The 55,848-nt window shown below is 63.8% G+C and carries 53 protein-coding genes and 1 tRNA gene; 32 read left to right on the forward strand and 22 right to left on the reverse strand.

Translation table 11 applies throughout. The features are described 5' to 3' along the window. Both HMPREF3151_RS01330 and HMPREF3151_RS01335 read left to right on the forward strand, forming a co-directional pair. The coding region (locus HMPREF3151_RS01330) for a Pycsar system effector family protein (protein WP_210383699.1) at positions 1-445 on the forward strand (445 nt) is incomplete at its 5' end. Positions 446-452: 7 nt separating this feature from the next. Then, positions 453-1,184: an adenylate/guanylate cyclase domain-containing protein gene (locus HMPREF3151_RS01335; protein WP_070472554.1), complete on the forward strand. Its 732-nt coding sequence runs from the start codon at positions 453-455 to the stop codon at positions 1,182-1,184. A 9-nt stretch (positions 1,185-1,193) separates the two neighbouring features. Here HMPREF3151_RS01335 and HMPREF3151_RS01340 read toward each other — a convergent pair whose 3' ends face one another. From HMPREF3151_RS01340 to HMPREF3151_RS01350, 3 genes are all read right to left on the reverse strand, one after another. Continuing rightward, a complete protein-coding gene (locus HMPREF3151_RS01340) occupies positions 1,194-1,889 on the reverse strand; it encodes an adenylate/guanylate cyclase domain-containing protein (RefSeq protein ID WP_070472557.1) in 696 nt (231 codons plus the stop codon). Positions 1,890-2,269: 380 nt separating this feature from the next. Next, entirely contained in the window at positions 2,270-3,244 is a 975-nt protein-coding gene (locus HMPREF3151_RS01345; RefSeq protein ID WP_070472559.1) for an NAD-dependent epimerase/dehydratase family protein, read from the reverse strand. Positions 3,245-3,471: 227 nt separating this feature from the next. Continuing rightward, positions 3,472-7,827 carry an nSTAND1 domain-containing NTPase gene (locus HMPREF3151_RS01350; RefSeq protein ID WP_210383700.1) on the reverse strand — a complete coding sequence of 1,452 codons (4,356 nt, stop codon included), beginning with the start codon at positions 7,825-7,827 and terminating at the stop codon, positions 3,472-3,474. A gap of 527 nt (positions 7,828-8,354) precedes the next feature. Here HMPREF3151_RS01350 and HMPREF3151_RS12255 point away from each other — a divergent pair. Next, entirely contained in the window at positions 8,355-8,678 is a 324-nt protein-coding gene (locus HMPREF3151_RS12255; RefSeq protein ID WP_049189366.1) for a type IIL restriction-modification enzyme MmeI, read from the forward strand. Between the two features lie 219 nt (positions 8,679-8,897). Here HMPREF3151_RS12255 and erm read toward each other — a convergent pair whose 3' ends face one another. Both erm and HMPREF3151_RS12160 read right to left on the reverse strand, forming a co-directional pair. Further along, positions 8,898-9,752, reverse strand: coding sequence for a 23S ribosomal RNA methyltransferase Erm (erm, locus tag HMPREF3151_RS01360; RefSeq protein WP_070429178.1), 855 nt, complete (start codon positions 9,750-9,752; stop codon positions 8,898-8,900). A gap of 153 nt (positions 9,753-9,905) precedes the next feature. Then, positions 9,906-10,349 (reverse strand): recombinase family protein, encoded by a 444-nt coding sequence (locus tag HMPREF3151_RS12160; protein WP_223845690.1) that lies wholly within the window; start codon positions 10,347-10,349, stop codon positions 9,906-9,908. Positions 10,350-10,639: 290 nt separating this feature from the next. Between HMPREF3151_RS12160 and HMPREF3151_RS01365 the strand changes: the two genes are divergently transcribed. Together HMPREF3151_RS01365 and HMPREF3151_RS01370 are read left to right on the forward strand one after the other, a co-directional pair. Continuing rightward, entirely contained in the window at positions 10,640-10,999 is a 360-nt protein-coding gene (locus HMPREF3151_RS01365; protein WP_034509295.1) for a Cd(II)/Pb(II)-sensing metalloregulatory transcriptional regulator CmtR, read from the forward strand. Continuing rightward, entirely contained in the window at positions 10,996-12,888 is a 1,893-nt protein-coding gene (locus HMPREF3151_RS01370) for a heavy metal translocating P-type ATPase (protein WP_070472565.1), read from the forward strand. The genes HMPREF3151_RS01365 and HMPREF3151_RS01370 overlap by 4 nt, the downstream gene beginning before the upstream one ends. A 273-nt stretch (positions 12,889-13,161) precedes the next feature. Here the strand turns inward: HMPREF3151_RS01370 and ychF are convergent, their stop codons facing one another. After that, a complete protein-coding gene (ychF, locus tag HMPREF3151_RS01375) occupies positions 13,162-14,247 on the reverse strand; it encodes a redox-regulated ATPase YchF (RefSeq protein ID WP_070472568.1) in 1,086 nt (361 codons plus the stop codon). 94 nt (positions 14,248-14,341) lie between these two features. Between ychF and HMPREF3151_RS01380 the strand changes: the two genes are divergently transcribed. Genes HMPREF3151_RS01380 through HMPREF3151_RS01390 form a run of 3 tightly spaced genes read left to right on the forward strand, consistent with a single transcriptional unit; the run spans position 14,342 to position 17,482 of the window. Next, entirely contained in the window at positions 14,342-15,721 is a 1,380-nt protein-coding gene (locus HMPREF3151_RS01380; RefSeq protein WP_246815169.1) for an AI-2E family transporter, read from the forward strand. Between the two features lie 31 nt (positions 15,722-15,752). Then, positions 15,753-16,799, forward strand: a complete 1,047-nt coding sequence (locus HMPREF3151_RS01385; RefSeq protein WP_070472573.1) for a DNA recombination protein RmuC — start codon at positions 15,753-15,755, stop codon at positions 16,797-16,799. An 11-nt stretch (positions 16,800-16,810) separates the two neighbouring features. After that, the gene (locus tag HMPREF3151_RS01390; RefSeq protein ID WP_210383701.1) at positions 16,811-17,482 is read left to right on the forward strand and encodes a DUF6542 domain-containing protein; all 672 of its coding nucleotides are present in this window, start codon (positions 16,811-16,813) and stop codon (positions 17,480-17,482) included. Between the two features lie 17 nt (positions 17,483-17,499). Here the strand turns inward: HMPREF3151_RS01390 and HMPREF3151_RS01395 are convergent, their stop codons facing one another. Then, positions 17,500-18,477 (reverse strand): 4-hydroxy-3-methylbut-2-enyl diphosphate reductase, encoded by a 978-nt coding sequence (locus HMPREF3151_RS01395; protein WP_070472579.1) that lies wholly within the window; start codon positions 18,475-18,477, stop codon positions 17,500-17,502. Positions 18,478-18,572: 95 nt separating this feature from the next. Between HMPREF3151_RS01395 and xseA the strand changes: the two genes are divergently transcribed. Both xseA and HMPREF3151_RS01405 read left to right on the forward strand, forming a co-directional pair. Next, entirely contained in the window at positions 18,573-19,814 is a 1,242-nt protein-coding gene (gene xseA, locus HMPREF3151_RS01400) for an exodeoxyribonuclease VII large subunit (protein ID WP_070472582.1), read from the forward strand. A gap of 11 nt (positions 19,815-19,825) precedes the next feature. Then, positions 19,826-20,089 (forward strand): exodeoxyribonuclease VII small subunit, encoded by a 264-nt coding sequence (locus HMPREF3151_RS01405; RefSeq protein WP_070472585.1) that lies wholly within the window; start codon positions 19,826-19,828, stop codon positions 20,087-20,089. Here the strand turns inward: HMPREF3151_RS01405 and HMPREF3151_RS01410 are convergent. Further along, entirely contained in the window at positions 20,055-20,636 is a 582-nt protein-coding gene (locus HMPREF3151_RS01410; RefSeq protein WP_070472587.1) for a DUF4245 domain-containing protein, read from the reverse strand. The genes HMPREF3151_RS01405 and HMPREF3151_RS01410 overlap by 35 nt on opposite strands. Before the next feature lie 121 nt (positions 20,637-20,757). On the opposite strand from HMPREF3151_RS01410, the gene glpX reads away from it, so the two are divergent. Continuing rightward, positions 20,758-21,768 carry a class II fructose-bisphosphatase gene (gene glpX / locus HMPREF3151_RS01415; RefSeq protein WP_070472591.1) on the forward strand — a complete coding sequence of 337 codons (1,011 nt, stop codon included), beginning with the start codon at positions 20,758-20,760 and terminating at the stop codon, positions 21,766-21,768. Between the two features lie 14 nt (positions 21,769-21,782). Here the strand turns inward: glpX and HMPREF3151_RS01420 are convergent, their stop codons facing one another. Next, the gene (locus HMPREF3151_RS01420; RefSeq protein WP_070472594.1) at positions 21,783-22,475 is read right to left on the reverse strand and encodes a CPBP family intramembrane glutamic endopeptidase; all 693 of its coding nucleotides are present in this window, start codon (positions 22,473-22,475) and stop codon (positions 21,783-21,785) included. Between the two features lie 103 nt (positions 22,476-22,578). On the opposite strand from HMPREF3151_RS01420, the gene HMPREF3151_RS01425 reads away from it, so the two are divergent. The 4 genes from HMPREF3151_RS01425 to HMPREF3151_RS01440 all read left to right on the forward strand — a co-directional run bounded on the left by HMPREF3151_RS01425 (position 22,579) and on the right by HMPREF3151_RS01440 (position 26,737). After that, positions 22,579-23,979: a class II fumarate hydratase gene (locus tag HMPREF3151_RS01425; RefSeq protein ID WP_070473032.1), complete on the forward strand. Its 1,401-nt coding sequence runs from the start codon at positions 22,579-22,581 to the stop codon at positions 23,977-23,979. A 65-nt stretch (positions 23,980-24,044) separates the two neighbouring features. Continuing rightward, on the forward strand, positions 24,045-24,548 hold the full coding sequence (locus HMPREF3151_RS01430) for a hypothetical protein (RefSeq protein ID WP_070472596.1): 504 nt from the start codon (positions 24,045-24,047) through the stop codon (positions 24,546-24,548). A gap of 27 nt (positions 24,549-24,575) precedes the next feature. Continuing rightward, entirely contained in the window at positions 24,576-25,184 is a 609-nt protein-coding gene (locus HMPREF3151_RS01435) for a TetR/AcrR family transcriptional regulator (protein ID WP_070472599.1), read from the forward strand. Continuing rightward, the gene (locus HMPREF3151_RS01440; protein WP_070472601.1) at positions 25,178-26,737 is read left to right on the forward strand and encodes an MDR family MFS transporter; all 1,560 of its coding nucleotides are present in this window, start codon (positions 25,178-25,180) and stop codon (positions 26,735-26,737) included. The genes HMPREF3151_RS01435 and HMPREF3151_RS01440 overlap by 7 nt, the downstream gene beginning before the upstream one ends. Before the next feature lie 13 nt (positions 26,738-26,750). Here the strand turns inward: HMPREF3151_RS01440 and HMPREF3151_RS01445 are convergent, their stop codons facing one another. The 3 genes from HMPREF3151_RS01445 to HMPREF3151_RS01455 form a co-directional block, all read right to left on the reverse strand. Next, the gene (locus tag HMPREF3151_RS01445) at positions 26,751-27,281 is read right to left on the reverse strand and encodes a GNAT family N-acetyltransferase (protein ID WP_070473034.1); all 531 of its coding nucleotides are present in this window, start codon (positions 27,279-27,281) and stop codon (positions 26,751-26,753) included. Between the two features lie 113 nt (positions 27,282-27,394). Next, entirely contained in the window at positions 27,395-27,994 is a 600-nt protein-coding gene (locus HMPREF3151_RS01450; protein WP_070472604.1) for an LGFP repeat-containing protein, read from the reverse strand. A 52-nt stretch (positions 27,995-28,046) separates the two neighbouring features. Then, positions 28,047-28,625, reverse strand: a complete 579-nt coding sequence (locus HMPREF3151_RS01455; protein WP_070472606.1) for a LysR family transcriptional regulator substrate-binding protein — start codon at positions 28,623-28,625, stop codon at positions 28,047-28,049. 25 nt (positions 28,626-28,650) lie between these two features. Between HMPREF3151_RS01455 and HMPREF3151_RS01460 the strand changes: the two genes are divergently transcribed. Further along, positions 28,651-29,022, forward strand: a complete 372-nt coding sequence (locus HMPREF3151_RS01460) for a DUF5997 family protein (RefSeq protein WP_070472608.1) — start codon at positions 28,651-28,653, stop codon at positions 29,020-29,022. Here HMPREF3151_RS01460 and glyA read toward each other — a convergent pair. Beyond that, complete coding sequence (glyA, locus tag HMPREF3151_RS01465; RefSeq protein WP_070472610.1) at positions 29,019-30,311, reverse strand: serine hydroxymethyltransferase; 1,293 nt, start codon at positions 30,309-30,311, stop codon at positions 29,019-29,021. The two genes, HMPREF3151_RS01460 and glyA, sit on opposite strands and share 4 nt — an antisense overlap. Positions 30,312-30,424: 113 nt before the next feature. On the opposite strand from glyA, the gene coaA reads away from it, so the two are divergent. After that, positions 30,425-31,348: a type I pantothenate kinase gene (gene coaA / locus HMPREF3151_RS01470; protein ID WP_070472612.1), complete on the forward strand. Its 924-nt coding sequence runs from the start codon at positions 30,425-30,427 to the stop codon at positions 31,346-31,348. Here coaA and HMPREF3151_RS01475 read toward each other — a convergent pair whose 3' ends face one another. The 3 genes from HMPREF3151_RS01475 to mca are packed head-to-tail and all read right to left on the reverse strand — an operon-like array spanning position 31,349 to position 33,331. Then, positions 31,349-32,128: an isoprenyl transferase gene (locus tag HMPREF3151_RS01475; RefSeq protein WP_070472615.1), complete on the reverse strand. Its 780-nt coding sequence runs from the start codon at positions 32,126-32,128 to the stop codon at positions 31,349-31,351. It abuts the gene before it with no gap. A gap of 18 nt (positions 32,129-32,146) precedes the next feature. Next, a complete protein-coding gene (locus tag HMPREF3151_RS01480) occupies positions 32,147-32,446 on the reverse strand; it encodes a hypothetical protein (protein ID WP_070472617.1) in 300 nt (99 codons plus the stop codon). After that, positions 32,447-33,331, reverse strand: coding sequence for a mycothiol conjugate amidase Mca (gene mca / locus HMPREF3151_RS01485; protein WP_070472620.1), 885 nt, complete (start codon positions 33,329-33,331; stop codon positions 32,447-32,449). A 98-nt stretch (positions 33,332-33,429) separates the two neighbouring features. Between mca and HMPREF3151_RS01490 the strand changes: the two genes are divergently transcribed. The 3 genes from HMPREF3151_RS01490 (at position 33,430) to HMPREF3151_RS01500 (ending at position 35,093) form a co-directional block, all read left to right on the forward strand. Continuing rightward, positions 33,430-33,888, forward strand: coding sequence for a DUF4307 domain-containing protein (locus tag HMPREF3151_RS01490; RefSeq protein ID WP_070472623.1), 459 nt, complete (start codon positions 33,430-33,432; stop codon positions 33,886-33,888). A 106-nt stretch (positions 33,889-33,994) separates the two neighbouring features. Further along, complete coding sequence (greA, locus tag HMPREF3151_RS01495) at positions 33,995-34,516, forward strand: transcription elongation factor GreA (protein ID WP_070472625.1); 522 nt, start codon at positions 33,995-33,997, stop codon at positions 34,514-34,516. A gap of 40 nt (positions 34,517-34,556) precedes the next feature. Next, positions 34,557-35,093 (forward strand): hypothetical protein, encoded by a 537-nt coding sequence (locus HMPREF3151_RS01500; protein WP_070472627.1) that lies wholly within the window; start codon positions 34,557-34,559, stop codon positions 35,091-35,093. Between the two features lie 75 nt (positions 35,094-35,168). Here HMPREF3151_RS01500 and HMPREF3151_RS01505 read toward each other — a convergent pair whose 3' ends face one another. Then, positions 35,169-35,975, reverse strand: coding sequence for a Bax inhibitor-1/YccA family protein (locus HMPREF3151_RS01505; protein ID WP_070472630.1), 807 nt, complete (start codon positions 35,973-35,975; stop codon positions 35,169-35,171). A gap of 133 nt (positions 35,976-36,108) precedes the next feature. Between HMPREF3151_RS01505 and HMPREF3151_RS01510 the strand changes: the two genes are divergently transcribed. After that, positions 36,109-37,035, forward strand: coding sequence for a suppressor of fused domain protein (locus HMPREF3151_RS01510; RefSeq protein WP_070473036.1), 927 nt, complete (start codon positions 36,109-36,111; stop codon positions 37,033-37,035). On the opposite strand, the gene HMPREF3151_RS01515 is transcribed toward HMPREF3151_RS01510, so the two are convergent. Further along, positions 37,028-37,492, reverse strand: a complete 465-nt coding sequence (locus HMPREF3151_RS01515) for an S-ribosylhomocysteine lyase (protein ID WP_070472632.1) — start codon at positions 37,490-37,492, stop codon at positions 37,028-37,030. The two genes, HMPREF3151_RS01510 and HMPREF3151_RS01515, sit on opposite strands and share 8 nt — an antisense overlap. Positions 37,493-37,682: 190 nt before the next feature. Between HMPREF3151_RS01515 and HMPREF3151_RS01520 the strand changes: the two genes are divergently transcribed. The 4 genes from HMPREF3151_RS01520 (at position 37,683) to HMPREF3151_RS01535 (ending at position 40,993) form a co-directional block, all read left to right on the forward strand. Further along, positions 37,683-38,891: a cryptochrome/photolyase family protein gene (locus HMPREF3151_RS01520; protein WP_371441203.1), complete on the forward strand. Its 1,209-nt coding sequence runs from the start codon at positions 37,683-37,685 to the stop codon at positions 38,889-38,891. A gap of 10 nt (positions 38,892-38,901) precedes the next feature. After that, positions 38,902-39,768: a GDSL-type esterase/lipase family protein gene (locus HMPREF3151_RS01525; protein ID WP_168160579.1), complete on the forward strand. Its 867-nt coding sequence runs from the start codon at positions 38,902-38,904 to the stop codon at positions 39,766-39,768. A 26-nt stretch (positions 39,769-39,794) separates the two neighbouring features. Then, a complete protein-coding gene (locus HMPREF3151_RS01530) occupies positions 39,795-40,151 on the forward strand; it encodes a DoxX family protein (protein ID WP_070472638.1) in 357 nt (118 codons plus the stop codon). A gap of 83 nt (positions 40,152-40,234) precedes the next feature. Then, entirely contained in the window at positions 40,235-40,993 is a 759-nt protein-coding gene (locus HMPREF3151_RS01535) for an SDR family NAD(P)-dependent oxidoreductase (protein WP_070472641.1), read from the forward strand. Here HMPREF3151_RS01535 and HMPREF3151_RS01540 read toward each other — a convergent pair. After that, positions 40,994-41,070 (reverse strand) — tRNA-Leu (locus tag HMPREF3151_RS01540). A 159-nt stretch (positions 41,071-41,229) separates the two neighbouring features. Here HMPREF3151_RS01540 and HMPREF3151_RS01545 point away from each other — a divergent pair. After that, the gene (locus HMPREF3151_RS01545) at positions 41,230-42,552 is read left to right on the forward strand and encodes an esterase-like activity of phytase family protein (RefSeq protein ID WP_070472642.1); all 1,323 of its coding nucleotides are present in this window, start codon (positions 41,230-41,232) and stop codon (positions 42,550-42,552) included. A 79-nt stretch (positions 42,553-42,631) separates the two neighbouring features. After that, positions 42,632-43,252, forward strand: a complete 621-nt coding sequence (locus tag HMPREF3151_RS01550; protein WP_070472644.1) for a CPBP family intramembrane glutamic endopeptidase — start codon at positions 42,632-42,634, stop codon at positions 43,250-43,252. Positions 43,253-43,489: 237 nt separating this feature from the next. On the opposite strand, the gene mfd is transcribed toward HMPREF3151_RS01550, so the two are convergent. Both mfd and HMPREF3151_RS01560 read right to left on the reverse strand, forming a co-directional pair. Then, complete coding sequence (gene mfd / locus HMPREF3151_RS01555) at positions 43,490-47,134, reverse strand: transcription-repair coupling factor (RefSeq protein WP_070472647.1); 3,645 nt, start codon at positions 47,132-47,134, stop codon at positions 43,490-43,492. A 5-nt stretch (positions 47,135-47,139) separates the two neighbouring features. Continuing rightward, a complete protein-coding gene (locus tag HMPREF3151_RS01560; RefSeq protein WP_070472650.1) occupies positions 47,140-47,793 on the reverse strand; it encodes a TetR/AcrR family transcriptional regulator in 654 nt (217 codons plus the stop codon). A 169-nt stretch (positions 47,794-47,962) separates the two neighbouring features. Here HMPREF3151_RS01560 and HMPREF3151_RS01565 point away from each other — a divergent pair, with 169 nt between their 5' ends. Further along, on the forward strand, positions 47,963-48,628 hold the full coding sequence (locus tag HMPREF3151_RS01565) for a DUF3558 family protein (RefSeq protein WP_168160580.1): 666 nt from the start codon (positions 47,963-47,965) through the stop codon (positions 48,626-48,628). Positions 48,629-48,751: 123 nt separating this feature from the next. Beyond that, entirely contained in the window at positions 48,752-50,572 is a 1,821-nt protein-coding gene (locus HMPREF3151_RS01570) for a hypothetical protein (RefSeq protein WP_141741266.1), read from the forward strand. 6 nt (positions 50,573-50,578) lie between these two features. On the opposite strand, the gene HMPREF3151_RS01575 is transcribed toward HMPREF3151_RS01570, so the two are convergent. Beyond that, entirely contained in the window at positions 50,579-52,069 is a 1,491-nt protein-coding gene (locus HMPREF3151_RS01575) for a multicopper oxidase family protein (protein ID WP_141741267.1), read from the reverse strand. Positions 52,070-52,125: 56 nt separating this feature from the next. Here HMPREF3151_RS01575 and HMPREF3151_RS01580 point away from each other — a divergent pair, with 56 nt between their 5' ends. Genes HMPREF3151_RS01580 through HMPREF3151_RS01590 form a run of 3 tightly spaced genes read left to right on the forward strand, consistent with a single transcriptional unit; the run spans position 52,126 to position 55,837 of the window. Further along, on the forward strand, positions 52,126-53,352 hold the full coding sequence (locus tag HMPREF3151_RS01580; protein ID WP_070472660.1) for an MFS transporter: 1,227 nt from the start codon (positions 52,126-52,128) through the stop codon (positions 53,350-53,352). 60 nt (positions 53,353-53,412) lie between these two features. Beyond that, complete coding sequence (glmU, locus tag HMPREF3151_RS01585; RefSeq protein ID WP_083290116.1) at positions 53,413-54,855, forward strand: bifunctional UDP-N-acetylglucosamine diphosphorylase/glucosamine-1-phosphate N-acetyltransferase GlmU; 1,443 nt, start codon at positions 53,413-53,415, stop codon at positions 54,853-54,855. Between the two features lie 4 nt (positions 54,856-54,859). Then, positions 54,860-55,837 (forward strand): ribose-phosphate diphosphokinase, encoded by a 978-nt coding sequence (locus tag HMPREF3151_RS01590; RefSeq protein ID WP_070472662.1) that lies wholly within the window; start codon positions 54,860-54,862, stop codon positions 55,835-55,837. The last annotated feature ends 11 nt before the right edge of the window (positions 55,838-55,848 follow it).

The raw sequence follows: 55,848 nt of genomic DNA on the forward strand, positions 1-55,848 counted from the left end.
CACCACACCGCTACCATTTCGATCTTCTAAACAGATGGCAACAATGACATACAACCTCGCAAAGGATTTTACTCCTCGGACTGCGCTGTTCGACGCTCTCGTATTCATTGCCTGCTTGTCGCTTCTCCTGACTGGCGCATTTTGCGGATGGACACTGACACCAAGAGTGAAGGACAAGGATGCAGATCGGGATGCGATCAACAGGCTCTTTTTTGGTAGCATCGATCGAAATTTCAGGGGCAAGAGACAAAAGCACAGTGAGGTGCTCCATACACTGACCTCTGAACCTGTTGAGCTGACAAAAGATCTCGCTGACCAGATCCATGTCAATGCTCGGATTGCCACAGTAAAAGCATCCGCCGCAAAGTGGGCCATCCGGTGTGCCCTCGCTGCAGGAGCCGCAATCGCAGCCCTTGCCTTCTTTGTCGGCGTCACGAACAGCTAGGACGCAAATGGACGGCAACTACAAACCATATGACTGGACGGCTAGCTCGGCCCGGATCAAAGCGATCCTGGATCAGCCGGCGGGGGCGTATGAGGAGGTAGACGGGCTCCCTGACCGAGACAAGCTCACGTTCTCTAACGGCTTCTACGGCATGTGCTCGGCGATCTTCATTGACATCCGAGACTCGTCCGGCCTGACGTCGAAGCACAAGAGGCCCGTTCTTGCGAAGATCTACCGGTCATTCATCTCGGAAATGGTCGCAGTCCTAAATTCCAACTACTATGTGCGCGAGGTGAATATCGTCGGGGACTGCGTATGGGCCTCCTACAAGACGACGCAGGTCAACCACATCGACGATGTGTTCGCTACCGCAGCGCAGGCCAATACTCTCCTGAACCTCCTCAACCACCACTACGAGAAGGCAGGAGTCACCCAGCTCAGCATCGGCATAGGCGTGGAGTACGGGCGGGTCCTCATGATCAAGGCGGGGTTCAGCGGCAGCACCATCAATGACGTCGTGTACATGGGCGACGTCGTCAACAGAGCAGCCCATCTAGCGCACCTGGCGGGGCGCGGTTGGGGATCAAGCCCGATCGTCGTCGGGGACGTCTTCTACTCGAACCTGAACGAGAACAACCAAGGTCTACTCCGACCGCAGTGGACGTCCGGTATCGGAACCGTGTACCAGGGAGATCCCATCATCCCGCAGATGGACGAGTGGATCAGCTCCCTCAGATGACATCCAACGTCAGACCGACCACAAGAACGTCGACCCGTAGATCTGATAGCCCATGTCGGAGGTTCCCAGGTCAGTCCACATGTTCCGCTTCGGATCACCTCCTAGCTTTGAGGTCTCATTCAGCTTGTTGTAGACGTCGGCGGTGATGTAGGTCGGGTAGCGAGGAGCGAGCGCGGCCAACTTCGCCGCATTGTTTGCTGCGTTCCCAACCCACACCAAGTCATTGCTGCCTCGGATGCCTGTCCGGGCGACGAAAAGTTTCGAAGTATCGATTCCGACCCGCTGCTTGAGCACGAAGGAGCTCTTCGGGTACTTCTCAGCGATCTTCGCTGCCACCATTTTCTTCGATGTCCAGTTGATCTGGAGCCCGCACTTCGCGGCCGCGGAGTTCTTCGAGTTCCCGATGAACACACCCATGACACGGTCCCCGTCGTAGGCCGTGATGATACCGCCCCGCGCACGAATGATCTTCGCTGCACAGTAGAGATAGCTCTTGTAGACCTCCGCAGCGAACCAGTCTTTGTGCACCTCGACCATCCTCGTCGACGACGCTAGATCCGCGTAGAGGACAGTTGCGTCGATCTCGACGGCAAGGTTCTTCAGTGGAAGGTCATCGGTGTCGGGCACCTTCTGGCCTGCGCGGCGTTCCCACTGCTCGTCGAGAGTCTTCTGGACATACGCATCCAGTTCATCTTTCAGACTCATGTCGAAGATCCTTCCCACGCTCACCCTATCCGTTCGCTCGACCAGCTTAGCCGCCGCGCAGTGTCACGGGTTGCTGCAATAGGTCTGCTCGCGACCTTTCAGATACGCCAGAGGCTATATGGCGAAACAGAACTCCACGGAGAGGCGAAAGAAGGCTACCTCACTCAGTTGCAAGCGATTCGAGAAACCTGAAAAGTGTGCCGCACGGCGTTTTCTGCTCGGAAGGGCGACCTCCGAAGGCCAGATCGCTCCCCGTCACGAAGAGCTGGCACCGCCGAAGTTGCCCTCAAGCCAGATTCGGACTCATTCTCCCGGTCAGTCGCGGAACGAAAATCAACTCAGCACGGTTCCGACTGCAACTAAAACTGTTCCTACCGAAACTAAATACCGTCTTCTAACCGCTGGCGAAGCTCGACTTCCTCTTCATCGCTGAGCCCAGCGAGTCTTTCACCCTGCTGTTCTTCTTCGAATCGCAGCGCATCCGCCAATGTTTCTTTCAACGGGCGAATCCGCAGGCCCGCTTCGTAGGCTGCGGCGCAATCGAGTAGCGCGATGTTGCGAAACTGGTCACCTGGTACCCACAACGGCAACGATTTTGGCCCCATCCACGGGGTTACATCATTAGCGAGAAGCAGTTCATCAGAGCAGGGTCGCGTCGTAGCCCTCGATGCGGTTAACTCACGCGAAATCTCAAACACATCGGACAAGGAAGTAGCAAACCCCGTAGCATTAAAGGTTCCGAAAATCCCAACTTCTGCAGACTCAACTATCCAGCCTGCAAGGTCTTTCACATCAATCATAGCGACGGGAAACGCCGGGTCTGGGACGATCACGTTCTCACCCGTGGGATGCGCGAAGCGCCACGGATAGTAACCACTGCGCCCTGTTTCGTCGCCGTAGCCAGCGATCAGACCGGGTCGAACTACCATTACTGGCCGATTTGTGCTGCGATAAATCGTTTCGCAAGCAGACTTTGCGGCTGGGTACTGCCCCATGTTCTCCATGTAGTCAATTTCAAGCGGAGCGACTACGGAATCAGACTCGGAAGAAATACTTCCCTGATCCTCATATACGCTGCTCGAAGACACAAATATACGATGCTTGGCCTCGAGTTTCGCCGCCGCATCCCGCGCATGCTTCGGCTGACTCGTCAGATCCACAATGGTGTCCCAAGTTTTCCTCGCAACCTCATCGTACGCACCGTCACGGTCACGGTCCGAACTCACAAACTCAGCTCCGTTGGGAACCTTCCCGTTACCCCGTGCAAGGCAAGTAACTTGATGTCCTCGGTCGACTGCTACAGCCGCAATGTGCCCTCCAAGGAAACCGGTACCACCGAGCAATAAAAAGTTCATGTCACTAGTTGTACATGAAACCTTCTCACACGTGACTAGTCTTAATCCCAGCACATCCAAGCTAGATTAAGATGTCAGTTCAGGAATACCCCACCATCTGCCGGAGCTTCTTATTCGGTTGACCTACACGTTGAACTTGAATTCCACCACGTTACGAATCGGATCAACCTCTCCCGCCAGGAGACATTGGCTCCAATGAAACCCGCGGCCCTTTCGAGCGCTATCGGTTATAACCGCTCTGAATCCGTTATGGCCTCACTGATGCCGTACGCGCCAAGCTCTAAGAGAGAGTCCAAAACGTCGAGCAACTCCGCTCGGTGGGTACGATCCCGGCACTGCGCTAGCCCACGCACCACCAGTTCACTGATGTAATGCGCATCTCCCGCTGCGCCGGTGCGAATGTCCGCGGCATCGTGCCCGAAGACATCGACAAACCGTTTTGCAGCTCTCAAGACCAGTTCATCGACCTTATCCGGCGCGTACTGTAGCGTGACCAGCAACTGGGGCGTGGCGTGTTCGTAAGCCGGCGAGTCGATCAAAGCCGCGAGTAGTTTAACGAATGGCTGGAGCGGTTGCTCGCGGAGGTGAAGCGCCACAGTAGCCGCTTCCTTACGCACCCCATCCGCCTCGTCGTTCATAAGCCGGGTTAGGGTCGCCGTGGCCAGTTCGACATTCGAAGTGCGATCGACACACTGAACACAGGTTTCAGCGATGCCCTTTCGGGCGTGAAAGTCTCCCGACAGCGCTTGTTTCATAAGATCGGGACGGTCCCATTCCATCGCCGCGAACGCCGCGACAGCGCCACCAGCCTCACGGACTTCGGCATCATCCGATGCCAACATGCGCTGAATTACCGGATCTATAACCTCGGGATTCACGTTGCCGATGTAGACCATCAAATGCTGAACAGATCCGGCGGCGAGGAGACGATCGTCAGTATCGATCAGGGTTGAGAACGCCCTCATGACCTCTGGGCGAGCATGCCGTAGCGCGGCGGAGAGGGTGTAGGCAACGCACGAACGGACACTGAGTACCGGATCGCCGGCCATCGCGTTGAGATATGGCGCGACCAGTGCAGTTCTCTCGCCGTCACTGTCGGTGACCAAAAGATCGCCGAGAGCTTCGGCCAAACTCCCTCGTGCCGTGTTGATGCCGTTCAATTGCATATCCACGGCACTTGGTGCGTCCGTTCCATCCCGAACGATCACGGGAGAACAATCGGCCGGATCCAGCGCGTGCACAGCGCTGTCTCTAATCAGTTCGACCAGGTCAAGCGGCACTTCGCGGTAGTATTTTTGTAGCGCCATCCCGAGCCATCGATCATTTTCTGCCTGTCCCAGCGAAGCAATGTGACGGACAGCGTCGAAGATCAGCGGCGCGGTGCTATCGCTCGCATCGGCCTCGCCAAAGCCCCTAAGCATCGCACCGGAGTAAGCCGCATTGAACTCTGGGGACAGCCGCAGCGCCAGCCTAGCGAAGCGCTCGGGGTTTGCGGCTACTTGATTGCCCAGCACTCCGGACAATTCATGGGCTCCGCCGGTGAAGGTCGCCCAATTCGTCTTGTCAGTGTCATACTTTGACATAGCCCTCAGCCATTGTGAATCGCTCATTTTCTTTGCGGCACCAAGGGCGATCGGCGAACCGATGGAACCACCGGTAATTCCCTGTGGCTCTGCGGGGGCGTCCTCCCCAAACTTCCGTCGATATTCCCCGAGGAGTCGTTGACCGACCGTAGTAAGCCGCGCTTCTTCCAGGGCGGATAGAAACGTGAAAGCCGAACGTCCCGAGCCGCAGTTACTCCCCCACTCGCAGGGCATATCTCGAAACAACTTCTCGAGCCGCTGGTGAATTTCGTCGGACACGTGTGGTGCAATCGCCAGGACAAGCTCCCGCGCAACCCATAGGGAATCGGAGATATAGCCGCAACGGAGACGACGTCCGCCTTCGAGCAAGAGACTCGCCGCCCACCCGGCAAAATGCTCTGCGCTCGCTGACAATGCTCGGTAGAGCAAGAATTGCGATCCGTCGTAGGGATCGGAAGCCAGTTCCTCGAGAAGGAACCGGATCTCCTCAGGGGCGCTCTTTGCCACACTCTCCAGCGCTCGGACCGACGCCGCCAGCAGGATGCCATCAAGCCGGTAGCTGCCGAGGTCATCGTCCTTGATGCGAAAGCTGAAGTGCAGATCGCGAATCAGGCCGTCGACGCCAGGCTCGATCGCGGTCCTCGCCATGACTCGTCGGAGATACGGCACCGTGACCAGCACGAATGCCAACGGTTCAGCATGTGCGGTATACCTAACGAGTTCGGCGGCGCTGTGCTCTCGCATGCCGAGCACAGTCACCTTGCCTTCCTCGTTAAGCGTCAGGGCATCCCCGTGATCGATCAGCCGAGCCTGCAACAACTCGATCGCCCAAAGTGGTTCGTGCTTAGGCAGGTTGTGCATCGTTAGCCAAAATTCATGCTGTGCCCCATCGTAGGCGCCTTCGCGAACTCCTTCGAGCACCAAATCGAACAAATCTCGGTTCTGAAAGACATCCGAAAAACGGCTGACCCAACGCAACCAGCGGTGATATTCCGGCTGGGCCTTGCGGTCTCCTAACAGCTTTGCGATCGATACCGGGTGCTCTTTGACCGCACTAGCCATCATATTCAACGCGTGATTCCGCATCCCCTCGTTCGGGCCATCGAGCCAAGCAGCAATCTGACCATCCTCAAGGAAACGCCTGAACCACTGTGGTCTACTCAACTGCTGCCAGAGCCGGTCTTCAAAGCCCGGATGTCCCGCGGCGATTCGGACCATCACTTCGGCATCGGCAGTCGTCGGCGCAAGAAGATTAGCTACGACGGCAAGGACTGTCTCCTTTATGTGAAATCGGATGTCGTTAGCGGTAAGTACTGATTCGACCTCGGTATGGAAACGATCCGGCGCTCGCTCGTAGAGATGTTGCAGGACCTGGCGAACCTGGGCACGTCGAAAAAGTGCCTGCTCGTCACGGAGAAGGAAGTCAACGAGTGACTCCCCGCGTGACACCCACAGACGTGCGAAGGCGTAGTCGAAAAACGTTTCATGGAAGAACGCGATGCGACCGCCGTCTTGCGCAAGCAAGTGTTCTGAAACGAGGACGTTGGCGTCTTCAATAAGGTCCTCATCGTCCAGAATCTCGATTGGGACAGACAGCGCTTGCAGATCGCTTGCAGCGTTGGCGATCCGACTGACCACGTCGTTGAATCTGACATTCACTCGCCGCGAACGCACTGCTCGTCGCTTGCGCTCCCAAAACGCTTCAAAGAGCGATCCGCGCGAATGGAAGGCCAGCGCGTCAGCCTGAGTCGAAATCGTTTGCAGGAGTACAAGGTGCAGCGGCGTCTGCAGAAGGGCTAGTTGTGATGGATTTAACCGCGCTGGGTCGAGTCCCATTCTTGTCACTGCCGCTTCGACTTCCTCCTTCGACAATCGGCCGACTTCCACCGTTGTTACGTCGGTACGAGACGCAAATGCGCGGATACGGTGATCATTATCGATGTCAAACTGGCGACATGCCATAACAACACGGATTCCGCACACTGACAGAGCTTCGTCGATGAGATCCATAACGACATCGAAACTCTCCGGCATACGTCCGGAGGCAAGACTCACCGCGTCGAGTTGGTCGATAATCAGGAAGGCGTCGCGATCGTCAGCCGCCCTCGCGAAAGCGGCTGCGGGAGAGACTTCGAACCCGAACTGATGCCCCAACTCGACAGTCGACGCGAACGGACCACATCGGTCCAATCGTAGCGCCAGCACCTCGGCACCAGCCGATTCAAGAGCGGCAGCAGTTTGTTCGAGAACGGAACTCTTCCCACCTCCCGCCGTACCTGCGACGAGCCCGATCCGATATTTATCAAGCGCCTCCACTAGGTGGGCGGCCTCTGCACGCTTAATCGGTGGTTGCAAGAGTTCACGTTCAACGGACTGACGCCAGCTTTTCGTGATCTTAAACACCTGCTGGTGCGACTTCAGATGCGAACCAGGTTCCAGTGGCTTGATGCCCCTTTGAGCGAGAAGAGCAAAAAGTTCAGTTCGAGTCAACCGCTTACCGAGGTTGTCGAGAAGGATATCCCCTATAGCAAGAGATATGAGGTCGCCGCTAGCTCCCCTCAGACTGCACACAGCAAGCATACTGTTCGTGCGGACGATGTCGAGTTCATCTTGAACTAAGAACCACATTCCGCGAAGTGTGTTCCAGGCCACTTGGGGATTGCCCAGGATTTCGGCCGCCGCCAATTGGTTAAAGACCGGTCTAAGCTCTTTAGTAAGCCAGCAGTCGGTGAAACTCGTTAGATCATCTGCCTTGCGAGCGCGATCGGACAATTCTTGTAAGGGCCGGCATGGCACCAGGGAGACAAAATGGTAACTTCGGCCCGCCGCCACATGCTCCGCAGCCGCCTCGAAGATCTTCTGATCGGCGAGAGCCTTGACTGTCCAACTGTTACTAGTGCCGTTCTGTCGTTTTAACTGGTGCACTTCGGTAATGAGACCGTCGTCGTAAGTGAACTCGGAACCTCGATTTAGCTCGGCGTCGATGTCTTCCGCAGTCAACGCCCGTCTATCGTCGACGATGCAATATAAGGCATGGCGGATAGCCCACGCGAGCTCGTACCTATTTCCAAGCTTGTCTGTTTCTCCACCAGGTCTAGGCGACATCAGACCTCCGAGATCACTTTCAACGTGGGATGCCGTATGGCGACACTCATAGCAGACTAGTGCAGGCTCGGCCGAGTGTGGGCACCGAGTGTGAGGCACTTGCGTCTATTTAAGTACACTCAAACGACTACGGGCCAAAATGCGATTACAACTAAAAGTAACCCTGTCCAGGAGCTACACGTTGAACTTAAACTCCACGGAGTGTCGGCGATAAATAACCATTTTATTCGCAAGTGCGGAAGTAGCAACGAAATACCGCTAAAACGGACAACATGGGGGTGCACAGAAATACATATAGGTTCTGCGGAAAACCTATAGGGATCGTCGCTATAAACCGCTGTGCGTGGAAAACATAAAGGGTTTACGGACCCGGTCCCAGCCCCCTCAATACTCTGAGCCGGGAGAATGGAAAATGGAAGTCGATGTATCCCCACTATTCATTTTTCCGTTCTTCGGAGTACACCGGGAGCTACTCCTTCGGACCAGCTCCGTGTGAACTAGATGAGAAAGCGCAGCAGCGAATCATCGACGCTGGACAGTTGGTACTGCGGGCCCGCGAGCGGCACCCCGAGGGGTCACTCGCGGAGCACTACAACCCGTTAGCGATGGACCAAACTCTGCTCAAGGCTCACGACGAAATGGACCGAGAAGTAAATAAAGCTTTCGGTGTGGCACGCAAACTCACCAACGAGCGCCAGCGCCAGGAGCTACTGTTCGCCAGCTACGGGGAGTTGTCGAGGGGCTAATCTCCTCGCTTCCATCAAAATCGAAACCACCAGCAGGGTCGTTCCCCGTGCGGGTAATTTTGATCGGCCCCGCTGCTGGGTATAGAACCCTGTCGCCGGCAACGCCGGGAACTATGACTGTGCCCGACGAGAACACGTCACTGTCATAACCCGGCTCACGGTAGACCAGCACTGGTCGTCCACTACTACTGGTGGATTTCGGTTTGGGTGGCGGGGAGATTAACGCCGCCGGCCTCGTTTTTTGCGTTGAGGAGGGCGTTGACTACTTCCCGATTGTGAAATTGGCCGATGGTGCGATGGAGAGGAACCAGTCACCTGAAAGAGATCGATCCAGTCGCTGGTGCGCAATCTGGGGGGTAGGGTTGCGGGGTCGATTCCTCGCGAGCGCAACCATGATTGTGTATCTGAACGTGATGAAAACAACCCTGCCCTTCGGAGAATTTCCCCTATCCCGCGTCCCCGGGCGGTGAAAACGGTGTGCACCATAGCCTGAAAGGCTTTGCGTTGCTCTATCGGGATCTTCGGGTCACCCACCCGGCGGATCACTAAGATCCCCCCGTCAACGTTAGGCTGTGGACGGAAAGCAGACCTTGGTACTCGGGAACCAAGGTGAAACGTGAACCATGGGGACCACTGAGCCGTCATCATCGTGCTTGCGCCTACCCCGGCCCGGCGGCGAGCGACTTCCCACTGCATGAGGAGTACAGCGTCAGTCCATGCCGGCGCATGCAACAACTTTCGAAGAATGGCAGTGGTGAGGTGAAAGGGAATGTTTCCCACAATGACGCAGGGAGTGGCGGGTAACGGGAAGTTAAGGAAATCATCATGGACCACTTCGACCGACGCCGAGGCGGTCTTTTTTGTGAGTTTGGCAGCTAGTTTTGCGTCTACCTCAACTGCCGTTATTGCCCTCCCCAAGCGGGATATCGGGTGAGTGAGGGCACCGCTTCCCGGCCCGATCTCGATGATGGGGCCGGTGGTTTGTTTTACAAGATCGACGATGGTGTTGATGATCTTTTGGTCTGTGAGAAAATTTTGGCCATGTTCGTGACGGCCGTATCCGTATGTAGACATCAGGTGTGCTCCGTGGAGTTGAAACGGAGCCGGGCATGGCAAATGGCCGCCCGGCTAAAGGACCGGAGCGGTTTTTGACCCGCGGGAGGGAGAAAACCGCCTTAGCGGTTGGTGAGCGGCCGCATGAAAACGGAACCTGAAATCAACATGGTTCTATCGTATCCAATTAATTTCACAGGGTGCAATACGGTGAGAAAGAAGACAACCGCACCGCAACAGTGCAAGACCTCTCTGGATTGGAATTTGTCCTACCTTCGGGGCGTCATACAGACGCCACTGGCGTATTTTGTCTCTGGGCAACGAGGGGGAGTTACCCCCACCTCCGAATGTTTTTAAGGTGCACCCCTGATTACGCTGGGGTGCGGGAGTAATTCTGTCCGACCGATCGGACTGTCCAGCGAGGTCCCAGCAGATGATCGCGTCGATTTCGCCGCGTTCGAGGGATGCCACCATGGCGTCGTAGTTGGGGCGAGCCACATTCTTCTTTGACGCGGAAATGGACTGATCGACGTCGTTATGTCCTATGTCCAACGTGCAAGCCACGCTGCTTTGCAATGACTTCACAGTCCTGAGGCTGCAGGTCGATGGTGCGGCCATCCACGTCAGCGTCTCGTGAGATACGACGGCAAATAGGAGCGCGTGTTGTCAAACGCTATTAATAAGGCCCTTAGCTACACGTTGTACTTAAATTCAACGGTATGTAGTTGCAAAGTTACTTTCTCGAGAACCTCGCCGCCCACGTCGCTCCCGCGTTGGGCGGCAGCCGAACCACAAAGGATCAGTCATCTGCTATCCCATCGACTAATTCTTGCAGGTCGCAGGACCTTCGCGTAACTGTCAGGTCAGCGCATTTTGAATAGTTCAGCACACGATATATTGTTCAGCACATGCTGACCATTGCTTCACGCCTCGACGTCATGAACCGGCTCGGCCGGGCCATGGCGGATCCGACGCGCTCCAGAATCCTGATGACACTACTCGACGGCCCGAGCTACCCAGCCGTGCTTTCGCGCGACCTGGGCCTGACCCGCTCGAACGTCTCGAACCACCTGACCTGCCTGCGTGACTGCGGCATCGTCGTTGCCGAGCCGGAGGGCCGCAAGACACGCTACGAAATCGCCGATCCGCACCTCGCGGCAGCGCTCAACGCGCTGGTGAACGCGACGTTGGCTGTCGACGAAAACGCCCCGTGCATCGACCCTGCATGCTCGGTGCCCGGCTGCGGCGAGAAGGGAGCGGACGCATGAGCTCGGCGTGTGGATGCGAACACGAACCCACCACAGAGGTCGAAGAGCTCGATCGGCCATGGTTGAAGGATCCCGAGTTGCTGCTGCCGATCTTCTCCGGCGTAGCCCTCTGCATAGGCCTGGCGCTGGGCTGGTCCGGGCTAGCGACACCCGCGACAGTACTGTTCTGGGTCGGCCTGCTGCTAGGGGCGTATACGTTCGCGCCCGGCGCGATCCGGAACCTTGTCACGAAGCGCAAGCTCGGCATTGGTTTGCTGATGACGATCAGCGCGGTCGGCGCGGTGATCCTCGGTTACGTCGGGGAGGCCGCGGCGCTAGCGTTCCTGTATTCGATCGCCGAGGCGCTTGAAGATAAGGCGATGGATCGGGCCCAGAGCGGACTGCGGGCACTGTTGAAGTTGGTACCGCAGACCGCGACGGTGCTGCGCGACGGCACGGCGGTCGAGGTCGCAGCGAAGGAGCTCATGGCTGGCGAGCTGATGCTCGTGCGCCCCGGAGAGCGGATCGCCACGGACGGCATCATTCGGTCTGGGCGCTCCAGCCTTGACACCTCAGCGATCACCGGAGAATCCATTCCGGAGGAGGTTGCGCCCGGCGACGAGGTGCCCGCGGGAGCGATCAACTCCGCCGGTGTGCTGGAAGTCCAGACGACCGCAGCTGGAACGGACAACTCGCTGACCACACTCGTGGACCTGGTCGAGCAGGCGCAGGCGGAAAAGGGCGACCGCGCCCGGATCGCCGACCGGATTGCCCGACCCCTCGTGCCCGGGGTGATGATCCTGGCGGTGCTAGTCGGCGTGATCGGCTCGCTGCTGGGCGACCCCGAGACGTGGATCACCCGTGCGTTGGTGGTTCTGGTCGCAGCGTCGCCGTGCGCGCTGGCAATCTCCGTGCCGCTGACGGTCGTGGCCGCGATCGGCGCGGCCAGCCAGTTCGGCGTGGTCATCAAGTCTGGCGCGGCGTTCGAGCGGCTCGGCGGCATCCGTCACCTGGCGGTGGACAAGACCGGAACCCTCACCCGCAACCAGCCCGAGGTTACCGGCGTGGTCCCGGCAGACGGGTTCGATCGGGCGCAGGTGCTTACTTTCGCTGCGGCAGTTGAGCAGCAATCGACGCACCCCCTCGCCGCGGCGATCGCGGCAGCGGAGCCCGAAGCACCCGCCGCCCTGGACATCAGCGAGGAAGCCGGACATGGCATCGGCGGCACCGTCGAAGGCCGACGCCTGCTGGTCGGCAGCCCCCGGTGGATCGACGCCGGGCCACTGAAGGGAGACGTTGAGCGCATGGAATCCGAAGGCCAGACCTGCGTCCTGGTCACCGTCGATGACACCCTCGCCGGAGCGATCGGCGTCCGCGACGAGCTGCGGCCCGAGGTGCCCGAAGCCGTGCAGACCCTGCGCGCCAACGATGTGGAAGTGAGCATGCTCACCGGCGACAACACTCGTACCGCCCGGGCGCTGGCTGAAATCGCCGGAATCGACGACGTGCGCGCCGAGCTGCGCCCAGAGGACAAGGCAAGCATCGTAGCCGAACTCTCCTCCAAGACGCCGACGGCGATGATCGGCGACGGCATCAACGACGCGCCGGCACTAGCGGGCGCGACGGTGGGCATAGCGATGGGAGCGACCGGCTCTGACGCCGCGATCGATTCCGCTGACGTCGCCTTCACCGGCCACGACCTCCGGCTGATCCCGCAGGCGCTGCAGCACGCCCGCCGAGGCAGCAGGATCATCAACCAGAACATCGTGCTGTCTCTGGCCATCATCATCGTGTTGATGCCGCTTGCGATCAGCGGCGTGCTAGGCCTGGCCGCCGTCGTGTTGGTTCACGAAGTCGCCGAAGTCATCGTGATCTTGAACGGCCTGCGGGCTGCACGAGCGAAACGCTGAGGCTGTGACCGGCAAGTCTTATAAGAGTTAAACCACGCGCCGAGCGCACACACGTTGGACCAGACGAGTCATTCGAGTTCACCACCTGGTCCTTCTCGATGCGTGCAGGCACGGGAACTGTGGGTGAACCTAATAGTTCAACGGCCCGATACCGCTTGCAGATTCTACACTCGAGGTAGCGGAATGGACCGAGGCCGAACGAAAACCGGAGATAGAGACAGCGCTCTTCAACCTACCCCCCCCAATAACGCGAAACGTCATTAACGCTCCGCGTTACACATTGAACTTGAACTCCACCACGTCGCCGTCGACCATGACGTAGTCCTTGCCCTCCTGGCGGACCTTGCCGGCGGCGCGGGCCTCGGCCATTGAGCCGGCCGCGTCCAGGTCGTCGAAGCCGACGATCTCGGCCTTGATGAAGCCCTTTTCAAAGTCGGAGTGGATCACGCCGGCGGCCTTCGGGGCGGTGTCGCCCTTGCGGATCGTCCACGCGCGGGCCTCCTTCGGGCCAGCGGTGAGGTAGGTCTGCAGGCCGAGGGTGTCGAAGCCGGCCTTGGCCAGAGTCTGCAGGCCCGGCTCGTCCTGGCCGACGGCGGCAAGCAGCTCGGCGGCGTCTTCGTCGTCAAGCTCCAAAAGCTCGGTTTCGGTCTGGGCATCCAGGAAGACAGCCTCGGCGGGGGCGACCAGGTCGCGCAGCTCCTGCTTGCGCGCATCGTCGGTGAGGACGTCCTCGTCGGAGTTGAACACGTAGAGGAACGGCTTCGCGGTCATCAGGTGCAGGTGGTGCAAAAGCGCCAAATCCACTTCCCCGCCCTTGGAGGCGGCGAAGAGGGTGCGGCCGTCCTCGAGCACGGCCTGCGCTTTCTTGGCTTCCTCGGCCTGGGTGGCGATGTCCTTGTCCTTGCGGCCGTCCTTTTCCAGGCGCGGCAGGGCCTTTTCAATGGTCTGCAGGTCGGCGAGGATCAGCTCGGTGTTGATGACCTCGATGTCCGAGGACGGGTCGACCTTGCCGTCGACGTGGATGACGTTGTCGTCGGAAAACGCGCGCACCACTTGGCAGATCGCGTCCGCCTCGCGGATGTTGGCCAGAAACGCGTTGCCCATGCCTTCGCCCTCGGAGGCGCCCTTGACAATGCCGGCGATGTCCACGAAGGACACCGTCGCGGGCAGCACGCGCTCCGAGTCGAAGATTTCCGCCAGGCGGTCCAGGCGAGGATCCGGCAGCTCCACCAGGCCGACGTTGGGCTCGATGGTGGCGAACGGGTAGTTCGCGGCAAGCACCTCGTTGCGCGTCAGGGCGTTGAACAGGGTGGACTTGCCAACGTTGGGCAGACCGACAATTCCAAGAGTAAGGCTCACGTCGCAATATCCTAGCGGAGGCTTGCGCGGGGTTCGGAGGGGGCCGTGAGGTGCGCCGTCGCAAAGCAAATTGCAATGGGGCACAATGGTGCGCGTGAGTGAACCGATCAAGACCCCCGTGCGCGAAGACCGTGTGGACCGCAACGTTGTGTTCAACGACTGGATCGCTTCCGCGGCGAAGTTCACGCTGCGCATCCTGGTCATCGCGGTGTTTTTGTACGCGGTGGGCCAGCTTATCGGCACGTTTTGGGCCGGTGTGTTGCCGGTCGTCATCGCGCTCATCGTGTGCACTGTGCTCGCCCCAATCGCAGCTGCTTTACGACGCCAAAGGGTCCCCTCCGGCCTCGCCGCCCTGTTGACGATGCTGTTGTTCTTCGGGGTGCTGGCATTTATCGGCATGTTGATCGCCCCGGACATCGTGGGCCAGTCTCGCCTGCTGTACATCCAGGCGTTCGAGGGCATTCAGCGCCTTCAGCTATGGGCGCAGGGCCCTCCGCTGAACATGGACCCAGAAAACCTCAACGAGGGCGTCAACGAGATCCAGCGGTGGATCCAGAACCAGGCGGGCGCGATCGCCGGCGGGGTGTTCTCCGGCATCAACACCGCCGCCGGGCTGTCGGTGACGCTGATGGTGCTGTTCGTGCTCACCTTCTTCTTTCTTAAGGACGGCCACCGCTTCCTGCCGTGGCTGCGCTCCGCCACCGGCGGCCGCACCGGCCTGCACCTGACGGAGCTGCTCACCCGCGCCTGGAACACCCTGTCCGGGTTCATCCGCGCGCAGGCGGTGTGCTCGCTCGTAGACGCGATCGTCATCGGCACCGGTATCGCGATCGTGGGCGTGCCGATGGCGTTCACGCTCGCGCTGATCACGTTCATGGCGGGCTTCATCCCGATCGTCGGCGCCGTGGTCGCGGGCGCGCTGGCGGTGCTGATCGCTCTGGTCACCCTCGGGTTCACCAAGGCGCTGATCGTGCTGGCGATCGTGCTGGCCACCCAGCAGCTGGAGGGCAACGTCCTCTCCCCCATGCTGCAGTCGCGGGCGATGAACCTGCACCCGGTGATCGTGCTGGTTTCGGTCACGGTCGGTGGCACGCTGTTCGGCCTTGTCGGCGGCTTCCTTGCCGTGCCGACCGCCGCGATGGTCGCGGTGGTGTACCGCTACCTGCTGGAGGTGCTGCGCATCAACGCCGGCGAGCTGGGCGCAGATGACATCGAATTCACCACCGACGAGGGCCGGGTCATCGCGGAGATCGTCGAGGCAGAGTCCGTGCACAAACGCCAGGAGTGGCGCGGCGAGCGCGAATGGGTCAACGCCCCCGTCGCCGACGAGGAGGCCGACGAGAAGACCGAGCGCTTCGGCACCTCCAGCCTGCGGAAGCTGCGCGACAGCGGCCTCGAGCGGTTGCGTGGGTGGCAGTCGGGCGACAGCAGCAAAGACACCCCAAGCGAACATATGAGCGAACCCGAACGCTAGCGTGTCTGGCAGGTGTGGTTGACTGCCAGCTATGTCGACCGCCACCGTGCTCTTGCTCCTCGCCACCGGCCTGCTCGCGGGCTTCATCGCCGGCGTGTTCACCGGCGCCGCCTGGATGCGCCGCGCCACCCCGCAACAGCCCCCGCAGGACCTGCGGCCCGTCGCCCGCGCGCTGAAGGACATGCGCGAACAGCTCGACGAGATGGACAAGCAGCAGGCGGTCTCCGCATCCTCGCTTGCGGGCCAGGTGCAGGCGATCGGGCGCACGTCGGCACGCCTGGGCGACCGCACCGACCAGCTCATCACCGCCCTGCGCTCCCCGCAGACCCGCGGCCGCTGGGGCGAAATCCAGCTCGAGCGGGTAGTTGAGCTCGGCGGCATGCTCGAGCACGTCGATTTTGACACCCAGGAGCACATGCTTATCGACGGCTCCCGCGTCCGCCCCGACATGATCATCCGCCTCACACAGGGCAGAAACATCGTCGTCGACGCGAAGGTGCCGTTCCAGGCATACCTGGACGCGCTGGGCACCGAGGACCCGGAGGAGCGCCAGGCGTTCATGCGCCGCCACGCCCACCTGGTGCGCGCGCACGTGGACACGTTGTCTGCGAAGTCCTACATCGAAGCGTTCCAGCCCACCCCGGACTTCGTTGTGTTGTTCGTGCCGGCGGACCCGTTCCTGGACGCGGCACTTTCCATCGACCCCGAACTGTTGGACTACGCCTTCGCCCGCGACGTGGTCATCGCCACCCCCACCACCCTGTTCGCGCTACTGCGCACCGTGGCGCTGGGGTGGCGCCAAGAATCGCTCAACGACGCCGCGAAGGAAATCCAGCGCTTAGGCGGGCAGCTGCACCAGCGCTTGGCCACCATGGCGGAGCACTACAACCGGGTCGGCTCGTCGTTGGACAAGGCGGTGGAGGCGTACAACGCCACGCTGGCGTCGATGGATTCGCGCGTGATGGTCACCGCCCGCAAGCTGGAGGAGGCCCAGGTGCCGTCGCGGCGCGGCGAGGCCCCAGCATTGAAACCGGTCTCTTCGCGTGCCCGGCACGCTGCCGAGCACACCGGCGAGTAGACTCGTCTGGCGTGTCGCATGTCTCTCACCGGAACTCAACCTCCCCGTCCGCAACGTTTCACGGGTTGCCCACGGGGTCCGGCATTGGCATCATCTTCGCCGCGCTGTTCACCGGCGTGCTGCTGTCGCTTTCCACCGGGGTGATCGGCTGGCCGTTTCTGGCCCTCTACGCCGTCGCGGTGATTGTGGTGGCCACACTGGTCAACCCGCGGGGGCTGTTCCTCAACGTGGCCAGCGCGCCGATCCTGTTCGTGATCGCGGTGGTGGTCGCTGGCTGGGTGATGTCGCGCACCGAGATCGCGGCCGGCGGCTCCTCCGGCAAGGCCGCGCTGCTGCTGGTGTTCTACCCGGTCACGGAGCTATTTCCGGTGCTGTTCGCCGTCACACTGGGCTCGATCGTCATCGCGTTTGTGCGCATCCGCTTGATCAAGCGCCACAACGCGCAGCTGCTGCGCCGCGAGACCGCCGAGCGCACCCGGATCAACCGCAGCAACCGCCGCACGAATTCCGAGGGGCGCCGCGCCCGCGAGCGCGCCAAGGCGGTGTCGGTGGACGAGCTTCTGCGCCGCGCGGATTCGGAGCGCGGCGCGAAGCGGACCCCGAAGCCCGCACAGAAAAAGTCCCCCCGATCCGGCTCCACCTCGATTGCGGACCGGCTCGGCGAGGACCTTTACAAAGGCTAGCGCTTTCCCCTTGCGCTTTACCCCTGCGCCACCGCCGGAGTCTCACGGCGCGGCAGGCGCAGATCGCGCGGCAGGGAGAACGTGATGGTCTCTACGGTGGTGGTCACTTCCTCCGCGTCCGAGTAGCCGCGGCGCTCAAGCTCTTCCACCAGTTCCTTGACCAGGATCTCCGGCACCGATGCGCCCGAGGTCACGCCGACGGTGTTCACGCCGTCGAACCACTCGTCCTTGACCTGGGAGGCGTAGTCCACCAGATACGACTCCTGCGCACCCGCCTCCAGCGCCACCTCGACCAGGCGGCGGGAGTTCGAAGAGTTCTGGGAGCCGACCACGATGACTAGCTCACAGCGCGGAGCGATCTCCTTGACCGCGGCCTGGCGGTTCTGCGTGGCGTAGCAGATGTCGTCGCTCGGCGGATTCTCCAGGTTCGGGTAGCGCTCGTGCAGCTTGTCCACGATCACCATGGTCTCGTCCACCGACAGCGTGGTCTGGGAAAGCCACACCAGCTTCTGGTCGTCCGGGAAGTCGGGCAGGCGGTCCACGCCGTCCACGCCGTCGACAAGGTGCGTGATCTCCGGAGCCTCACCTGCGGTGCCTTCGACCTCCTCGTGGCCCTCGTGGCCGACGAGCAGGATGTGGTAGCCGTCGCGGGCGAAGCGCTTGGCCTCGTTGTGCACCTTGGTCACCAGCGGGCAGGATGCGTCGAGGGTGAGCAGGTTGCGGCTCTTGGCGGAGTCGCGCACCGCCGGGGAGACACCGTGGGCGGAGAAGACCAGGTGCGCACCCTCGGGGACCTGGTCGGTCTCGTCGACGAAAACTACGCCGCGTTCCTGCAGCGTTTCCACGACGTACTTGTTGTGCACGATCTCTTTGCGCACGTAGACGGGGGCACCGTATTTCTCCAGGGCTTTCTCTACGGTCTCCACGGCGCGGTCGACGCCGGCGCAGTAGCCGCGGGGGGATGCGAGGAGGACTTTTTTACCCTGTTCTGTCATGGAACCAACCCTAACTAATCAGCGTCAAAAACAATAGGCGGGCCGTCTCGGCTCGCCGGGTAACGTGGCAGAAGTCAAATGGAAAGGAGCATGCGGTGGCAGATTCGAAGAGCTCGCCGGAGCAGCCGTGGTCGGTGTCCAAGCTCAACACCTCGGTGAAGGGCTGGATCGAGCGCCTCGGCTGGCTGTGGATCGAGGGGCAGCTCACCCAGGTCAACACCAAGCCCACGTGGCGGTATTCCTACCTCACGCTGCGCGACACCCAGGAGCAAGCCAGCGTCCAGCTCACCGCGGAGACCTCGCTGCTTACGGGCATGCAGGTGCCGCTGAACGACGGCGACCGCGTCGTCGTCCTGGGCAAACCGTCCTTCTACCCGGGCCGCGGCACGTTTTCCATGCGCGTGACCGAGATCAGGCACGTCGGAGCCGGCGAGCTTTTGGCCCGCATCGAGGCGCTGCGCAAGCAGCTCGCCTCCGAGGGCCTGTTCGATCCCGCACGCAAGAAGCCGCTGCCCTACCTGCCCACGAAGGTCGGTTTGATCACCGGCCGCGGCTCCGCCGCCGAGCGCGACGTGGTCACCGTGGCTCAGGGCCGCTGGCCCGAGGTGCGCTTCGAGATCATCAACACCCCGGTCCAGGGCCCGACCACCGTGCCCGCGGTGATCGAGGCGCTCAGTGTCCTCGATGCGGACCCTGAGGTGGACGTGATCATCGTCGCCCGCGGCGGCGGGTCTGTGGAGGATCTGCTGCCCTTTTCGGAGGAGGCGCTGCAGCGTGCCGTCGCTAAGCTTGGCACTCCTGTGATCTCTGCGATCGGCCACGAGCCGGACAACCCGGTGCTGGACAACGTCGCGGACGTGCGCGCCGCCACCCCGACCGATGCGGCGAAGCGCGCGGTCCCCGATGTGGCACAGGAGCGATTGCTTATCGACGAAGCACGTGCCCGCATGGCCGCCGCCCTGCGCGGATGGGTCCAGCGCGAGCGCGACGGGCTGGCCTCGGTGCGCACGCGCCCCGCGCTCGCTGACCCGATGATGGCCATCAACCGCCGCCGCGAGGAGATCGAGCGTGCCACCGCCCTGATCCGCCGCGACGTGAGCCACTTGCTGCAGCGCGAAACACAGCACGTGCGCGGGCTGCGCGCCCAAGTCTCCGCCTTGGGCCCCTCGGCGACGCTTGCCCGCGGCTACGCCGTGGTGCAGGTGCTGCCGCGCGACGGCTCCGACGCCGAAGTTGTCACCTCCATCGACCAATCCCCGCCCGGATCGCAGCTGCGCATCCGCGTTGGCGACGGCTCCATTACCGCCGCCTCCATGTCCACCACGCAAGCAGATTAGGAACACAAAACATGACTGAGAACTCTTTCGGCACCGGCCAGGCCAACGACAACGCGCTGCCGGACCCGGCCACCTTGAGCTACGAGCAGGCCCGCGACGAGCTCATTGAGACCGTGAAGATCCTCGAGCTAGGCCAAATGAGCCTGGACGAGTCTCTGAAGTACTGGGAGCGCGGCGAGGCGCTGGCGAAGCGGTGCGAGGTGCTCCTCGACGGCGCCTCAAAGCGCGTCGAAGAAGCGATTAGTTCCCGCCAGCAGCCTGAATCGGAGCAGTAGCCAGCACGGTAGAGATCAGCTCCTCGAACTCGCGGGCCTCCCCGGCGCCGGTGAGCACGAGGCGGGCGTCGCCCGCGTCGACGACCCACAGGTCGCGCACGTCCTTCTCGTCGGAGGTGTAGATCTCCACGCTGCGGCCGTCGATGTCTTCGGTGCGCTCCAGGCTGCGAGGCTTCGCGTCCGCGCCTTCTGCCGCTTCCTTCGCGTCTGCGCCGGTCTGCGTGAGCTGGATGAAGCCACGGTCCGGGGTGACCCAGCCGACCGTCGGCGCCGGCTGGCCGCCCAGCATGGAACGGCGCGCGGAGTTGGTGACCCAGCCTTCCGGCATCTCCGGGTAGCGCACAGCGAAGTCCACGCCGCGCGCTTCTAAGTTGAGGAAGGTCTTCGCGTCGACTTCCTGGACCGGTCCCTGCTCGGGCGCGCCAGGGTTGAACGAGCACAGCCCGGTCGCGCCGACGGCGACGACCATCAGCACGACGATGAGCACGGAGTTGATCGCGATGTCTCGTCCGTCCTGGAAGATGCGGGGTTTTTTGTTGTTAGCCACGCCGATCAGTATGGCATGCGTCCCGCTTCCCCCTTAAAGGTGGGAATAACGGTCACATCCGCGGGTGGTAGTGCCACAATAGAGGGGTCTTTTTGTGATTCATGTTTAGGAAGGCCTCCCCATGACCGAACAGTCCGATCTTTTCCCCGACCGCAATCTCGCGATGGAGCTGGTGCGCGTCACCGAGGCCGCCGCTCTCGCCTCCGGCCGCTGGGTGGGCCGCGGCCAGAAGAACGAGGGCGACGGTGCCGCCGTCAACGCGATGCGCAAGATGATCAATTCCGTGGAGATGGACGGCGTCATCGTCATCGGCGAGGGCGAAAAAGACGAGGCCCCGATGCTGTTCAACGGCGAGCAGGTCGGCACCGGCCGCGGCGCCGCCGTGGACCTCGCTGTCGACCCGGTCGACGGCACCCGCCTGATGGCGGAGGGCCGCCCGAACGCGATCTCCGTGATCGCCGCCGCCGACCGCGGCTCCATGTTCAACCCGCAGGACGCCTTCTACATGAACAAGATTGCCGTGGGACCTGAGGCCGCCGGCGTCATCGACATCACCGCGCCGGTCGCCGCGAACATCGAGGCCGTGGCGAAGGCGAAGGGTATCCGCACCTCTGACGTCACCGTCGTTGTGCTGGACCGCCCGCGCCACAACCAGCTTGTGGACGACATCCGCGCCGCCGGCGCCAAAGTCCGCTTCATCATGGACGGCGACGTCGCCGGCGCCATCGCGGCGGCGCAGGACACCAGCTCCATCGACATCGCAATGGGTGTCGGTGGTACCCCGGAGGGCGTCGTCACGGCTTGCGCCCTGAAGTGCCTGGGCGGCGAGATCCAGGGCATGCTCGCCCCGCAGGACGACGTGGAGCGCGAGCGCGTGCTGGCCGCCGGCCACGACCTGGACCGCGTGCTGGGCATCAACGACCTGGTTACCTCAGACAACTGCTACTTCGCCGCCACCGGCGTGACCAACGGCGACATGCTGCGCGGCGTGACCTACCGCAAGTCCGGCGCCACCACTCGTTCGCTGGTGATGCGTTCGAAGTCCGGCACCGTGCGCTTTGTGGAGTCCCAGCACCAGCTGACCAAGCTGCAGGACTACTCCGTGGTGGACTACTCCGACCCGAAGAACTAGACCGCGCCAGCCGCCTAGATCAGCGCGCCGATCACCGCCGCGCTGGCCAGCAGGTTGTTCACCACGTGCACGATGAAGCTGGACGTGATGTTGCCGTGGAACCGCGCCACCAGCGCCAGGCCAATGCCGGAGAAGAAGGTGAACAGGATCGCTGGCGGCGCGACGTGGGCAGCCCCGAAAATCGCTGAGGTGGCCAGCACGCTCGCCGCCGCGGGCATGAGCGTGTCGAAGTAGTTCATGAGCACGCGGCGGAACACGATTTCCTCCATAAACGGCCCGACGAGCAGGTAGCCAGCGAGCAGCGCCAGCACCGGCGCGGCACTATCCAAATCCCGGGCGAGGACGTCCCCTGTGGAATCGCCTCCGGGCTCAAGGCCAATGAGCGGCGCGACTGAAGCGCTCGCTGCCGCCGAGCCGAACACCACCGCCGGAGCCTGCCAGATCAGGTGCCAGCCGCGGCGCCCGAGCCGCGAGAATCCGAGCTCGAGCCCGCGGTGCCGCATGTGGCGCACGAGCAGCACCGTCGGCACTGCGAGCGCGACCAGCACTGCGACCGGCAGCACCGTCAGCGCCACAGTCCGGGAGACGCCCGCGCGCACCAGAATCAGCCCTTGGCCGATGAGCAAAACGTACATCGAGGCCATCGCGGCAGCCGCAACTCCCGCGTCCCTCAAAGTGGGGGTCTTCATGGCCTGCGGTTCGGGCATTTCGTCTCCTCGTCATGTCCGGTTAGTGCATAATCGTGCAGTGGAAAGGCACGCGCGCACTCTACCGCGCGCGGCGTGCACGCGACAGAAGTAAAGGACAATGATGGCTGATCAGGAATACCGCATCGAACATGACACGATGGGCGAGGTCAAGGTGCCCGTCGACGCTCTGTGGCGCGCCCAGACGCAGCGCGCTGTGGAGAACTTCCCTATCTCCGGCCGCGGCCTGGAGGCCCAGCAGATCCGCGCGCTCGGCCTGCTCAAGGCCGCGTGCGCGCAGGTGAACAAGGACCTGGGCAACCTTGACGCCGAGAAGGCCGACGCCATCATCGCCGCCGCGAAGGAGATCGCGGACGGCAAGCACGACGAGCAGTTCCCCATTGATGTGTTCCAGACCGGCTCCGGCACCTCGTCGAACATGAACACCAACGAGGTCATCGCCTCCATCGCGAAGGCGAACGGTGTTGAGGTTCACCCGAACGACCACGTGAACATGGGCCAGTCCTCCAACGACACTTTCCCCACCGCCACCCACGTCGCCGCCACCGAGGCGGCTGCGAGCGACCTGATCCCGGCGCTGAAGGTGCTGCAGGAATCCCTGGAGAAGAAGGCCACCGAGTGGCACGAGGTGGTCAAGTCCGGCCGCACCCACCTCATGGACGCCACCCCGGTCACCCTGGGCCAGGAGTTCTCTGGCTACGCCCGCCAGATCGAGCTCGGCGTCGCACGCGTCGAGGCCACCCTGGAGCGCCTTGGCGAGCTCGCCATCGGCGGCACCGCCGTGGGCACCGGCATCAACACCCCGGCGGAGTTCGGCGGCAAGGTCACCGAGGAGCTGGTCAAGCTCACCGGTGTTGAGCAGCTGTCCGAGGCGAAGAACCACTTCGAGGCGCAGGCCAACCGCGACGGCCTGGTCGAGTTCTCCGGCGCGATGCGCTCCGTTGCTGTGTCCCTGTACAAGATCGCCAACGACATCCGCCTGATGGGCTCCGGCCCGCTGGCCGGCTTCGGCGAGATCCACCTGCCGGACCTGCAGCCGGGTTCCTCCATCATGCCGGGCAAGGTCAACCCGGTGCTGTGCGAGACCGCAACGCAGGTTTCCGCGCAGGTCATCGGCAACGACGCCGCCGTCGCGTTCGGCGGCACCCAGGGCCAGTTCGAGCTCAACGTGTTCATCCCGATGATGGCGCGCAACGTGCTCGAGTCCTCCCGCCTGCTGGCGAACACGGCCCGCCAGTTCGCCACCAAGCTTGTCGACGGCATCGAGCCCAACGAGGAGCGCATGCGCACCCTGGCCGAGTCTTCCCCGTCGATCGTGACCCCGCTGAACTCCGCGATCGGCTACGAAAACGCCGCGAAGATTGCCAAGCACGCGATCAAGGAGGGCATCACCATCCGCCAGGCCACCATCGATCTCGGTTTCGTGGACGGCGAGAAGCTCACCGAGGAGGAGCTGGACAAGCGCCTCGACGTGCTGTCCATGGCCAACACTGACCGAAACTAGGCCGCAACTAGCACCTCACTAGAATCAGCCCCCAGCACATCAACCAACTTGCTGGGGGCTTTTTCATGCCTGATTCTTTCTCCGAGCTGCACACCGCGGGCGGCCCGAACAAGCCGTGGGTCGTCGGCGGGGTGCTCGCGCTCATCGTCGCCATCATCGGCGTCGCGCTCGCGGCGGCATACTGGTACGCCAACCCGCGCCCCGAACCGGTCAACGAGGTTCCGGAAACGGTCACGGTCACCGCACAGCCGCAGTCGCCTATCGACGACCCTTCGGCCCCCACCGGCACGTACACCGGAACGCTGAACAGTTTGGAAGACGACGCGAAAGTCAAGGCGTGGCCCGCGGTGGCGACCTTCGGCGGCGGCACCGCCTCGGTGACGTATCCCCTAACCGGCTGCACGGCGCTGATCGGTGAGGAGGGCGAATCCGTCCCGTTGACGAAGGGCTGTAATGACGGGCAGGGCCGTTGGGACGTCGAGAAGCACACGCCCGGCATTGTGAAGCTAACCTACCTAGAGGATGGAAAAGCGCTGGTAGAGGGCGAGCTTTCAGCGGGCTTGCCATAATGTGCACCGGGTGTAATATTGCACCCCGTGCAAAATGAGGGAATCAGGGAGCAGAAGCGGCGCGAAACGCTGCAACGCATCCGCGACGAAGCCGCGAAACTTGTCCGCGCGCACGGGTACGACAACGTCACCGTCGACGACATCTGCCACGACGCGGGCATTTCTAGACGCACGTTTTTCAACTACGTCGACTCCAAGGACGAGGCGATCTTGGGCTCGTTCCCCTTCGCGTTCAGCGAGGACGCCCTCGCCGCGATCCGGGAGACACCGAGCGAGAACGTGCTCGAACTTGTCATCCGTTCCGTCGAGGTACAACCGGGGCGCTTCGACGGGCCGGCCGCGAAATGCCGCCGCGAGCTGCTGGAAAACAACCCCGGCCTGATGCACGCCGAAGCCACCCGCAAACGTGGCTTCCTCACCGAGGTAGGCCGAGCGGTCTACGAGCATTTGGAACGCTTCCCCGACGACCGCAGACACACCGGGACGCTGGAAAGCGAAACACAATTCATCGTGGTCCTCTTCCAAGGCGCGGTGAGTCGCTACCTGTGGCACCCTCCAGAGGGCGCCGACCCCGTCGAGCAACTGCTAACTAACGCACACGATCTTTCTACGTACGCAAAGGAGATGACATGGTAGAAAGCCGCGCGGACAACCATCCGCTCCAGGCCACCCCGCCAAACGTGGGGCTGGTGTTCTCGGCCCTGCTGCTGACCATGCTGATGAGCTCGCTGGGCCAGATGATTTTCGCCACCGCCCTGCCCACCATCGTGGGCGAGCTCGGCGGCGTGGACCACATGAGTTGGGTCATCTCGGCGTTTTTGGTCACCATGACCATCGCCATGCCGATCAACGGCAAGCTCGGCGACATTCTGGGCCGCAAGTGGCTCTACATCACCGGCATCGGCCTGTTCGTGATCGGCTCCGCCCTCGGCGGCTTCGCCCACACCATGGAGCTATTGATCATCGGCCGCGCCGTCCAGGGCTTGGGCGCGGGCGGAATGATGGTGAACTCGCAATCCATCATCGCCGAGGTGGTCCCCGCCCGCGAGCGTGGCAAGTACATGGGTGTCATGGGCGCCGTCTTCGGCGTGTCGTCGGTGCTCGGCCCGGTGCTGGGCGGCTGGTTCACCGACGGCCCCGGCTGGCGCTGGGCACTGTGGATGAACATCCCGCTGGGCATTTTGGCCATGTGCGTGTGCGCCTCCGTGCTGCACCTGCGCCGCGGATCTGCGAAGGGCATGCACTACGACTACGTCGGCACCACGCTCATGGTGGTGGCCACGGCCTCGCTGATCCTCACCACCACCTGGGGCGGCACCCAGTACGAGTGGACCTCCCCCACCATCATCACCACCTTGCTTATCGCGCTTGTTGCCGCCGTGGCATTCGTGTTCGTGGAGCTGCGCGCCACCAACCCGCTGATCCCGATGGACCTGTTCAAAAACCGCAACATGGTGCTGACCACCCTGGCCGGCACCGTGCTGGGCCTGGCCATGACCAGCAGCCTTGCCTACCTACCCACCTACCTGCAGATGGTTCACCAGCTCACCCCCACCGAGGCGGGGCTGATGATGCTGCCGATGGTCGTCGGCATGCTCGGCACCGGCATGGCGGTCGGCTTCATCATCTCCAAGACCGGCCGTTACAAGATCTACCCGCTGGTCGGCATGCTGGTGACCACCCTGGGGCTCTTCCTATTCTCCCGCCTGCAGGTGACCACGTCGCTGACCAGGCTGGGCGTCTACATGTTCATCTTCGGCTTCGGCCTGGGCCTGGTCATGCAGGTGCTGGTCCTGATCGTGCAGAACTCGTTCCCGCTCAAGCACGTGGGCACTGCGACGTCCACGAACAACTTCTTCCGCCAGATCGGCTCGTCCATCGGCGCGTCGCTCGCGGGCTCGCTGTTCATCCACAACATGCGCGACAACCTGGAGCAGCGCCTGCCGGAGGCGCTGGCCAAACTTGGCCCGGAGGGCGAGGCGTACGCCGCGAAGTTCCAAGACGGCGGGGCAAACAGCCTCACCCCCGGCGGGGTCGCCCAACTCCCCGATCCCATCAGGGAGGCGGTGCTGAGCAGCTACAACGACGGTCTGACCCCGGTGTTCTTGCTCATGGTGCCGCTGGCGATCATCGCTTTTGTCCTTTTGCTTCCGGTGCGAGAGGAAGCTCTCAAGGAGGACTTGAGCTAGCTGCTCTACGGCGCTACTGTTCGCGCGACATCGGCAGAATCAGCTCCCAGATGTCGCAGTCGCGCCACTCCCCCTGGCGCTCGCCGTAGGCCATCTGGGCCATGTTGTGGAACGTGCCGACCTTTTCAAATCCGCGGGACTTGTGCAGGCCCGCGGATCCTTCATTTTCGGGGAAGATCCAGGAGTGAATGGACCACTTGTGCAGGCTGATGCACGTCTGGATCAGGTGGTCCAGCAAGGCGCCTGCGATGCCGCGGCCACGGGCGTCCGGGTGGGTGTAGATCGAATCTTCCACTACACCGTGGAACACGCTGCGGGTCGACGCTTTGGCGGCGCCGACCCAGCCGAGCACCTTGGTGTCGTCGTCTGCGTCGACCGCCACGAAGACGGTCTCCATGATCTTCTTGCGGGAGAATTGCTCCCAGTTTTGCCCCTTGGTTTCCCAAGAGGCGTTGCCTGTCTGTAGTCCCATCTCGTAGATGGCGCGTACCTGCGGATAGTCTTCCGGTCGGATGGGCCGGATGGCAAAGTCCGATTTTTGCATGCGCCCCATTGTCCAGATCCGCGTCGAGGCGCGCAAACACGGCTGGATCAACGCAAAAGCGCCACCCAGCCGCAGCTGGGTGGCGCGAAGAATCAGGCGAGGTGAACGCCTTTTTACTTCTCGGTGATGATTGCCTCGAAGGCATCTGCGGTGGCACCGCGGGTCCACTCGATGGTGCCGTTCTCGAACTCCTGGGTCCAGCCGGACTTGTCAGCGTTCTCGGTCTCCGGTGCGACCGGGAAGCCCATCTTCTGGTCCAGGCGGACGTCGGTGATCCACTCGTTAGCGATCTGGCCCCAGGTCGGAGCACCGCCGGTGTTCTCGTTCCAGGTGATGTAGTGCTCGTTGTCGTAGGTAACGATCCAGCCGCCGTCGGTCTCCTCAACCGCCATCGGCTCGCCCCACTCCGGCTGCGCGTACTCGTCCATAGCAGCCTTCACGCCTGCCGGGACCATCGCGGTTGCGCCGTCAGCGGTGGTGATCTCCTCGGTAGCCTCAGCGTCGCCTGCAGCAGCGCCGTCGGTGGCGTCTGCAGCGTCGGTGTTATCTGCGCCCTCACCGGCGGTCTCGGTGGCGACCTCGGTCTCGGTAGCGGTCTCGGAGACAACCTCGGTGGAGGTCGGCTCGCCCTCGCCGTCGTTGGAGCAAGCAACCAGGCCGGTTGCGCCAAGGGTCAGTGCAGCTGCGGAAGCGACAATTTTACGGGAAAACATAATCATTACCTTTCATTCTTGAAGTAGTGCGCCGTCCATTATGAACTTTGCGTTAACGCCGAGCCCTCTTTGCACCCGATCGGGGGTGCGCTTTTCCACGCGAGGAACGCACGGTGCGCCCCTTGGTCACTCCGACAAAGTCCTGCACAGCGTCCGAATCGTCCACTTTGCGCCAGACGAGCGCAATCTGGGTCGCCGGCTCCTCCCCCGCAAGGTGTAACGCTTTGATCTGCTTGCGTGTGAGGTTCTTCAACAGCGGCAGCGGCGCGTAGGCCACGCCGACGTTTGCGGCGACGACTTGGAGGGCGGACCGGAGCTCGTCGATAGGCGATTGCCCATCGAAGTTCACGATCTCCTCCGCCAAATCTGCGCGGGTGACCTCACCCACCTCCGCGTAGACGGAATCCTTCGGCACCGCGACCCCGGCCGCTTCTTCGTAGAGGCGCACCACGTGGTGCTCGTCTGTGACGCGCTCGTCTGGAAGCCGCACAAGCGCCGCAGTAGCTTGCTTGCCGACGAGCACGAACGGATCATCCGACGGCACCGTCTCAAGCCGGCTTCCAGTGAGTTCCTCGAAGCGGCGGAACCACTTCCCCGGCTCAGTGCCGGTGACGAAGGCAATGGTGAGCATGGCACTCAATGCTACCGTTTTGGCCATGACTGATCAGACCCCCTCCAGCACCGCCATGAAGCCGGTGACCGCCGCAAAGAAGCTGGGCATCTACCTTCCCGCCACCCCGCAAGAGTTCCAGGACGGCGCCGTGACCCACGCCGAGCTGCGCGAACTGCAGGACAACCCGCCGCAGTGGCTACAGGAGCTGCGCCTTTCCGGCCCGCACCCACGCCCCGAGGTGGCCCGCAAGCTGGGCATTTCCGTGACCGCGCTGAAAAACGCCGGCGCGGACCAGGCCATGACTACCGAGGAGATCCGCGCGCTGCTGGACGACCAGCCCGAATGGCTGCAAAAAGCCCGCGCCACTCTTGCGGAGCAGCGCGGGCACGAGGTCGCTGGCAGCGAAGAGAACTAGAGCATCTTCCAATCCTCGAGGTCCGGGTAGAGCGGGTACTTCCGCGCCAGGGCCTCAACGCGGCCGCGCAGCGCATCGATGTCGGCCGCCTCGCCCTTGATCAAGGTCTCCGCGATGATCTCTGCGACCTCGCGGAAGTCCTCCTCGCCGAAGCCTCGGGTTGCCAGCGCGGAGGTGCCGATGCGCAGACCCGAGGTCACCTTCGGCGGACGCGGGTCGAACGGCACGGCGTTGCGGTTGACGGTAATGCCAACCGAGTGCAGCAAGTCCTCGGCCTGCTGACCGTCCATCGGTGAGTTGCGCAGGTCCACCAGCACGAGGTGCACCTCGGTGCCGCCGGAGACGACAGAGACACCGGCCTCGCGTGCGTCGTCGGCAAGCAAACGCTCCGCCAACACCTTCGCACCACCGAGAGTGCGGCTCTGACGATCCTTGAACTCCTCGGTCCCGGCGATCTTGAACGCGGTTGCCTTCGCCGCCACGACGTGCATCAGCGGGCCGCCCTGCTGGCCCGGGAACACCGCGGAGTTGAGCTTCTTGTGCAGCTCCAAGTCGTTGGTGAGGATGAAACCAGAGCGCGGGCCGCCCAACGTCTTATGCACCGTGGAGGACACCACGTGCGCATGCGGGACCGGGTTCGGGTGCAGGCCTGCAGCAACGAGACCCGCGAAGTGCGCCATGTCCACCCACAGGTAGGCGCCGACCTCGTCGGCGATGGAGCGGAACTCCGCGAAATCCTCGTGGCGCGGGTACGCGGACCAGCCGGCGATGATCACCTTCGGCTTGACCTCGCGGGCCTGCTCGCGCAGCTTCGCCATGTCGATCAGGTGGGTGTCCTCCTCCACCTGGTAGGCGGCGACGTTGTACAGGCGGCCGGAGAAGTTGATCTTCATGCCGTGGGTGAGGTGGCCACCGTGCGCCAGGTCCAGGCCCAAGATAGTGTCACCCGGCTCCGCCAGCGCCATGAGCACCGCGGCATTGGCCTGTGCGCCGGAGTGCGGCTGCACGTTCGCGTACTGGGCGCCGAAGACCTCCTTGGCGCGGTCGCGCGCCAAGTCCTCGATGACGTCCACGTGCTCGCAGCCACCGTAGTAACGGCGGCCCGGGTAGCCCTCGGCGTACTTGTTGGTCAGCACCGAGCCCTGCGCCTGCAGCACCGAGCGCGGCACGAAGTTCTCGGAGGCGATCATCTCCAAGGTGTCTCGCTGGCGCGCGAGCTCGTCCACAATTGCGGCGTGCACCTCGGGGTCGTAGGTGGCCAGATCCTGGTAACGGAGGTCTTCAGACACGTCGACCGGGTCCTTTCTTTTCGCGTTGACAACGGCTTAAAGAAGTATAGGAAAATCGGAGCGCCGAGAAGGCTGATTTATTCCCCTTCTGCCCGGGTGCAACAATGGTGGCTATGTCACGAGCCGATTCGTCGCCGTACCTCGACTTCCACCGCGAGGATTGGCGCAAGCGCCGCGCCAAGATGCCCCAGGTGCTCACCGAGGAAGAGCTGACAAAGCTCTCCGGCATCGGCGAGAACCTCGACCTGCAGGAGGTCGAGGACATCTACCTGCCCTTGTCCCGCCTGATCCACCTTCAGGTGCGCGCCCGGCAGAAGCTCACCAACGCCACCGAGACGTTTATCGGCGGCGACCCGGGGCACGTGCCGTTCATCATCGGCCTCGCCGGCTCGGTGGCGGTGGGCAAGTCCACCACCGCGCGTGTGCTGCAGGTGCTCTTGCAGCGGTGGGACTCGCACCCGCGGGTGGACCTGGTCACCACCGACGGCTTCCTCCACCCCAAGGCGGTCCTGGAGGAACGCGGGATCATGAAACGCAAAGGCTTCCCGGAGTCCTACAACCGCAGAAACCTGATGCGTTTTGTCACCGAGGTCAAGTCCGGCCAACCGGTGGTCAAAGCGCCGATCTACTCGCACGAGGCCTACGACATCCTCCCCGACGAATTCGTGGAGGTCCGCCAACCCGACATCCTCATCCTCGAGGGGTTGAACGTGCTGCAAACCGGCCCGACGCTGATGATCTCGGACCTGTTCGATTTCTCCATCTACGTCGACGCAAAGACTGAAGACATCGAGCGCTGGTACATCGAGCGCTTCCTCAAACTGCGCGACACCTCGTTCCAGCAGCCCGGCAACCACTTCGAGGGCTTCGCCGGCATGGACGACGCCGAGGCCGCCTACGCCGCGCGGGAGCTGTGGCAGACCATCAACCTGCCCAACCTGGTGGAAAACATTCTGCCCACCCGCGTGCGCGCCTCGCTGGTGCTGCGCAAGGACTACGACCACACGGTCCAGCGCGTGCGCATGCGCAAAATCTAGCTACTTGCCAAAGCGACGGGAGCGCTGCGAGTAGTCGCGCAGCGCGCGCAAAAAGTCGATCTTGCGGAACGCCGGCCAGTAAATGTCGGTGAACCAAATCTCCGAGTACGCCGCCTGCCACAGCAAGAACCCGGACAAGCGTTGCTCGCCCGAGGTGCGGATAACAAGGTCCGGATCCGGCTGGCCAGAGGTGTACAGGTGCTCCGAGATGGATTCCACGGTGATCTCGGCGGCCATCTCCGTGGCTGGCACTCCGGCGTGCGCTTTGTCGTCGATAAGCGATTGCACCGCGTCCACGATCTCCTGGCGCCCGCCGTAGCCGACCGCGATGTTGACGGTGAGGCCGTGCTTCGTATCGGTTGCGGCCGCCCCCTCGCGCATTCGCTTTGCGACGTCCTCCGGCAACAAATCCAAATGCCCCACCAACCGCACGCGGCAGGTGTAATCCTCCGTGGCCAAGTCCTCGATGACCCCGGAGATAATGTCGAACAACAGCTCCACCTCTTCGGTGGTGCGCTGCAGATTCTCCGTGGACAACAGGTAGATGGTGAGCACGTCCACGTCCATCTCCGCGGACCAGCGCACAAGCTCGCCGATCTTCGCGCCGCCGACGCGGTGGCCGTGGGAGATGTCCTCGAAGCCCGCCTCGCGCGCCCAACGGCGGTTGCCATCGGCCATCACGGCGATGTGCTTCGGGCGCTTTTTGCCGCGCAGTTCGCGCTTCAAGCGCGCCTCATACAGCGGGTACAGCGGGTATCGCAGCTTCGAAAGGACAGACACAATGAAGATTCTAGCCAGCTAGAAAGCGTTTTTCTTCCGCTGGTCCTTTAACCCGGCTTTCTCCATGGCCTCATCGATGGCCTTCTCGTCGAACGGGTCGATCCCGCGCGCCTCCGCGAACGCCTGGCGGCGCTTGAAGCGGGAGAAGCGGCGGTGGAACGACCAGCCGATGAACAGCACCGCGATGGCAAGGACCACCAGGAGCAGCAGGCCGATCGGCGAGGCTTTGCCGAAGTCCGGACCAACCGGGGTCTCGCCCGGGTTCTGGGCGAGCACGAAATTCGCGGCGTTCGCGGCGGCGACAGTAAAGGTTGTCATTTAGTTTTCCTCCTCGGTGCCAGCTTCGATCCCGGCGAACAAATCCGCCTCCGGCAGGCTCGTCTCCACCCTGGACGCGGCGAGCTCGAACTCCTCCGTGGGCCAGACGTCCTGCTGGTCCTCCACCGGGCTAGCCAGGAAGGCACCCGCGGGATCGATCTGCGTGGCGTGCGCAGTGAGCGCCTCGGCGCGCTGCTGGAAGTAGCCGGCGCACTCCACCTGGGTGGTCACTCGGTCGAAGACGTCGCCCTCGTTTTCTTCCCAGCGCTTGATCATTAACTCGTACGGGCTCTTCTTCCCTCGCTGGATCAGCCGCTCCTGCAGAAGCTTCATGCGCTGCAGGATGAAGCCGTGCGTGTAGTACAGCTTCAGCGGCGTCCATGGCTCGCCGGTGCCGGGCGCAAAATCCGGGTCGCCTGCACGCTCCCAGGCGATCATGGAGATCGCGTGCACCATCAGGTGATCCGGGTGCGGGTAACCGCCGTTTTCGTCGTAGGTGATGATGACGTGCGGGCGGAACTCGCGGATCTGCTCCACGATCTTCACCGCCACCTCTTCTGGGTCCTGCACCGCGAACGAGCCTTCCGGCAGCGGCGGCAGCGGGTCGCCTTCCGGCAGCCCGGAATCCTCGTAGCCCAGCCAAACGTGCTCGACGCCGAGCGCGGCCGCAGCGCGTGCCATTTCCTCGCGGCGCACCTCAAGGATGTTGTCCAGCACGCCGGGGCGGTCCATGGCCGGGTTCAGCACGTCGCCGCGCCTCCCGTCGGTGCATGTGACGACCCTGACGCGGTTGCCTTCCGCGGCGTATTTGGCCATGGTGGCCGCGCCCTTGGAGGACTCGTCGTCGGGGTGGGCGTGAATGGCCATGAGACGCAACCCAGTCACTCGATCAATCCAACTTTCGTAGGGGTCAGTTCTGTACCTCCGCGCCATCTTAGTACCATCAACCCAGAAGTCCTTACCACCTGCAAGGAGCCGTTTCTGTGAGCACCGCAACCTCTCCCCGCCCCGCCGAGCGATACGGCCGCAACCGCGGCTCCCGCGGCTCCATCGGCGGCAAGCTGGTGGCGGTTGTCGCCGCGCTGCTCATGATTGCCCTGCTGTTCGTCGGGGCCCGCACGATCATGGAGCGCTTCAACCAACCGGTCCGCGCGGAATTCATTTCGCAGGAGCACATCGACGACGAAACGGGCCGGCTCTGGATCGACGTGAACCGCAAACACCCGGACACGCCCGCGTACTGCATTGTCACCGCCGTGGACTACTCGCACGCGGAAGTGGGCCGGCGCGAGGTGGTCCTTCCTGCTGGAGGCGAGGAACACTCGCGCATCGCCGTCGACCTGCCGGTGCGCGAGCCGCTGGTGTCCGGACGCATCTACGGCTGTTCCGAAAATCTGCCGTTCTACATGGACCCGGAGAGCACCTTCTACGCAGCACGCTAGCGGAAACTGCCTTCTCCGCGTGTGGTAATCTTCCGGCTGTATATCTGCACACATTGGCCCGCGAGCGGCGGGCCGATTTCACGTATCAGGGAAGGTTTAGACCCCTATGGCTGAATCCCAGCAGCAGTACATCACTCCTGAAATGAAGGCCAAGCTCGAGGCCGAACTGCAGCAGCTCATTGATAACCGCCCCGTCATCGCGGCTGAGATCAACGAGCGCCGCGAAGAGGGCGATCTGAAGGAGAACGCCGGCTACGACGCAGCCCGCGAGCAGCAGGACCAGGAGGAGGCGCGCATCAAGCAGATCTCCGAAATCCTGTCCAACTCCACCACCGAGCGCACCGGCATCGTCGAAGGTGTCGCCCACGTCGGTTCCGTCGTGCATGTCTACTACGACGGCGACGAGGACGACCGCGAGACCTTCCTCATCGGCACCCGCGCGGCTTCCACGGACAACGCAGATCTGGAGACCTACTCGGAGCAGTCCCCGCTCGGTGCAGCCGTCGTCGGCGCTTCCGAGGGCGAAACCCGCAAGTACACCGCCCCGAACGGCCGCGAGATTTCCGTCACCATCGTCTCGGCCGAGCCGTATGATTCAGTCAAGGCCTCCACGCCTCGCGCGAAGTAGCCAGTACTTTTCTCTTTTTCAAAACAGAAGGACCATTCCTGTGATTGCCACCTCTTCCCGCAAAGCAGTAGCCGGCGTCGCCGCCCTGGCAGCTATCGCCCTGGCAGGTTGCACCCCGCCGCACGAGAACCCCTCCTCCGAGAAGGTCGACACCGCCACCACCCAGGACCCGAACTCCCTGAAGGGGGCCGGCACCGCGACCACCGCCACCGGCACCGCAACCACCGCCTCGGCGACCAACGTCACCGAGGCGAACGCCGAGCAGGAGCAGGAGACCGCTGAGGCCGTCGTCGCCGCTGCCCCGGTGTTCAATAACTGCGGCGCCACCGACTTGGTCCGCCCGGACCGCCTGACGGTGGACTGCGCCAACGAGGACGACTTCCTGGAGAACATCGTCTGGGAGCAGTGGGGCGAGGATATCGCCGAAGGCACCGCCACCCGCGTCGTTGTCTCCCCGGACAACCGCGAAGAGGGTGTGAAGGTTGTGCTGGGCAACCCGGAGATCGTCGACGGCAAGCCGGTGTTCACCACCGTGTCCGTCGACGGCCAGTCGGTCGTGCCGGACAACAACTACTAAGCACACGGCGCACGCGAAAAGCGCCTCGCCCCGGTGATAATCCGGGAGCGAGGCGCTTTCTGTTTCTGCGGAGGCCTAACGGTCGTTGAAGTAGGACAGCAGGCGCAGAATCTCGGTGTAGAGCCAGACCAGGGTCACGGCCAAGCCGAGGGCGACGCCCCAGGATGCGCGCTCCGGCGCGCCAGTGCGGACCAGCTTGTCGGCCAGGTCGAAGTCCTGCAGGAAGGACAGGGCCGCCAGCACGACGCAGACCACGCCGAAGATGATGGACAGCGTGCCACCGTCGCGAAGCGGGGAGATGCCGGTGAAGATCGCCAGCAGGAAGTTGCCCAGCGCCATGATGGCAACGCCGAAGATCATGCCGGTGACGATGCGGTTAAAACGCGGGGTCACACGGATCGCGCCGCGGCGGTAGACCACAAGCATGCCGATGAACACGCCGATCGTGCCCAGGATGGCCTGGAAGATCAGCTGGCCAGCATCCGCGCCGCCGACGGTGAACCAGCCGGAAACAGTCAGGGAGAAGCCGCCGAGGAACAGGCCCTCAAACGCGGCGTAAATCAGCGTCAGCGTCTTCGAGCCGAACTCGCGGCGGAATGCGTTGACCAGGGTGGTGACGAAGCCGCCGATGGCGCCGACAACGGTCAGGATGAAGCCGAGCTGCACGTTGCCGGTGAGGAAGATGCCGAAGTTCACGGCGGCGAACGCGATGATCACGGCGAGGGTGATGCCCGTCTTGGTCACCACGTCGTCGACCGTCATCGGGCGTTGCTGATCAATGTCGGGCGCGTGCCCCGGAAGCGTCGCGGTCTGGCCGGCCTGGTAGCCGTTGTCCGCATCCGCCCCCGGAATGTTGCGCAGAACGGGGTTAGTGCTTCTCACGTCGCACAGTTCCTTTCCAATGGGTTTTGTCCAAGAGTTCACCGGGTATAACGCCACACTTACCAAAAAAGTTCCCGCGGGCGGAGTATTAACGGAACGTTCGTTTCTGCCCGGCGGGGATATGGTGGGCGTTATGGGAGTGCTCGACAACGCCCGCCGCGGCCCTAGAACCGGCGGTGAGGTGGTGCGCGGCCACATCGCGCAAGCCGCCGGCGGCACGGACGCGTACGTGTTTTCCTACCGCCACTTGGAGGTCCACGCGTACGTGTTGCCCGAGCCTGTCCCTCACGTGTTGTACTGCACCTACGGCAAGTCCCGCGTGGAATCCTCCCAGCCGTCCGCGGGCACCCAGACGGAGCTCACGTTGCGCGTGCCGGGCACACCTGCGCTTCCCGACGAGTGGCCGGCCCGCCTGCTCGCCCGCGCCGCCCGCGACGACATCGAGCCGGGCCACTACCTCGTGCTGGACACCCCGCGCGGCACATTGACCGGCTTCGTGTTTGTCACCGACCCGGTCCTCGGTGTGCTGGACGGGCCCACCGGCCTGATCCGCTTCACCTACGCGGTCGGCATCAACGGCGAGGACGTGGAACAGATGCTGTCCTGGGATCCGTTGAAGTTCGCGGCCTTTGTCGGCGACCGCGTGCCGTTGGGCTTGACTGCCACGGACCGCGACCCGCTCAGTGCTCACGCGCAGAATCGGGCATTGTTGGAGGAGGCGGTGGGGGCCGAAGGGTCGTCGATAGGCGCGATGCACGCCCGCTATCTCGAAGTTGACGCCGCAGGGCGCGTGGATCTGGATCCGGCGGCAGCGCGGGCGTTGATCCGGGCTGCGCGCCGCCGCCTGCTACACGGTAGGTCGTTCGCGCTGCTCAACGGCGAAACGTGGCTGCTGCTGACCCCGCATGAAGCGGCAACCGAGCTCACGGATAGCCACATCATCGTCCCCGCCACCGCCGCGTTCGCCCACGAGCTGCTCGCAACGTTCGACGCGGTGCCAGGCCTCTACCGCCTGCGCACCGCGCCGCTGGAGATTCGGGTGGTGGACCCGACTACTTGAAGACGGCGCCCCACTCGTCGCGCTTGTCCAAAAACGCCTGCGCCTCGCGCTTGGCGGCCTCCAAGTCGTGGCTTGCGCCCCAACCGCACTGCTTCTCGTTGGCGGCCGGCACCTCGTTCGCGTTGGTGATGTCGGTGAGCGTCTTCTCCACCAGATCGGCGACCTCGGCTTCGGCGACGTCGCCGGAAAGCATGAGGTAGAAGCCGGTCTGGCAGCCCATCGGGCCGAAGTCGATGACGTTGTCCGCGTGGTTGCGGGCGTGCTCGGCGAACATGTGCTCCAGCGAGTGCACCGCAGGCATCTCCAGGTGCTCGACGTTGGGCTGCTTGAAGCGGATGTCCCACTTCACCAGCGTGTCGCCTTGAGGCAGCTCCTTGCGGTCCGCGAGCCGGATGAACGGGGCGGCTACCTTGGTGTGGTCGAGGTTGAAAGATTCCACATTCATACGATCAGTCATGGCCTTGACTCTACTGAACGGAGACGCACGTGCCCACCACCCTTGTTTGATTCCGCGACGATCTTCGCGCCACGGACAACCCCGCGCTGTCGTGGGCGACTTCGCGCGGGGAGGTCGCAGGTGTGCTTATCGACGACACCTCCGGCCCCGACCACTCGGCCGCGCCGCCGCGTGGTGGCGCGACCACAGTGTGGCGCGGCTAAGCACCAAGCTCCCAATAATCCGGGAACAGGGCGATCCCCGCGAGATCATCCCTCGCCTGGCCAAAGAGCTCGGCGCGGAGGTGGCGTGGAACCGCCGCTACGACGCCGTCGATGTGGACGCCGAGGTCAAGCGCGCGGTGGGCGCGCGCACGTTCCCTGGGTTCCTGCTCGCGGAGCCGTGGGAGATCAACACCGGCGCCGGCACCCCGTACCGGGTGTTCACGCCGTTTTACAAGGCCGTGCAGCAGCATTTGATCGCGAACCCTCCGCAGCCCGTTTCCGCGCCGGCGTTGCCGGGCGGCACGCGGCTGGGGGTTCCGGAGGCGCCGTCGTGGGCCGAGGGGTTGGCCGAGCACAACACGCCCGGTGAGGACGCTGCACTCTCGCGTTTCCACGAGTTCTTGGACGGGCTTGCGGACGGGCACGGCTACGACAACAACGACCTGAGCCCCGGCGCGACCTCGGGCCTGAGCGCGCACCTGCGCTTCGGGGAACTCTCCCCCGGTTATGTGTGGGCCGAAACGGCAGCGTTTGCGGAGACGCACCCGGCCGCCGCGGCCCACGCGTGGGCGTTTTTGCGCCAGCTGGTGTGGCGCGAGTTCGCTTGGCACCGCCTGTACCACCTGCCGGACTTGGCGGTGCGCAACGTGCGCAGCCAGTTCGACAGGTTCGAGTGGGCGTGGAGTTCGCACGCGGCACCCTGGGATTTCGTGCAAGCCTTCGCGGATCCGGCGATGGAACCGGACGCCGACGCCGCCCAGCACTTGGGCCAGCTGGCGCAGTGGCAGCGCGGCGAGACCGGCGTGCCGCTCGTGGACGCCGGCATGCGGGAGCTGTGGGAAACCGGGACCATGCACAACCGGGTGCGCATGGTGGTCGGCTCCTGGCTGACCAAGAACCTGGGCATCCACTGGCGCCACGGCGAGGAGTGGTTCTGGGACACACTCGTGGACGCCGACGCCGCCTCCAACCCGTTCAACTGGCAGTGGGTGGCCGGCTCGGGCGACGACGCCGCACCGTACTTCCGCATCTTCAACCCGCTGACCCAGCAGGAGAAGTTCGACCCCTCCGGCAAGTACGTCGGGCGCTGGACGCCGGAGGCGTTGCTGCCCGGCTACCCGGAGCCGATGGTGGACGTGAAGGCGTCGCGCAAAGTCGCACTCGAGGCGTACAACGACATCAAAGGCGGCCTATAGGATCGGCCGCGTGAGTCAACTGATCCGCCGTACCGTCATATTCCTCGTTGCGCTGCTTGCAGCCACGTCCGCCTCCCCCGCTACCGCGCAGCCCGCGGACAACGTGGTGGTCTTCGGCGACTCGTTTGCCGCGAACCCGGACCAGTACCTCAACACCGTGCTGCGGTTCACCGATGGATCGAGCCTGTCTTCCACTTCCTCCGAACGCGTGCTCCGCAACAACCCGAGCGAATCCGGATGCCTCCACGGCCCGGACAACTGGCCGAGCCAGCTCGGTGCACACACCGGCGCCGCGGTTGCGGACTGGTCGTGCGCCGGCATCACCTCTGAGCAAATGCTTGGCCGCATCGACCACGCTGTGCACACCGGCGCGCTGAACGCAGGCACCCGGGCTGTGACGTTGGGCGCCGGCTTCAACGATCACTGGCGCCCGCTACTGGACAAGCCCGGCACCACCTACGACGCCGCGCGCACCCGCGAGCAGTACTTGGCCAACATGCGCGCCGCCGCGGCGAAAGTCCGCGCCGCGGCGCCGAACGCGAAGATCATCATCCCCGGCATGCTTTCGGTGGCCGGAGCAAACGGCGCGATTTGCGCCTTCAACGTGGTACCCAACCTCCCGCTCGGCGTGCTCACTCCGACGGTGCACGGCTGGGAGCAGCACCACCGCGACAATCAGCGCGAAGCCGCGCGCCAAGTCGGCGCTGCGTTTTTGGACATCAACGCCCAGTCCACCGGCCACAGCACCTGCGCGCGCGACGCCGACCGCTGGGTCGCAGGCCTCATCGACACCACCACCGCCGGCTACAACATGGCCCTGCACCCCTCCCGCGCCGGTTCCGCCTTCGTGGCCGAACAGGTCGCCCGCGCGCTGTAGCCCGGCCCGGGCGTAGGCTCGGACCAATGAAACCGTTGCAGAAGTTCCTCATCCCCTTGTTCGCTGGCGCGGGCGTGCTGCATTTTGCAAAGCCGCAGCCTTTCGACGGCATCGTGCCCGACGCCCTCCCCGGCGCCGCACGCACCTACACGTACGTCTCCGGCGTGGCCGAGCTCGCCGCAGCTGCCCTGCTTGCGAATCCCAAAACCCGCGCGGCCGGCGGCAAGTTCGCCGCGGCGCTGTTGGCGGCAGTGTGGCCGGCGAACTTCCAGATGGCGTGGCAGTGGCGTAACGAGCCCTGGCAGAAGCAGATCATCTCCATCGGGCGACTGCCGCTGCAGATCCCGCTGATCAAGGCTGCGCTCGGCGCGGCGAAGAAGTAGCTGCCCAAAACCGGCCCCAGGAGGGTCGGTGGCTGCTTACACTTTGGCTGCACCGCATCCCCACGGAAGGTCAAGGAGCAGTCATGAGCAAGTTTGAAAACAAAGTTGCGCTGGTCACCGGCGGCGCCTCCGGCATCGGTGAGGCCATCGCGAAGCGTCTCGCCAGCGAGGGCGCCAAGGTGGTAGTCGCCGACATCAACGACGATGCCGCCAAGGACGTCGCCGCCACAATCGAGGCGGACGGTGGTGCCGCGGCCGCGTTCCGCCAGGACGTGGCCAGCAAGGAGGACAACGAGGCGGCCGTGCAGTTCGCCGTAGACACGTTCGGCGCGCTCCACCTCGCAGTGAACAACGCTGGCGTGGGCGACCACACCCCGCTTGCGGACAAGGACCTGGCTGACTGGGACAAGGTCATCGCCATCAACCTGTCCGGCGTGGCCTACGGTTGCCACTACCAGCTCAAGCAGTTCCTCGCGCAGGGCAACACGGAGCAGTGCGCGATTGTGAACATGTCCTCCATCCACGGCTCTGTGGGCCGCGCCGGCGGCATCGAGGCATACACCGCCGCGAAGCACGGCGTGGTGGGGCTGACCAAGTCTCTGGCCGCGGATTACGCCGCCACCGGCATCCGGGTCAACTGCGTGGGTCCGGCGTACATTGACACGCCGCTGATTCAGCGGGCGCAGGGCGAGGCCCGCCAGGCGCTCGTCGATAAGCATCCTGCTGGCCGCCTGGGCGAGCCCGAGGAGATCGCGGCGATGGTGAGCTTCTTGCTTTCCGACGACGCGTCGTTCGTCAACGGCTCCTACCACCTCGCCGACGGCGGATACACCGCCGTGTAGTGGTGCCCCCAGTCGGGCTCGAACCGACACTGGGCGGATTTTAAGTCCGCTGCCTCTGCCAATTGGGCTATAGGGGCGACGGGGAAATATCGTACTTCCCCCGCGCCTCCGGGCGGGAATCGGTCGGCTGTTTTCGCCGAGCGGAGCCGGCCGACCCGCCTTACACTCGCTGTGCGAAAACTAAGTTTCGCCTGAGTTTTCCGCTCAGCTTCGCACGATTGTAAAGGCAGTGGCATATGAATATTCAGCTTCCTCCCCCGCTCGACCAGATCATCAAAAACCTCAACCTCGAGCAGCTCATCGCGGCTGTCGCGGGCGCGTTTGTTGTCGGCGGCCTCGTCGGCGGCGCGATCGGTGCCACCGCTGGCGGAAGCTCGGAGGCGGCCGGCTCCAGCAACGGCGCCGCCCCGTCCACGCCCGCGCCTGCGATTGAGGGGCCGGTACTTGAGGGCCGCGCGAAGCTGTCGGCGCTCTACCAGGCGCCGGGCCCGGATTCCGGCAAAGACGCCTTCGACGGCAACGGCCAAACCCACCCGTTCAAGGGCCAGGTCATCCCGGGCTTCTCCGGCATGATCGAAAAGGGCGACGGCGAGTTCTACGCCCTGCCCGACAACGGCTTCGGCTCCAAGCAGAACTCGTCGGACTTCCTGCTGCGCATCTACACGGTAAAGCCGAACTGGGAAACCGCCGAGACCGCGAAGGACCCGAAGCACGTCGGCGGAATCGACGTGCTGGACTACATCGCGCTGAAGGACCCGAACAACAAGATCCCGTGGGACATCGTCAACAACGACACCAAAGACCGCCTGCTCACCGGTGCCGACTTCGACCCGGAGTCCTTCGTCCGCGCCGAAGACGGCACCTTCTGGATCGGCGAGGAGTTCGGCCCCTACATCCTGCACGTGGATAAAGACGGCACGCTTCTCGACGCCCCGTACCCCTACCCCGGTGTGAAGAGCCCGTCGAACCCGACCCTGGGTACGGGCGAGCAGCCAAACCTGCGCAATTCCAAGGGCTTCGAGGCGATGGCCATCGACGGCCGCTACCTCTACCCCATCTTCGAGGGCTACCTGGACAGCGCCACCGACAAGCGCGTGCGCGTGATCTCCCAGTTCGACACCGAAACCGGCAAGTACACCGGCAAGACCTGGAACTACGTGGCAGAGGGCGACGATGCCCTGATCGGCGACGCGTTTATAACCAAGGACGGCCGCCTACTCATGCTCGAGCGCGACGATTTCCGCAGTTCGGAAGCGCAGCTGAAGAAGGTCTTCGAGGTCAAGGACTTCGCGGACGCTGAAGCCGGCTCCACGGTGAAGAAGGAACTGATGGCTGACCTGCTTAACATCGCCAACCCGTCCAAGATCGGCATGGTTTCCGACGCCCGCGCCTACGGTGTCGGCGACCCGTTCCAGTTCGCGCTGCTCAGCGTCGAGACCATCGTCCAGCTGGAAGACGGGCGCTACCTCACCGCGCTGGACAACAACTTTCCGGGCGACGACGGCCGTTACCGCGGCACACCCGACGACACCGAGATGATCATCTTCTCCGTGAACTAGCCGCCCGTTTAGCTTGGGCCGCGTGCCGGTAGCCTTGACCGTTGGTTTCCCCGATGGTTGCTAGACGAAAGGCCCCCACGTGACCAGGCAATGGCTGTTTTTGGTGCCGTGCGCGCTCGGCGCACTCGGCCTGTTTCTCGCGCGCCGCGCCGGCGACGGCACCGCTGGCTTCTACTGGGCCACCGCGTTTACGGCGGTGGTCTACGCGGCCGCGTGGTGGCGGTGGGGTGACCGTCAGGCGTTCGCGGGGCCTCGCAAGCTTCTCGACGTCCTCCGGGGCACCCTCATCGGCGCCGCCCTCGCGGTTGTGTTCGTCCTGGGTGCGCTGGTGGTGCAGCACATCCCACTGCTGGCCGGCCCTGCCGCGGAGCTGTTGCAGACCCCGAACAAGGGCGGGTACTTCCTCACACTGCTGGTGCTGGTAGTCAACGGCGCAGGCGAGGAGATGGTCTTCCGCGACGCTGTGCCGCGGCAGCTGCGCGGCGCGGGCCAATCGGTGGTGCAGGCCGGGGTGTGGTCCACGCTGGCCTACTGCCTGGTCACCTGCGTGATGGGCGTGCCGCTTCTGGTCTTCGCCGCCGGTGTGCTTGGGGCAGTGACCTACTACGAATCCGTGAAAACCGGCAGGCTCTACTCCCCCATCGCGGCGCACCTGACGTGGAGTATCGGCATGCTGCTGATCCTGCCGCAGTTTTTCTAGGCAGCCAGCGCCCCTCCGTTCCCTTCCCCGCGCCTCTCACCTTGGCTCCCCCACACCCCCACGCCTCTCACCTTCGCGGATCCAGCTAGTAGGAACCAGCTATTCGCCGAAAAATCGCGATTAGCTGGGTCCTGATAGCTGGATCCAGCGCGCAGGGGCGAGGGGCTGTGGGGAACCGTGGGCCGCAGGGGCGTGGGGCTCCGCGGAACCGCCCCAGCACCGCCCGGCCCGGGCCGCCTACTCGCTGACGGAGAACACTTTCTTCTTCGGCACCTTCTCTGCGGCTGCAGAATCCGCAGAAACACCCGTGACCGAAATCTTCGGGGCATCGAGCATTTCCGTCATGAAGTCGGCGACCCACTGCAACAGCTCCAGGTCGCGAAGGTTCGGCGCGTTCAGCGCGCGCTTCGCCCCGCCCTCGCGAGGCATCGGCACCTGCAGCGCCTTTGCCGCAGCCCGGAAGTTCGCCCCCGGGTACAAGCGCTTCAGGCGCACCTGCTTGGAGTCAGGCAACTCGACTGGGTGGAGTTTGATGCGGGTTCCCTGGGTCAGGATCTCGGAAACGCCAACTGCACGGGCCTGGTTGCGCAGTCGGGCTACGGCCATGAGCCGCTCGACCTCAATTGGCAAGGTGCCGAAGCGGTCGATCATGTCGTCGGCTGCTGCAGTCAGGGCGTCGTCGTCACGCGCTTCTGCGAGCTTGCGGTACACCTCGAGGCGCAAGCGCTCGGAGTTGATGTAGGTCTCCGGAATGTGTGCATCCACGGGCAGATCGACGCGGATTTCCTTCGGGCCTTTGTCGGTGGCGTCGATGGGTTTGCCGCTCATGAGGCCCTTGAAGGTTTCCACGGCCTCGCTGACCAAGCGGACGTACATATCGAAGCCCACGCCGGCGATGTGGCCGGACTGTTCCGCGCCGAGCACGTTGCCAGCGCCGCGCATCTCCAGGTCCTTCTGCGCCACGGCCATGCCGGCTCCCAGGTCGTTGTTTTGGGCGATGGTGGCCAGGCGGTCGTAGGAGGTCTCGGTGAGTGTCTTGTCCTTCGGGTACAGGAAGTACGCGTAGGCACGCTCGCGGGAACGGCCCACACGTCCGCGCAGCTGGTGCAACTGGCTCAGGCCCATGTTCTGGGCGTTTTCCACGATCAGGGTGTTGGCGTTGGCGATGTCCAGGCCGGTCTCCACGATCGTGGTGCACACCATGACGTCGTATTCGCGGTTCCAAAAACCCTGCACGGTCTGCTCGAGCACCTGCTCGCTCATCTGGCCGTGGGCGACAACGACGCGGGCCTCGGGAACGAGTTCGCGCAGTTGGCGGGCAGTTTTTTCGATGTCGGAGACTTTGTTGTGGATGTAGAAGACTTGGCCGTCGCGAAGCAATTCTCGACGAATCGCCGCCGCCACCTGCTTATCCTCTTGCGGACCGACATACGTGAGCACCGGGTGCCGGTCTTCCGGCGCGGTGGTAATCGATGTCATTTCGCGGATGCCGGTCAGCGACATCTCAAGCGTGCGCGGAATCGGCGTTGCCGTCATGGTGAGCACGTCAACGTGCGACTTCAGCGCCTTGATGTGTTCCTTGTGCTCGACACCGAAGCGCTGCTCCTCGTCCACGATGATCAGACCGAGGTTCTTCCACTGCACGCCAGTCTGCAGCAGTCGGTGGGTACCAATGACGATGTCTACGGAACCATCCGCAAGACCTGCGAGGATCTTCTTCGAATCCGCGGTAGAGGTGAAACGCGACAGCTCGCGGACCTCCACCCCAAAACCATCCATGCGCTGCGTGAAGGTGGAGTAATGCTGCTGGGCAAGCAGCGTCGTCGGCACCAGCACCGCGACCTGTTTACCGTCCTGCACTGCCTTAAACGCGGCACGCACGGCCACCTCGGTTTTGCCGAAGCCCACATCGCCCACGATCACGCGGTCCATCGGCGTGGGCTTTTCCATGTCTTCCTTGACCGCTTCGATGGCGTTGAGCTGGTCTTCCGTCTCTACGAACGGGAAGGCATCTTCCATCTCGAGCTGCCAGGGGGTATCCGGCGCGAACGCGTGGCCCGGCGCGGCTTGGCGCTTGGCGTAGAGCTCCACCAACTCGCCGGCGATCTCGCGCACGGCGGCGCGCGCCTTGCGCTTGGTGGACTTCCAGTCCGAGCCGCCCATCTTGCTTAGCGACGGCTTCTCGCCACCGGTGTACTTACTCAGCAGGTCCAGCGACTCCATGGGCACCCAGAGTTGGTCGCCGGGCTGGCCGCGCTTGGCGGGCTGGTACTCCAGCACGATGTATTCGCGGCGCGAGTCCTCGTCGCCGGCTTTGACGGTGCGCTCCGCCATCTTCACAAATTTGCCGATGCCGTGGGTGTCGTGCACCACGAAATCGCCAGGCTGCAGGGCGAGCGGGTCGACGCGGTTGCGCCGGCGCGGGGCCCGTCGTTTAGCACCTGCGATATCACCCACGCGGTTGCCGGTGACGTCAGTTTCGGTGACCACGGCCAGGTTCGGCCCGCCGAAGACCAGGCCCGCGTGCGACAGTGCCTGGTACAGCGTCACCGCGCCCTCGACGGGCTCCAAGCCGGGCGTGGCCACGCGGGCGGATACGCCGTGCTCGCGCAGGCGCTCCGCCATGCGGTCGATCGTGCCCTTGGCCGGTGCCACGAACGCGACCTTGCCGTGGTTTTGGCCGATGTGGAGCTTCAGCGTGGCATAGAGCTGCTCGATCGCCTTCGGGTCGCCCTTCGGCGCGGGCGCGGCCTCGAACTCCAAAGGCAGCGTCTCCGCGTCGTCGGCGGCGAACATGCCGGGCGGGGCGAACGTCCACCAGGCGTTGCCGGCCTTGGAGGCGGAGACCTCCAGCGACTCGTAGGAGCGGTACGACGAGGCGGACACGTCCAGGCCCTCCACCACGACAGGTCCCTCGGCACCCATGGCGGCTGCTTCCCAGCCGGCCTCGAGGAACTCGCGGTCCGTCGCCTCCAAATCAGCGATGCGGGTGCGCACTTTCTCCGGGTTGGTCACTAACACCACGGAGCCGGCGGGCATGAGCTCCGGCAGCACCGAGTACTGCTTGTCCGTCAGCGCCGGAATGAGCGCCTCCATGCCGTCCGCCGGCTGCTTCTCCGAAATGCGGGCAAGCAGCGACGACAGCGTCGGGTTGGAGGGGAATTTTCGCGCGAGGTCGTCGGCTTTGGCGGCCACGGTATCGTCGATAAGCAATTGCCTCGCAGGGTGCAGATCCACCGACCGCACCTCTTCGATGGTGCGCTGGTCCGCGACTGCGAACGAGCGGATGTCGGTGACCTCGTCGCCCCAAAACTCGATGCGCACCGGGTTTTGCGCGGTGGTCGGGAACACATCGATGATGCCGCCGCGGGTGGCGAACTCGCCGCGCTGCGCCACCATGTCCACATGGTTGTACGCGAAGTGCACCAGCTGCGCGGTCAGATCCTCGAAGTCGTGCTCTTCATCCACCGCGATGGTGATCGGCTCCGCCGGCGGCAGCACCGGCTGGCACACCGCGCGCGCCGCCGCGACGATCACGCGCGGCATGTCCCACAGCACCTTCGAACGGCGCCCCACAATGTCCGGCGCCGGCGAAAGACGCTCGTGCGGCAACGTCTCATATGCCGGGAACTGCGCCACCTTTTCCTCGCCCAAAATGGCCTTCAGCTCCGCGGCGAGGTCCTCTGCCTCGTGGCCAGTCGCCGTGACTAGCAACACCGGTGTTTCGCGCGCAATCGCGCCCGCCGCCCAAGAGCGCACCTGGTCAATGCCCGTGACGTGCAACGAATCCTCGCCCACGTGCGTGACCAAGCCCTTCAGCTTCGGGTCCGTCAGCGCCGCGGTGAGCAAACCGCCCAACACGGGCGGAGTGGTTTCAGTCATGTCTTTTACGCATCCTTCTCTGCGGTTTCGCCGTTTGTCTCGTCGCTCGCCTTGCCGCTTCCGTACACACGCGGCTGCGCCTCCATCCCCCGCAACCCGTTCCAGCACAAGTTGGAAATATGCGCCGCCACGGTGTGCTTGTCGGGCGTGCGCTCGTCCAGCCACCACAGCGCCGAATTGGAGACGGTGCCGACAAGCGCCTGACCGTACAGCCCCGCCATCGCCTCGTCGAGCCCGCGGTGCTTAAACGCCTCCCCCAGCAGGTAGCTCACCTCGGCGGTGACGCGGTTGAGGATCGTCGAATACGTCCGCCCCTCCCCCGGCAGCTGCCCGTGCGCGAGGATGATGAAACCGTCCGTTTCCTCCTCGACGTAGGTGAGCAGCGCCAGCACGCCGCGCTCGATGCGGTCGCGCCACGGGCCAGCCTGGATGCTCGACGTGATCGTGCGCTCCAGCCGGGCCATCTCCAGCCGCACAACCTCCTGGTACAGGCCCTCCTTGCTGCCGAAATGCTCGTACACCACAGGCTTGGACACCCCGGCGCGCGCCGCGATTTCCTCCATGGAAATGCCATCGAGCCCGCGCTCAGCGAATGCTTGCCGCCCCACTCCGATCAGTTGATCTCTGCGCTGGGGTGCCGTCATTCGCCTTCGAGCCATGCGCCCTAGCTTAGAGCGTCGTAGCGCTAACCCCGTCTTTGGCAGTTGGCAGGTCTGGTCTACAATCAGCGGTGCTATTCCCCATGGTGTAATCGGCAACACTACGGTTTTTGGTACCGTCATTCTAGGTTCGAGTCCTGGTGGGGAAGCTTTTTTATTGGAGGGGTACATGAAACGCCACATCGTTTGGCTCATGGCATGCGGGGTACTCGCGGGGTGCGCTTCGGAGCCCTCGCCTATCGACGCCCCTCCGGCCCCCACCGCCAACAACCAGGCAAACGAGCACAGCGCCGAATCCGCGGGCGGTGCTGTTGGCGGCTCTTCTGGCAGTTCTGCCGACAGTTCTGCTGATGCTCCCGCCGCGTTCCACTTCAAAAGCGGCACCCTCGAAATCGGCGATTTCGACCCCTTCGCCCTCGGCGACGACATCTTCGACCCCTGCACCGAGATCTCCCACGAGGAATTCGCCGCCGCCGGCTTCCACAACGTCGAGCCGATCCCGGAGGAGTACCGAGGATTAAATCCTGACGTAAATGCTTGTTCTTTTGGAACGGAGTCGCAGCACTACGCACTCAGCATTGCTGCAACGAACGCAAACCGTGAAGTTGTCGAGCAAACAAAACCGATCGATAGCGCGATTCGCTCACAAACACTTCCACCCATTTATGTGTACGGAACCGGACTACCCGACGACACAGATTGTTTTGCACAAATTGATACTGCCAGAGGCGGATTGAGCATCTCGGTCACGCGCCCACCAGGGCTGGGGACTTTCGAAGATTCCTGCGAATTTGCAATTTCAACATTCGAATCATTGTTTTTCGCCACCACTTAGCACTGTCCATTTCAATGGACAGTCTATTTACGGTCCCCGTCTTCCTGTCTAGGATCCGCAGACGACGGCATAAGTAAATGGGGGCAGAAAATGCGGATCCAATTAGACGTAGACAGCGTTGAAATGGCAATCGATCAACTCAGGAAACAAGCATTATCTTTAAAAACCAACAGGCAATTTGGTGGCTTCGCCTCCCTCTCCAGCTTCTCCAGCGCGGGCGGCTTGGACGAGGCAGGCGAGCGGCTCAGCCCGATCGGGGACGAGCGCGCGCCGGAGGCGAACCAGGCCATCGCGCTGTATCTGAAGCACACCGCTGACAACCTGTGGCTGGCGTTGACCAACACGCAGCAGACTGATGAATCGTTCTCCGGGATGATGGGCTCCCTGCTGGCACCGCTCGGCGGCCCAGCTGCTGCACTCACGCCGATGTACGCCCAGGGCTTCCAGCAACTCAAGGCCGCGGACCCGAAGACCAACACGTTCGACAACGCGGCCGTGTCCTCCGCCTCGGAGTCGTCGCTGCTCGGCGCGGAAATGAATCTGAACCTCACCAACACGTCTCTCGCGTACTCTGCGTCGGACTTTTGGACTTCCAACGCTCAGCTCATCGAAGACGCCATGGATGAGCTTAACGGCGTCCACCACGCTTTGAGCTCGTCAGCCGACACAATCTGGATCCAGGAGGCGATGAAGAAGGTCACCCAGATCCAGAATGCGGGTTTGGAATACGTCGCTAACTCACGTTCCCTCGCGAATCACACGGAGGCGCTCGGCATGGCGGCTGACTCAGAGAGTATGTACGCCTCCGCAGCCGCTGCCGCATACCACGAGGCAGAAGATCCGAAGATCAAGGCGCAGATCGAGTCGGATTACCTCAGCTCGTATTCTTCCCGCGTCACTTCCGGGCTCCAGCCGGCAATTCCAGCGTTTAACCGGCTGCTGCCGGACGCGGGAAAGCTGCCGTCGACGCCGTACGCCAACACCGACGTACCTGCTCCCGCAGCAACGTCGTATACGCCGACTGAGCTGCCACCCGGGTTGCAGGAAGTGCTGACCAACCGCGGCTACGGCGACCTCGCGCACGCAAAGTCGCCGGCGGAAGTGATCCAGCAATACGGCCGCCCCACCCCAGAGACCTTCGAGCGCATCGCCGCAGGCGCGGCCCCCACCCAGTCAGCCTCCGCTGTTATCGCCCCGCCTGCCCCTTCAGCAGCAGGAAGCTTTGCGACGAGCACTCCCGCCTCCCCTGCCAATCCCCTCACCCCCACCATCGGTGCAGCCAGCGGGGCGCCCCAAACCAACGCCAGCACAAGTACCGCCGGCACCGGCACCGCCGGACTCGGCCTCGCGCCGGGAAACGCCGTCGCAGGTGGCCGCGGCGTAGCTTCTGGACACGGCACCAGCACAGGACTTGCCAACAGCCCCCGCACTAGCCCCGGCACTGGCGCGGGCGCAGGCATGAGTACCGGTGTCAGTGGCGGCTTCGTCAACGGTCGTGGTCTCGGTGCTGGCGCAAACGGGGGCGCTGGAAGCCAGCGCAGCGCATCGTCTCTTGGGTCCGGCATCGGTGCTGGTGCCGGAACAGGCGCTGGAGCTGGATCGAGCAACGGAACAGGACAGGGAGCGAACGGAATGCGCCCCGGTATCGGAGGCGCTGGCGCTGGTGGAACTGGCGCTGGCGGCACCGGCGCGCACGGCGCGGGCTCGTCCTATGTCGCCGGGGCGAACGGCGCGGCAAGCCAAAACGGCCACGGCGCACGCGGCGGCGCCTTCGCGGCAGGGCCCATGGCGGCCGGCGCCAACCGCGGTCGCGGGCGCGACAAGTCAGGTTCGAAGGTCCGCACAGTCACCAGTGCGGTGGAGCGCGACGGCAACCTCAAGGCGCTGCTCGGCGACGCTCCCCTGCTGCTGCCAGCAGTCATCGGCCACAACGTGCGCGGCTAATCCCGCCTAGTGCCCGCCGTGCCCGGCGGGCAGATCCAGGTTCGCCTCCTGGCCAGGCTCGACGATGACGAACTGGCCCATCATGCCGCTGTCTTCGTGGTTGAGCATGTGGCAGTGGTACATGTACGCCAGGCTCGGGTCCGGGTAGTAGCCCATCTCCACAAGCAGGCTCACCGTGGCCAGCGGCGGGACAGTGATGGTGTCGTGCCAGCCGGTGGTGAACTCCAGTTCGCCGTTTTCCACGCCGATGACGGCAAAGCGCGCGTCGTGGATGTGGAAGTTGTGGGCCATGTCGTCGTTCTCGTTGGTCACGTGCCAGATCTCCGGGCTCTTGTGGTCCACGGTGAAGTCCACGCGCGTCATGTCCATGGTCTTGTCGTTGATCTCCACACCGTTGAGACGGAACTCGCGCTCCACCTCGACCGACTCCACAGAAGGCACCTCGAACGGCACCAGCGAATCAGCGAGGGCGGGCACCTCGGGGGCGTCTTCCGACAGCGCTGCGATCTCGAGCAAGTCGAACTTGTCGGTGAAGCCGAACATCTCCGCGGTTTCCTTATCCGGCATGCCTCCCAAATCCGGGAGTCCGTCGCTGCGCAGCTTCAGGTCCTTGCCCGGCTCAAGGTCCACCACGATCTCAACGCGCTCGCCGGCGCTGAGCAGCACGCCGTCAACCTCGACCGGGGCGTCCAGGAAACCCTGGTCCGTGGCCACCACATAAAACGGCTTGCCCAAGGACAAGTGGTGGAAACGCATCGTTGCGCCGTTGAGCACGCGCAGACGCACGCGCCGGGTGGTGGCCTCGAAGCGCGGCTTCGTCATGCCGTTGACCATCACGGTGGAGCCGACCCAGCCGCTATCTTCGTCCAGCTGGCCGTCCTCGGTGAAGTTCGCGTCGGTGATGATCACGGGGATGTCGTCTACCCCGTAGTCGTTGGGGAGGCCAGGGAAGGCGGAAGCGTCGTCGTCAAGCACGATGCCCCCGGCGAGGCCGCGGTAGGCGTGCACGGCGGACTTTTCGTGCGGGTGCGGGTGGTACCAGCACGTCGCGGCGGGTTGGTCCACGGTCCACGACGGCGACCAGGACTCGCCCGGGTCGAACATCAGCGCCGGCCCGCCGTCGGCGGTCGCCGGCAGGTGCAGGCCGTGCCAGTGCACGACGGTGGGCTCCGGCAGTTCGTTGTGCACCGTCATGTCGATTTCCTCGCCGCGGCGCATGTACAGCGTCGGGCCCAGGTACGGGCCGTTGAAGCCCCAGGTCTTAGTCATCGTGCCGGGCACGATTTCGAACTCGCCTTCCTGCGCGGTCAGCTCGAAGCGGCGCACGTTGCCGTCGAGTTCGCCCTCGTACAGCGGCGGGATGCGCAGCGGGCGAGCCTCATCGTCCGCGCCGAGCGGTTTGGTCTGGGAGGACGTCGAGCACGCCGTGCCTGTCGCCGCCGCGGCCAGCGCCGCCGTCGCCAGAAGTGTGCCCCTGAAGAATGTGCGTCTGCTCATCGCCATGTCCGCCTCCCGGTTCGCTGATACTCTCTTTCGACCCTACTATCCGCTGTATGCATAACGATCAACGCGAGGAACGCAACGCACGCCGGTTCATCTGGTCCAACGGCCTGCAAAACATCGGCGACCAAGTCGTCGCGCCGAAGACGGTGCTGCCGTGGCTGTTCGGCGCCGCCGGTGTGCCGGCGGTGTTGACCTCGTTCCTCGTGCCCATCCGCGAATCCGGCTCGATGCTGCCGCAGGCGTTTTTGAGCCCGTGGGTGACTTCGAAGCGCTCCCGCAAGCGCGTGTGGCTCCTCGGTTCGTGGGGCCAAGCCGTCGCCGCGGGTCTTATCGCCTTGAGCGCATTGCTTCTCGACGGCGCTCCGCTCGGCGCCGTCATCCTCATCCTTCTCGCCGCCCACGCGCTGTTCCGCTCCCTGTGCTCACTGGCCGGCAAGGACGTGCAGGGCCGCACGATTTCGAAGGGCCGCCGCGGCGACATCACCGGCCGCGCGACCGCCCTGGCCGGCGGGTTCACCCTCGCGATCGGCCTGATTCTCACATTTTTGCCCAACAACCTGCCGCAGTGGGCGATCGCGGCACTGCTCGCCGTGGGCGCATCAATGTGGGCGCTGGCATCGCTGGTCTTCCGCGGCATCGACGAGCCGGAGGCTGAACCGGAGGCCAAAGACGGCCAGAGCATGAAGGAGATGTGGGCACTGGTCAAAGGCGACCGCGACCTGCAAAAGTTCCTGGTGGTGCGCTCGCTGATGCTGGTCACCGCCCTTTCCGCCCCGTTCATCGTGGTCATGGCCGGCGACGAAGGCGCCGACCTGACGGGCCTCGGCGCGTTCATCATCGCCTCCGGCGGCGCGTCGCTTCTGGGTGGCAGGATTTCGGGCAAGTTGTCCGACAGGTCGTCGAAAAGCACGATGGCCTGGGCCGCTGGCGTTGCCTCGACCGTGATCGTGGCGCTTGTCATGAGCGCGCGGCTCGCACCGGCTGGGGTGAACGCCTGGGTCATGCCCCTGGGCTTCTTCCTGGTCAACCTCGCCCACACCGCGGTGCGCGTGAGCCGCAAGACGTACCTGGTGGACATGGCCGACGGCGACAAGCGCACCATGATCACCGGCGCCTCCAACACCGTCATGGGCGTGGTGCTGCTGGTCGTCGGCGCGATTTCGTCCGCGATCGCGGTGCTCGGCCCGCAGGCGGCGCTGATCTTCCTGGCTGTCGTGGGCTACGCCGGCGTGATTGGCGCGCGGAACCTGAAAGAAGTCTCGGCGGCCGCCGCCTAGGCGTTATGCTGGTTGCCGACAAAAACCCGCTACACAACCCATAAAACAAGGAGCATTCGAGTGCCTACCCACTTCGAACGTGCCGTTGTCGTGCTCGCGGCCGGCGCCGGAACCCGCATGAAGTCCGACCGCCAAAAGACGCTGCACGAGATCGGCGGGCGCAGCCTGCTGTCCCACTCCCTGCACGCGGCCGCCGGCGTGCACCCCAACCATCTGGTTGCGGTTGTCGGCCACCAGCGCGACCAGGTCGCCCCGGCCGTGGAGCAGATCGCCGAGCAGATGCACGTGGAGATCCGCCAGGCTATCCAGGAGGAGCAAAACGGCACCGGGCACGCCGTCCAGGTAGGCCTGTCCGCCATCCCGGATTTCGACGGCACCGTGGTGGTCACCAACGGCGACGTGCCGCTGCTGACCCCGGAGACCCTGCAGGCGCTCGTGGACAAGCATGAGTCCGAGCACGCCGCGGTCACCGTGCTCTCACTCGAGTTCGACAACCCCACCGGCTACGGCCGCATCATCCGCAGCGAGGCCGGCGACGTCCTTGAGATCGTGGAGGAAAAGGACGCCACCGACGAGCAACGCAAAGTCCGCGAGGTCAACTCCGGCGTGTTCGCCTTCGACGGCAAGGTGCTGCGCGACGCGCTCACGCGCGTCACCCCGGACAACGCCCAGGGCGAGTTCTACATCACCGATGTGCTGAGCATCGCACGTAACGACGGCCTCCGGGTCACCGCGTTTACCGCCCCCGACGCCCGCGAGCTGGCCGGCGTGAACGACCGAGTGCAACTGGCGGAGGCTGGCAAGGAGCTCAACCGCAGGCTCGTCGAGAAGGCGATGCGAGGCGGTGCGACCGTGATCGACCCGGACTCCACCTGGATCGGCGTCGAGGTGGAAATCGGCCGCGACGTGGTCATCCACCCCAACACCCAGCTGTGGGGCTCCACCGTCATCGGCGACGGCGCCGAAATCGGCCCCGACACCACCCTGACCGATATGGAAGTCGGCGCCCGCGCCACCGTCGTACGCACCCAGGGCGAACTCGGCGTCATCGGTGAGGAAGCCGCCGTCGGCCCGTTCACCTACATCCGCCCCGGCACCGAACTCGGCGCCCGCGGCAAACTCGGCGGCTTCGTCGAGTCCAAGAACGCCAAGATCGGCGAAGGCTCCAAGGTGCCGCACCTGACCTACATCGGTGACGCCACCGTGGGCAAGCACTCCAACATCGGCGCAAGCTCCGTGTTTGCCAACTACGACGGCGTGAACAAGCACCACACCACCATCGGCGACTACTGCCGCACCGGCTCCGACACCATGTTCGTCGCACCGGTGAACATCGGTGATGGCGCCTACACCGGCGCGGGTACAGTGGTCACCGAGGATGTGCCCGCCGGCGCGCTGGCCATCAAGGAAGGCCGCCAGCGCAACATCGAAGGCTGGGTGGAAAAGCGCCGCCCGGGCACTGACGCGGCTGAAGCAGCAAAAAACGCGAAGCGAGAGGGTTAATTACATGACTGGTTACTCCACCGAAAACCACAAAGACCTCAAGGTCTTCACCGGCCGCGCCCACCCGGCCCTCGCAGAGGCTGTGGCCAAGGAGCTCGGCATCGAGCTGGTTCCCACCACCGCGCGCGACTTCGCCAACGGCGAGATCTTCATCCGCTTCGAAGAGTCCGTCCGCGGCGCCGACTGCTTTGTCATGCAGTCCCACGCCCAGCCGCTGAACAAGTGGCTGATGGAACAGCTCATCATGATCGACGCGCTCAAGCGCGGCTCCGCCAAGCGCATCACCGCGATCCTGCCGTTCTACCCCTACGCCCGCCAGGACAAGAAGCACCGCGGCCGCGAGCCGATCTCCGCCCGCCTGATTGCGGACCTGCTCACCGCCGCCGGCGCGGACCGCATCGTCTCTGTGGACCTGCACACCGACCAGATCCAGGGCTTCTTCGACGGCCCGGTGGACCACATGCACGCCCAGCCGATCCTGGTGGACTACATCAAGTCCAAGTACCCGCTGGACAACCTCGTGGTGGTCTCCCCCGACGCCGGCCGCGTGAAGTCGGCCGAGAAGTGGGCCAACATGCTCGGCGACGCCCCCATGGCGTTCGTGCACAAGACCCGCGACATCGACGCCGCGAACAAGGTCGTGTCCAACCGCGTCGTCGGCGACGTCGACGGCAAGGACTGCATCCTCATGGACGACATGATCGACACCGGCGGCACCATCGCCGGCGCCGTCGGGGTGCTCAAAGAGGCCGGCGCGAAGTCCGTGGTCATCGCCTGCACCCACGGCGTGTTCTCCGACCCGGCGCGCGAGCGCCTCAGCGACTGCGGCGCAGAGGAGGTCATCACCACCGACACCCTGCCGCAGGACACCGAGGGCTGGAGCAACCTCACAGTGCTGTCCATCGCACCGCTGCTGGCCAAGACGATCCACGAGATCTTTGAAAACGGCTCCGTGACCACCCTGTTCGAGGGCCAGGCGTAAACCCCACGGTT

It is taken from the genome of Corynebacterium sp. HMSC05H05 (assembly GCF_001807265.1).
Classification (GTDB): domain Bacteria; phylum Actinomycetota; class Actinomycetes; order Mycobacteriales; family Mycobacteriaceae; genus Corynebacterium.

What these genes read in the sequence shown, in the direction of transcription:
- HMPREF3151_RS01335 (WP_070472554.1), top strand. Translation starts at nt 453, where the DNA reads ATGGACGGCAACTACAAACCATATGACTGGACGGCTAGCTCGGCCCGG.
- HMPREF3151_RS01340 (WP_070472557.1), bottom strand. Translation starts at nt 1,889, where the DNA reads ATGAGTCTGAAAGATGAACTGGATGCGTATGTCCAGAAGACTCTCGAC.
- HMPREF3151_RS01345 (WP_070472559.1), bottom strand. Translation starts at nt 3,244, where the DNA reads ATGAACTTTTTATTGCTCGGTGGTACCGGTTTCCTTGGAGGGCACATT.
- HMPREF3151_RS12255 (WP_049189366.1), top strand. Translation starts at nt 8,355, where the DNA reads ATGTATCCCCACTATTCATTTTTCCGTTCTTCGGAGTACACCGGGAGC.
- erm (WP_070429178.1), bottom strand. Translation starts at nt 9,752, where the DNA reads ATGTCTACATACGGATACGGCCGTCACGAACATGGCCAAAATTTTCTC.
- HMPREF3151_RS12160 (WP_223845690.1), bottom strand. Translation starts at nt 10,349, where the DNA reads ATGGCCGCACCATCGACCTGCAGCCTCAGGACTGTGAAGTCATTGCAA.
- HMPREF3151_RS01365 (WP_034509295.1), top strand. Translation starts at nt 10,640, where the DNA reads ATGCTGACCATTGCTTCACGCCTCGACGTCATGAACCGGCTCGGCCGG.
- HMPREF3151_RS01370 (WP_070472565.1), top strand. Translation starts at nt 10,996, where the DNA reads ATGAGCTCGGCGTGTGGATGCGAACACGAACCCACCACAGAGGTCGAA.
- HMPREF3151_RS01385 (WP_070472573.1), top strand. Translation starts at nt 15,753, where the DNA reads ATGTCGACCGCCACCGTGCTCTTGCTCCTCGCCACCGGCCTGCTCGCG.
- HMPREF3151_RS01395 (WP_070472579.1), bottom strand. Translation starts at nt 18,477, where the DNA reads ATGACAGAACAGGGTAAAAAAGTCCTCCTCGCATCCCCCCGCGGCTAC.
- HMPREF3151_RS01405 (WP_070472585.1), top strand. Translation starts at nt 19,826, where the DNA reads ATGACTGAGAACTCTTTCGGCACCGGCCAGGCCAACGACAACGCGCTG.
- glpX (WP_070472591.1), top strand. Translation starts at nt 20,758, where the DNA reads ATGACCGAACAGTCCGATCTTTTCCCCGACCGCAATCTCGCGATGGAG.
- HMPREF3151_RS01420 (WP_070472594.1), bottom strand. Translation starts at nt 22,475, where the DNA reads ATGCCCGAACCGCAGGCCATGAAGACCCCCACTTTGAGGGACGCGGGA.
- HMPREF3151_RS01425 (WP_070473032.1), top strand. Translation starts at nt 22,579, where the DNA reads ATGGCTGATCAGGAATACCGCATCGAACATGACACGATGGGCGAGGTC.
- HMPREF3151_RS01430 (WP_070472596.1), top strand. Translation starts at nt 24,045, where the DNA reads ATGCCTGATTCTTTCTCCGAGCTGCACACCGCGGGCGGCCCGAACAAG.
- HMPREF3151_RS01440 (WP_070472601.1), top strand. Translation starts at nt 25,178, where the DNA reads ATGGTAGAAAGCCGCGCGGACAACCATCCGCTCCAGGCCACCCCGCCA.
- HMPREF3151_RS01445 (WP_070473034.1), bottom strand. Translation starts at nt 27,281, where the DNA reads ATGCAAAAATCGGACTTTGCCATCCGGCCCATCCGACCGGAAGACTAT.
- HMPREF3151_RS01450 (WP_070472604.1), bottom strand. Translation starts at nt 27,994, where the DNA reads ATGTTTTCCCGTAAAATTGTCGCTTCCGCAGCTGCACTGACCCTTGGC.
- HMPREF3151_RS01455 (WP_070472606.1), bottom strand. Translation starts at nt 28,625, where the DNA reads ATGCTCACCATTGCCTTCGTCACCGGCACTGAGCCGGGGAAGTGGTTC.
- HMPREF3151_RS01460 (WP_070472608.1), top strand. Translation starts at nt 28,651, where the DNA reads ATGACTGATCAGACCCCCTCCAGCACCGCCATGAAGCCGGTGACCGCC.
- coaA (WP_070472612.1), top strand. Translation starts at nt 30,425, where the DNA reads ATGTCACGAGCCGATTCGTCGCCGTACCTCGACTTCCACCGCGAGGAT.
- HMPREF3151_RS01480 (WP_070472617.1), bottom strand. Translation starts at nt 32,446, where the DNA reads ATGACAACCTTTACTGTCGCCGCCGCGAACGCCGCGAATTTCGTGCTC.
- greA (WP_070472625.1), top strand. Translation starts at nt 33,995, where the DNA reads ATGGCTGAATCCCAGCAGCAGTACATCACTCCTGAAATGAAGGCCAAG.
- HMPREF3151_RS01510 (WP_070473036.1), top strand. Translation starts at nt 36,109, where the DNA reads ATGGGAGTGCTCGACAACGCCCGCCGCGGCCCTAGAACCGGCGGTGAG.
- HMPREF3151_RS01515 (WP_070472632.1), bottom strand. Translation starts at nt 37,492, where the DNA reads ATGACTGATCGTATGAATGTGGAATCTTTCAACCTCGACCACACCAAG.
- HMPREF3151_RS01530 (WP_070472638.1), top strand. Translation starts at nt 39,795, where the DNA reads ATGAAACCGTTGCAGAAGTTCCTCATCCCCTTGTTCGCTGGCGCGGGC.
- HMPREF3151_RS01535 (WP_070472641.1), top strand. Translation starts at nt 40,235, where the DNA reads ATGAGCAAGTTTGAAAACAAAGTTGCGCTGGTCACCGGCGGCGCCTCC.
- HMPREF3151_RS01545 (WP_070472642.1), top strand. Translation starts at nt 41,230, where the DNA reads ATGAATATTCAGCTTCCTCCCCCGCTCGACCAGATCATCAAAAACCTC.
- mfd (WP_070472647.1), bottom strand. Translation starts at nt 47,134, where the DNA reads ATGACTGAAACCACTCCGCCCGTGTTGGGCGGTTTGCTCACCGCGGCG.
- HMPREF3151_RS01560 (WP_070472650.1), bottom strand. Translation starts at nt 47,793, where the DNA reads ATGGCTCGAAGGCGAATGACGGCACCCCAGCGCAGAGATCAACTGATC.
- HMPREF3151_RS01565 (WP_168160580.1), top strand. Translation starts at nt 47,963, where the DNA reads ATGAAACGCCACATCGTTTGGCTCATGGCATGCGGGGTACTCGCGGGG.
- HMPREF3151_RS01570 (WP_141741266.1), top strand. Translation starts at nt 48,752, where the DNA reads ATGGCAATCGATCAACTCAGGAAACAAGCATTATCTTTAAAAACCAAC.
- HMPREF3151_RS01575 (WP_141741267.1), bottom strand. Translation starts at nt 52,069, where the DNA reads ATGAGCAGACGCACATTCTTCAGGGGCACACTTCTGGCGACGGCGGCG.
- HMPREF3151_RS01580 (WP_070472660.1), top strand. Translation starts at nt 52,126, where the DNA reads ATGCATAACGATCAACGCGAGGAACGCAACGCACGCCGGTTCATCTGG.
- HMPREF3151_RS01590 (WP_070472662.1), top strand. Translation starts at nt 54,860, where the DNA reads ATGACTGGTTACTCCACCGAAAACCACAAAGACCTCAAGGTCTTCACC.